Source organism: Streptomyces sp. NPDC005866 (genome assembly GCF_040629895.1).
GTDB lineage: Bacteria > Actinomycetota > Actinomycetes > Streptomycetales > Streptomycetaceae > Streptomyces.
Genome location: NZ_JBEXWP010000030.1, coordinates 57,092 through 114,390, shown reverse-complemented (window position 1 = coordinate 114,390; position 57,299 = coordinate 57,092). Strand labels below are relative to the sequence as shown.

The window sequence follows — 57,299 nt, the reverse complement described above, 5'->3', positions numbered from 1 at the left end:
CGGAGTCGAACGCGTTGGTGTCCGGGTCGTAGACCGACGACTCGTACACCGGGTTGGCGCGGTTGTGCAGCGCACCGCCCGTCTCAAGCACCTTGCCGTCCGGCAGCAGTACGGCGGAGACGTACATCTTGCCCTGGCTGCCGGTCTCGGCCACCGGCCCGTTGCCCAGGTCCACCGTGCCCTGCGGAAGGGGCGGCCCGGCGACGTACGACGGGTTCGGGTCCTTCAGATCGATGAGATCGGTCAGCCGGTTGGCATCCGGATTGGACTCGATGTTGCCGCCGCCCAGGGTGAGGACCTTCTGGTTCTGCGCCGGAGGCAGCAGCACGCTCGCCGACTGGTCGCGCTCGTCCTTGTTCCGGAGCCCCGGTATCTGGGTGATCGTGTTGGCGTTGTAGTCGTAGACCGCGGAACCGGTGCCCGGGATGTTGTTGCCGAAGACATGGCTGCCCGAGTAGAAGAGCCGCCCGTCCTGCATCAGGATCATCGACGGGTACAGCCCCCAGTACGACCAGGTCTGATGGACGTCCCCCAGACCCAGCCACTTCTGCTGGGCGTCCGACCAGTACTCCGCCGTCACCGAGCCCGACGAATCCTCCCGCAGCCCGCCGAAGGAGATGACGTCACCGTTGCCCAGTTCGGTCGCCGAGGGGTACCAGTGGCCGTCGTTGAGGTCGTTGGTCCTGCTGTAGGTCTCGGTGGCCGGGTCGAAGATGTACGAGTCCTTGTACCCCTCGTAGCCGTGCCCGCCCGCGACCGGATAGGCCTTGTTGCCGCTCATCACGAGCACCCGGCCGTCCTGCAACTGCACATGGCCCGAGCAGAACATGTCCTTCGGCGTCGGGATGACCTTGTACGTGCCGTCGGCCGGGTCGTACACCGCGCTGGTGAAGGTCCCCGCCGCGAAGTTCTCCTCGCTGTTGCCGGAGCCGGCGATCAGCAGCACCTTGCCGTTGCTGAGGACGACGGAGTGCATGGAGCGGACCGGGTTCCGGACCGGCAGCACCTGCCAACTTCCGTCCGCGCACTGGGCGTTGCTGCCCGTGCACTGACCCGGCGGCACGACGTCGGCCACCTGGTCCATGGTGTAGTCGTCCGTCGTCACCGAGCCCGTGCCGTACACCGAGACACCCCAGGTGATGCGGTCGGTACCGGCGGGGACCTCGGGCGTACGGACGGTCGCCCGGGTGTACGAGGACGCCATGTCCAGGGTCTTCAGGTCGGTCCAGTACTGCCAGCCTGCGGTGGTGTCGTGCCGGAACAGGGTGATCGCCGTGTCCGGGGTGGTCGACTTGTACCAGAGCGAGAGGTCGTACTGCTTGCCCGCCGTGACGACGGGCGCGCAGTCGGTCGACTCGGTGATCAGCGCCTTGCGGTCGCCGTCGACCCGCCGGGTCAGCGTCACCCGCATGGCGTGGGAGCCGGAGTGGGCGTCGGAGACGGTCGCGAAGCCGAAGTCGTTGTCCCCCCAGCCGGACTTCTCCCAGCAGTACGGCATGCCGTCGGTGCCGGCGGTCTCGAAGCCCGGGTTCTTGACGAGGTTGGCCGCCTCGGCGGGCTGCGGTGCGGTGAGCAGCAGTCCGGCGGTCAGGGCGCCCACCCCGGCCAGTGCCGTCCTGCGTCTGTACTGTTTCAAGCGGCTCTCCTTGCATCGGTCGTGCGGCGCGGGAGATAGACCAACGCCTCGGTCCCCGCGAAGCGCAGGACGAACGTCGTCACCAGGGCGAGCGCGGTGGCGGGCAGCGCGCCCATCCCGAACCGGCCGACGAACAGGGCGATCAGCGGGATGCGCAGCACCAGATCGGCGTTGGCGAGCAGCGCGAACCGGCCGGCCCGGTCCCACCAGCGGCGATGGGCCCGCCGGTCGCGGAACAGCAGGTGCTCGATGAGGACGAAGTTCCAGGCGACGCCGAGCTGGTTGGCGAGGATCTCGGCGGGCAGGTAGTGCAGGCCGAGCGCGGTCAGCGCCCACAGTCCGAGGAGGTTCGGCACGAAGCCGCTCAGGCCGATCAGCCCGAAGCCGACCAGGCGCGCGACCGGCGAGGCGGTGCGCAGGCCGGCCAGATGACGCAGGAAGCGCAGACCCTCCTGGGCGGTCGACTTGGACTCACCGGCGAACCGGTCCTGGAAGACGAAGGGGACCTCGGCCACCTCGCGCGGCCGGCTCCGGACGGCCAGCTCAAGGAGGATCTTGTAGCCGAGCGGCTTCAGCACGTCGGCCGTCACCGCACTGCGCCGGATCGCGAAGAAGCCGCTCATCGGGTCGCTGATGCCGTGCAGCCTGCGTGGGAACAGGGACTTGGTCAGCCAGGTCGCCCCGCGCGAGACGGCGACCCGGTAGCTGCCGGCGAGCCCGGCCCGGCTGCCGCCCTTGATGTACCGGGAGGCGACGACGAGCCCGGCGTTGCCCCGCTCCCCCGTGGCCACCAACTCCGGTACCAGGGACGGCGGATGCTGGCAGTCGCCGTCCATGACGACGATCCACTCGGAGGTGGCCGCCTTCAGCCCCTCCACGACGGCCCCGCCGAGCCCGCCCACCGGCTTCTCGCGGTGCAGTACCGCCACCGGGTACGGGCAGTCCTGCGCCGCCTGCCGGATGACCTCGGGGGTGTCGTCGGTGGAGTCGTCGACGAAGACGACCTCACAGGGCAGCCGCGCGGGCACCGACTCGGTGATCTGGTGCAGCAGCTGCCGTACGTTCCCGGACTCGTTGAAGGTCGGTACGACGATGGTGACGGCGCCCGGCTCCGCGACTTCCGTCGCTTCCAGTCCCGGCGCGGGGACGGTGTACTCGTGGCTGCTCAACGGGCACCCCCTGCGATCTGCCGGATCTCGATGCGGTCCTCGCCGGCACCGAAGGTGGCGACTGGGGCGGAGTGCTGGAGCGCGGCCCTGACGTTGGGCAGGTCGCGGGCGTCCCGCCGTACCGTCGGCGAGGCGACCACGTAGTCGAGGTCCTGCCAGCCGTGCGGCATGGTCCTGGTGACGGCCGGGTCGAGGTCGGCCTTGTAGAACCAGATGGCACCGAGGCCGGGCCGGTAGCCCTGGTGGACGAGGTCCAGCCAGAGCGCGTCGTCGACGAGGACACGGGTGCGGGCGGGGTCGGCGACCTGGGTGCCGAGCCAGTGCGAGGCCTTCCGGTAGGAGGCGTTGGCGTCGGCGGTGACGGCGGTGCGGTCACCGTCGTACCACTGCGGCACGGTGTACGCCCCGGCGGCCAGGGCGAGTACGGCGGCCAGCGCGTACCGGCCGTAGGTCACGGCCCGCTTCTCGCCCTCCCTGCGCCACCTGCGGAACACCGCGTGGGTGACGGAGGCGCCGGCCCCGGCCAGGACAAGAGCCAGGAAGGGCAGCGCGCCGATGACGTACATCGCGGGCAGATAGCCGTTGGGGCGCATGGCGACGGCGGCCAGGATCACCACGGTCAGCGCCGGTCCGGCCAGCGCGCGGGCGGTGACCGACCAGCGGTGGACGACCAGGAGCAGCAGGGCCGCGGCGAGACCGCCGACGGGCAGCACGCGGTCGTAGTACAGCCAGGAGTGCAGCACCCCGTACGAGCCGGACGAGGCGTCCAGGATGAAGCCGGAACCCGGCCTGGACATCTGGTACTTGATGCCGTCCCAGAGCGAGACATGGCCGGCGCCCGGCAGCAACTCGCCCTTGAGGAGGGCGAAGAGGGGGTACGACAGTCCGATCAGGGTGCAGGCGGTGACGGCGCCGGTGAGGGCGAACTTGCGGGTGTCGGCGTGGCCGTGGCGCCACATGGTGACCAGCAGCGCGGGCAGGACGACGATCATCGTCTCCTTGGTGAGCACGCCCGCGGCGGCCGCGAGGCCCGCCCCGAAGTGGTGCCAGAGATGGCGGCTGGGCGAGGCGGCGAGGCAGAAGGCCAGCAGCAGCCACATCACGGCGATGTTGTCGAGGAAGATCTCGCGCTGCAGGACGACGGAGAGCGGCGAGAGCCCGAACAGGGCCATACCGAGGCCGGCCGCCCAGCGGGGCAGCGAGAGACGGCGGCCGAGGACGTAGACGAGGACCGTGCTGGCACCGCTGACCAGCAGCATCGCCACGCGCATCGAGCCGACGGTCATCAGGCCGGGGTCGATGGCGGAGGGGATCCAGGTGAGCAGGGCTATCTGGATCCAGCCCAGCGGCGGGTGGTCGTACCAGTACGTGTAGTGGGCGAGGCCCCGGCCCTCCTGGACGGCCCAGGCCTGGGCGAGGTAGGTGCCCTCGTCGTCGCTGAGCGTCGGGTAGTCGGCGATGTTCCAGCCCTGCACCGCGACGATCGCGAGCAGCAGCGCACCGCACAGGAGCAGGTCGGCGCGGGAGGAACGGAGCCGGAGCGGCGGCGATGTACGACCGGTCGGACCTGTTTTCGGCACAGGTCGGCGCTGCGCGGGGACCTTCGGAGTGGTCACCGCGGGAAGGGTGGAGGTCACGCAGGAACGTCCTCTCGGATCGTCTCGGCCGCGGTGAGATGCGCGCCGACGTGAGTAGTCAATTCCCAGTCGTTCCGGCCGCGTTGTTCGCGCCACACGGCGCGCATCGCTGCTCCGGCGAGGAGGACCTGGTAGAAGGGGCCGCCGACGACGAGCTTCACGTAGTGGATGAAGCGGACGCGCAGCCCGTACTGCTTGCCGAAGTCGTGCAGACCGGCCACCTCGAAGACGAAGGTGACGGCGGCGGTGACGAGCGGCAGGAAGGTGAGGAAGGCGATGCCGACGGGGACGTCGAGGAAGAGGGCGACCGCCGCGTTCAGCGGGATGATGACGCCGGAGAACGCCTGCAGGAACGGCGTCATCAGCGTGTAGCGGGCGAGCAACCGCTGCCCGAAGCCGGGGAGTTGCTTCCAGTCCTGCTTCCGGTAGACCTGCAGGAACCCCTGGTTCCAGCGGGTGCGCTGCTTGAGCAGGGACATCAGGGAGCCCGGGGTCTCCTCCCGGGTCACCATGTCGGAGTCGTAGGCGACGACGACCTTCTTGCCGACGGACGACAGCCGTACGCCCAGGTCGCAGTCCTCGGCGAGGCAGTCGGGGTCCCAGCCTTCGGCTTCCCTGAGCACGGCCGTCCGTACGAAGACGGTGTTGCCGCCGAGCGGGATGAACCCCTTCTGCGCGTGCAGATGCAGCCGGGAGCGGAACCAGAAGAAGTACTCCAGGCAGTTGCGCAGGCTGTACCAGCTGGAGTGGAAGTTGATGAGCTGGACGCCGCCCTGGACGACGTCCGCCTCCGTGGTGCGGAAGGCGTGGTCGACGTGGGCGAGCAGTTCCGGGTGGACCTGGTCCTCGGCGTCGAAGACCCCGACGACATCGCCGCGGCAGTGCGGCAGCGCCGTGTTCATGGCCTTCGGCTTGTTCTTCTTCTCGTGGGTGTCGACGACGACCCGGACGCGCTTGTCGCGTGCGGCGGCCTTGTGCGCGACCGCCGTGGTCTCGGGGTCGTCGTGGCCGACGATGACGATGATCTCGAAGTCGGTGTGCGTGGACTCCAGCAGCCGCTGGATGGTGTGGTCGAGCACGGCCTGTTCGTGCCGCGCGGGCAGCAGCAGCGAGAAGGACAGATGCCCGCCCCCGTCAGGTCTGCCGAACCGGGTGGAAGCGAGCACCTCGGGCGTACGCCACGCGTGCATCTGCCACCACAGAGTGAAGGCCGCCATCCAGAACAACGCAAGCGATACGGCCGCGATGAAGACAGACGTCAGCAAGAGAAGATCCCCCCAGATCCCAAAGCCCCCTGTACGCGACGGTGAGTCACCACCGTCGCGTGTCTGTGGAGAGACTAGGGGGGATCTGTGAAGCGTGGCAGCCTTTCCGATAAAAAGCATGTTTCGGAACGGGCGTAGCGTAAGCGGTATCTATCCGAACAGACGCACAATTCCGGCCACTTGTTCTCCCGGCCTGCGCTTCCTCCCTGGGGTTTCAGCTGCTCAGTGCTGCTTTCAGCCGCTCCGGGTCGGTGGTCGGGGCATCGCAGGTAAAGTTGCGGCAGACGTACGCGGCCGCCTCCCCTCCGACGAGCGGCCGGCCGGCGAGAAGCGGAAACTCATCACTCTCCGGAGTCCCCTTAGCCACGACTGCCCCGGGAGCGATCCCCAGAAGCGCCGTGCGGTGCAGGGTGGTTGTGCGGTCGTCCTGCCCGTCGGGTCCGACGATCGCGACCTCACGCGGCCCGTCGACCAGCGCCTCGGCGACGGCGAGCCCCCACCCGACGAAGCGCGGCACCCGCGGGCCGAGCGTCTTGACGATGCCCAACGCCCGTTCCGCCGCGGTCCGATGAGGTTCCGACCCGGTGTGGGCCGCATAGCCGAGCAGCGCACCGGCGGCCGCGGTCCAGCCGGACGGCGTCGCGTTGTCGGTCGGGTCCTGCGGCCGGCGGATGAGCCGCTCGGCGTCGGAGGCGGTGTCGTAGAGGGCGCCGGTCTCCGGGTCGGTGAAATGGGCCAGGACATGGTCGAGCAACAGCCCGGCGAACTCCAGCCAGACACCCTCGCCGGTCACGGACGCGAGCGCCATGAAGCCGTCGGCGACATCGCCGTAGTCCTCCAGCACGCCCGCGTTGGCGCCGACCTGGCCGTCCCGGCTGGTGCGGGCGATCCGCGCGTGGTCGTCGAGATGCAGCCGTACGAGGAGATCGGCGGCGCCGGCGGCCGCCTCGACCAGGTCGGGGCGGTCGAAGTAGGCACCGGTCTCGGCGAGCGCGGCGATGGCGAGCCCGTTCCAGGCGGCGACGACCTTGTCGTCACGGCCGGGAGCGGGGCGTCGCGCTCTGGCGGCCAGGAGACGCTGCTTGACGGACGCGATCTTCTCGGCGTCGAACACGCTCTCCTGTTGCGGGAGTTGCAGGACGGACTGGCCGTGCTCGAAGGTACCGGCGTCGGTGACACCGAAGTACTGGGCGGCGAGTTCCGCGTCCTCGTCCAGAACTTCGCCGAGCTGCGCGGGCGTCCACACGTAGTACGCGCCCTCGACGTGCTTGCCGGTCCCGTCGTCGCTGTCCGCGTCGAAGGCGGAGGCGAACCCGCCCTCGTCGGTGCGCAGTTCGCGGACCATGAAGTCGGCGGTCTCCAGCGCGACCCGGCGGCCGAGTTCGGACCCGGTCGCACGCCACAGGTGGGCGTACGCGCGGCACAGCAGGGCGTTGTCGTACAGCATCTTCTCGAAGTGCGGCACGACCCAGTCGCGGTCGACGGAGTAGCGGGCGAAGCCACCGCCGAGCTGGTCGTAGAGGCCACCGCGAGCCATGCGCTCGCAGGTGTCCGCGGCCATCTGCAGCGCGCCTGCGGAACCGGTCCGGGCATGGTGCCGCAGCAGGAACTCGATGACCATGGACGGCGGGAACTTGGGTGCACCCCCGAACCCGCCGCGCTGCGGGTCGTACTCACGGGTGAGGCCGAGCAGGGCCTGGGCGAGTTCCTGCTCGCCGGGCGGCTGGGCGCCCTGGTGGCTGATCTCCCGCTGGGAGAGGTCCCGGACGATCTTCCCGGCGACCTCGGCGACCTCGTCCCGCCGGTCTGCCCAGGCGGCTCGGACACCCTCCAGGACCTGCCGGAAGGAGGGCATGCCATGGCGGGGGGCGGGCGGGAAGTAGGTGCCGAAGTAGAAGGGCTCGGCGTCGGGCGTGAGAAACACGGTCATGGGCCAGCCGCCCTGCCCGGTGGCGGCCTGCACGGCCTCCATGTAGACGGCGTCGACGTCCGGCCGCTCCTCGCGGTCGACCTTGATACTGACGAAGTGCTCGTTGAGGTAGTCGGCGGTGACCTGGTCCTCGAAGGACTCTTTGGCCATGACATGACACCAGTGGCAAGAGCTGTATCCGACGCTCAGCAGGACGGGTCTGTTCGTCTCGCGGGCCTGGTCGAAGGCCTCGGCCGACCAGGGCCGCCAGTCGACGGGGTTGTCGGCGTGCTGGAGGAGGTACGGGGACGTCTCATGGGCCAGTCGGTTCACCCTCCCACTCTCCCACGGGGTCGGTGCCGGGGCTGCGGGGCGACGCCCGGGCACACCTGACGGCTTCGGCGACAGCATCGTCGCGATCCTGGACGCCTGGTTCGACATGACGGGGCGAGCCGGCTCCGCCGGGGTGACAGCCGCTGAAGAGATCCGGCCCTCTCGCAACTTCGCTCTCCGCCAAGGACACTCATAGGCAATGGAGTTGCCGCTGGAGGGGGACGGGACATGCGGGACGCCCACCGGGCGGAAGCCGACCGGCTGCTGGTACAGGCCGTGGAGGAGGAGGTCCGCCGGTCCGGCGGCCGCGTCGACGGACAGCTGCTGCTGTCACGGGCACGCGGCGGCCTGGACACGATGGCACAGAGCGCCGCCGAGGAGTACGACACCTACACCCACGCCCTCGACGAGACGGAGGCGGGCCGGCAGAGCTTCGGCCAGCGCTACGCCAGAGAGGGCGCCGGAACGCCCCTGCTGGTCGCGGCCGTCGCGGCGGTCGCCGCCACCGTCGCCGACCTCTCCCTGGGTACCGGCACCGGTACGGCGCTCGGCGCGGGCGTGACCGTCGCAGTGATCGGCGCGGCCGCCACGGTCGTCAAGGTCGCCGGTGCCCATCTCCCCGCCGCTCATCACCGCGCCGGCGCGGCCGGCCAGCCCGGCGGTCCCGAGCAGCTGCGTCTGCAGTGGCTGACCGCGCTGGAGGTGCGGGGCATCCGTCCGTTCCTCGATCAGCAGCGGGTGCTCAGCGCGTCCACGGGACCGAAGAAGAAGGGCCCGGGGCTGCGCGGCGCGGACAAGAGCGCGGCGGCCCGCAGGCGTACGGTGCTGCAGCAGTCGTTCGGTCAGCTGCCCGACCCGGACGGCCCGTTCGCCGGCCGCCATCAGGAGCTGGCGCGGATCCGGCAGTGGGCGCAGGCGGCGCGGGCGACCTCGGAGACCCGTCCGACGGTCGTCGTCCTTTACGGGGAGCCCGGCTCCGGCCGTACGGCCCTCGCGATCCGTGCCACCCACGATCTGAAGGACCTCTTCCGGGGTGCGGTCGTGGTGGATCTGCGCGGCGACAGCCGGGGCGAGCCGCCGTTGCCCACCCGGGACGCGCTGCTGCATCTGCTCAACCGGCTGGGCGCGCCGCGCGAACAGCTGCTGTTCCGTGAGCGTTCCTCGCCCGACCAGCAGGTCAAGCGGCTCAGTGAGCTGTACCACCAGCACCTCACGGGTCTTCCGGTCACGATCGTGCTGGACGACGCCTCGGATGCCGAGCAGGTGCGCACGCTGATCCCGGAGCGGTCCGACAGCCTGGTCCTGGTCACCGCCCGGGAGCCGCTCGATCTGCCCGCGGACCTGCCTGCCTGGGTGCACCAGCTCCCGGTGACGGCGCTGGACGCCGCGGGCGCGGAGGAGCTGCTGGACGCGGCGGCGCAGGACACGTCGGGTCCGTACGACGCGCAGTCCGCGGAGCGGATCCGGGAGTTGTGCGGCGGGCTGCCGCTGGCGCTGCGGGTGGCGGGCTCGTCGCTGGGCTCGCGTTCGCCGCTCCAGCTGGCGACGGATCTCGGCGCGTACGGTCCGGTCGAGCCGGTGGAGCGGGTCCTGTGGCTGCGCTACACCGACCAGTCGGAGACCGGGCGCCGCCTGCTGAGAAGGCTGGCGCTGGCGGGCCGGGCCTCGCTCGGCGCGGCGGCCGCGGCCGCCCTGCTGGCCACCGACGAGGCGGAGGCGACCCGCCATCTGGTCGCGCTCGCGCAGGCAGGCCTGATCGACCATGTCCGGGGCAGCCGCTACCGTCTGCACGACCTGGTCCGCTCCTTCGCCCAAGCCCGCCTCACCGACGAGGAGGAGCCGGCCGACCGCACGGCAGCGCAGGAGCGGCTGATCGTCAACTACGGGGAGCTCGCCGACTCCGTACTGCGCCTGGTGGACGGCAACATGTCCACCCGTTCGGACCGGTTCAGCCCGCACGGCTTCACGTCCCTCGACGAGGCGCTGCGCTGGCTGGACGACGAGTCGAGCTTCATCACGGCGGCGCTCCGGCATGCGGAGGGCGTCGACCAGGCGGCCGTACAGAACCTTCTGGGCGCCCTGTGCGACTACTGTCTGCTGCGCGGCGACCTCTACCGGCTCGGTGAGATCAGCGAGTTGGCGCAGGCGGTGGACCAGGGCCTGCTGGTGCGTTCGGTGCAGTGGCGTACCGGTATCGCGGCCCGTCACCTGGGCGAACTGGACAAGGCCCGCACCACCCTCACCTCGGTCGTCGACCTCTACCTGGAGGCGCATCACGACGCCGGCGCGGCCCGTGCCCTGTGCTCCCTCGGGATCACCCTGCACCACCAGGGCAACCTCACCGAGGCGGCGGCCAAGCTCCAGGAGGCCCTGGATCTCCAGGCGGCTCCGCAGCTGGCGACCGACCGGGCCTGGACGATGCACGCGCTCGCGGCGGTGCAGCGCGACCGCGCCCGGCTGCCGGAGGCGTCGGACCTGCTCACCCGCTCGCTCGTGCTGCACCGGGAGGGCGGTTCGGTGCACGGCGAGGCCTGGGCGCACTTCCAGCTCGGCCAGCTGGCGCTGCGGATGGGCGACGTGCCGCGTGCGGAGCGGGAGCTGGGAGCGGCACTGGAGCGCTACGGCCGTACGCGCGATGCCCGTGGCGAGGCCTGGGCGCTGACCCAGCTGGCGCGTGCCCGGCTGGTGGACGGTGACGCGTCCCCTGCGGTCGACGGCCTGCGCCAGGCGGCGGCCCGGCACCGTGAGAACGAGGACGCGCGCGGTGAGGCCTGGACGGTGTACTACCTGGGCCAGGCCCTGGAGGAGACCGGCACCCTGGACCAGGCGGTCCGTGAGCTGGAGCGCTCGCGCACGATGTTCTCCCGGATGCGGGACGTCTACGGTCTGGCCTGTGCCCGTCATCACTCGGCCCGCGTGACCCGCGACCAGCGGGCGGCCCAGACCGGCTCGCTCCGCAACTCGGGGTTCGCCCGTCAGCTCCTCGTCGACGCCCGCGCCGACTTCCAGCGCATCGGTGTCGTCCACGGCGAGGCATGGAGCGGTCTGGAGCTGGCAGTGGTGGACGCCGGCAACACCCGCACCCAGCAGGCCCTGGCCCTGTGCGACGAGGCGATCACCCTGTTCACGTCGTACGGCGACCGCCGCGGCGAGGACTGGGCTCGCTTTCTGCGCTGCACCCTGCTCCCCTACGCCGCACCCGGCGGCGTGGAGGTGGGCACCGCGGTCGCCCAGGAGGACCTGGCCCAGCTCTCCCGGACGGCCCACCCCCTGCGCGACGAGAAGCTGACCGAGTACGTCACGGCGTACGGCCTGTTCCTGGACCGCGGGGTGAGCCTGGAGTCCGGCTGGCAGGCGTGGCGTCTGGGCATGGTCCCCAGCCGGCACGCCCGGGAGGTGATGGGGGTGCCGGTGCCGGGTGAGGCGTGAGCGGGGTCAGCCCCGCTGTGCCCCGGAGTCGGCCGTGGGAGTGCCCGTGTCCGCCTTGGCGTCCGGGGACTCCTTGAAGTCGACCTTCCGCATGTGCTTGTTCATGGACTTCATCAGGCCCCAGACGGCCACGGCCATCACCGCGAAGACGATGAAGCCGAGGACGCCGGGGGTGACCTTGTTCTCGTCGACCTCCTTGGCGAGGGGGACGAGGTGCGTCAGTGCCAGGCTTGCGCTCATGTCAGGCATTGTCGCGGATGCCCGCAAAGAGGTCGTCCTCGGGGAGGGAGGTATCGACGAGCGACTTCGCGAGCTCGTACTCCTCGGTCGGCCAGACCTCCTTCTGGAGGTCCATCGGGACCTTGAACCAGCCGCCGTCGGGGTCGATCTGCGTGGCGTGGGCGATCAGTGCCTTGTCGCGGATCTCGAAGAAGTCCGCGCACGGGATGTGCGTGGTCAGGGTGCGCTCGGTGCGCTCGAACTCGCTCCACCGCTTCAGCCAGTCCCCGTACGGCGACTCCAGGCCGCGCTCCAGCAACGCGTTGTGCAGCGCCTCGGTGCGGGGGCGGTTGAAGCCCTGGTTGTAGTAGAGCTTCTGCGCCTGGTGGGCGGGGCCGAACTCGCTCTCGGGGTACTTCTCGGGGTCGGCCGCGCCTTCGAAGGCCACCATCGAGATCTTGTGGGTCATGATGTGGTCGGGGTGCGGGTAGCCGCCGTTCTCGTCGTAGGTGGTGATCACCTGCGGGCGGAACGCGCGGATCCTGCGCACCAGCTCGCCGGCCGCCTTGTCGACGTCCTCCAGGGCGAAGCAGCCCTCGGGGAGCGGCGGCAGCGGGTCGCCCTCGGGCAGGCCGGAGTCGACGAAGCCGAGCCAGTCCTGCTTGACGCCGAGGATCTCGCGGGCCTCGTCCATCTCCTTCTTGCGTACCTCGTGGATGTGCTCCTCGATGTACTCGTCGCCCTGCAGCTTGGGATTGAGGATGGAGCCGCGCTCCCCGCCCGTGCAGGTCACGACCAGCACGTCCACCCCCTCGGACACGTACTTCGCCATCGTGGCCGCGCCCTTGCTCGACTCGTCGTCGGGGTGGGCGTGGACGGCCATCAGTCGCAACTGGTCAGTCAAGACTCAATCCTCAGTAAGTCGGCGCCCCGGTGTCTTCGGGTGCGATCGGCGCTTCTATAGTGACCGACTCGGGGGACGAATAATTCCAGGGTCCGGGTCTTGCCGGGTCCGGGGTGGTTCTTGCCGGGAGGACGATCATGAGTACCGCGAGCACGCGGCTGCCCGAGGGCCGCTACGGCAGCTCCTCGGACGAGCACGCCGACCGCAGACTCAAGGTCGCCGGCGCCGTCCTCGGTGCCCTGCTGCTCGCGCTGGTCGGCTATTTCGCCTACCACTATGTCGTGAAGAGCGAGATCAGCGCCCAGGTCGTCGCCTTCGACGCCTCGGACGGCGCGGTCAAGGTGCATCTGGAGGTCCACAAGGCCTCCGGCTCCGCCGGCTACTGCACGCTGCGTTCCCAGGGGGCGGACGGCTCCGAGGTGGGCCGGGCGGACTTCCGCTTCACCGGTTCCGCGACCCGGATCGACCGGGTGGTCACGCTCCGTACGACGGCCCGGGGCACCACGGCGGAGCTGCTCGGCTGCCACGCCGACTGACGTCAGCCGGAATACGTAGGCGCTGACCTGCGTTGACATAATTCTCATGGCTTATGTCCTCCCCCTTCCGCCGTTGAATTGTTAGGCTCGTGGTTTCGCCCATCCATGAAGGACCATGCTTCGGGGTAGGGCGATGCTTTGTATTCCCAGTACCGACGAGGAGCACCTGTGACCCAGACCAGCGAGAACGTCACCTGGCTGACCCAGGAGGCGTACAACCAGCTCAAGGCCGAGCTGGAGTACCTGTCTGGTCCTGCGCGCACGGAGATCGCCGCCAAGATCGCGGCCGCGCGCGAGGAGGGCGACCTGCGCGAGAACGGCGGGTACCACGCGGCCAAGGAGGAGCAGGGCAAGCAGGAGCTCCGTGTGCGCCAGCTGACCCAGCTTCTGGAGAACGCCAAGGTCGGCGAGGCTCCGACCTCCGCGGACGGCGCCGTAGCGCCCGGCATGGTGGTGACCATCGCCTTCGACGGTGACGAGGGCGACACCATGACGTTCCTCCTGGCCTCGCGTGAATACGCGAGCGCCGACATCGAGACCTACTCCCCGCAGTCCCCCCTGGGCACCGGTGTCATCGGCCACAAGGTGGGCGAGGACGCGGAGTACGAACTGCCGAACGGCAAGAAGGCCTCGGTGAAGATCCTCAAGGCCGAGCCCTACTCCGGCTGACGCGAACAGACACCAGCCCCCGGCGTCCGTGTGACGCCGGGGGCCTTGTCATTGATCTGCGTGACGCGGTGATGGCTGCGTAGCGGTCATGGCTGCGTCACGCGGTGGCCGAACGGTACTTGCGGACCGCGAGCGTCCGGAAGACCAGGATGATCACGACCGACCAGATTAGTGAGGCCCAGACGGGGTGCTGCATGGGCCAGGCGCCGGACGCGCTGAAGCCCGGAGGAAGATTGCCGAACAGCTCGCGGCTGGCCTGCACGGTGGCGCTGAACGGGTTCCACTCCGCGATGTGGCGCAGGAAGGCCGGCATCTGGTTCGCGTCCACGAACGCGTTCGAGATGAACGTCAGCGGAAACAGCCAGATCAGACCGCCCGAGGTCGCCGCTTCCGGGGTGCGCACGGACAGGCCGATGAGCGCGCCGATCCAGGAGAACGCGTAGCCGAGCAGCAGGAGCAGGGCGAATCCGGCGAGCACCTTGCCGAGGTTCTCGTGTGTGCGCCAGCCGACGATCAGGGCGACGACCGCCAGCACGACGAGGGTGAGCGCGGTCTGCACCAGGTCGGCGATGGTACGGCCGGTCAGCACCGCACCACGCGCCATGGGCAGCGACCGGAAGCGGTCGATGAGGCCCTTGTGCATGTCGTCGGCGATGCCCGCTCCCGCTCCCGCGGTGGCGAAGGTCACCGTCTGCGCGAAGATGCCGGCCATCAGGAACTCACGGTAGGCCTGGGTGGAGGTGGAGGAGCCGACCTTGATCGAGCCGCCGAACACGTAGGTGAACAGCACCACGAACATGATGGGCTGGATGAGCCCGAAGATGAGCATCTCGGGGATCCGGGACATCCGGATCAGGTTGCGCTTCGCGACCACCATCGAGTCGCGGAAGGACTGGCTGAGGGCGTTGCCGGGGGCGGCTACCCGCACGGTGTCGCTGACGGCACTCACTTCACGGTCTCCTTGCGGCTGTCCTTGCGGGTGTCCTTCTGGCCCTGCTCGGCGTCCTCGGCGTCCCCGGTCTTCTCCTCGGCCGTGTGTCCGGTCAGGGACAGGAAGACGTCGTCGAGGGTGGGGCGGCGCAGGGCGATGTCGTCGATCTCGATGCCCCGGGTGTCCAGCTCGCGGATGACCTCGGCCAGCAGCTTGGCGCCGCCGGTGACGGGGACGGTGAGCTTGCGGGTGTGCTCCTCGACGGTGGTGTCGCCCTTGCCGAAGCCCTGCAGCACCTCGGCGGCGGTCCGGATGTGGTCCCGCTGGTGCACCACGACCTCGACGCGCTCGCCGCCGGTGCGGGCCTTGAGCTGGTCGGAGGTGCCCTGGGCGATGACCCGGCCATGGTCGACGACCGCGATGTCATGGGCCAGGTGGTCGGCCTCTTCCAGGTACTGGGTGGTGAGCAGCAGCGTCGTACCGCCGGAGACGAGCTGTTTGATGACCTCCCACAGTTGCTGGCGGTTGCGGGGGTCGAGGCCGGTCGTCGGTTCGTCCATGAACATGACGGGCGGCGAGACGACCAGGGCGGCGGCGAGGTCGAGGCGGCGGCGCATGCCTCCGGAGTAGGTCTTGGTGGGGCGGTCGGCTGCGTCGGCGAGGTGGAACTGCTCCAGCAGTTCGACCGCGCGGTCCTTGGCCTGCTTCGCCCGCATCTGGTAGAGCCGGCCGACCATCTGCAGGTTCTCGCGGCCGGTGAGGTATTCGTCGACCGCCGCGAACTGTCCGGACAGGCCGATGGAGCGGCGTACGTCGTCCGGTTGCTTGACCACGTCCATGCCCGCGACGACCGCCCTGCCGCTGTCGGGGCGGAGCAGGGTCGTCAGACAGCGGACGGTCGTCGTCTTGCCCGCGCCGTTCGGCCCGAGCAGTCCGAGGACCGTGCCTTCTGGGACATCGAGGTCGACGCCGTCCAAGGCCCTTACGTCACCGAAGGTCTTGACCAGGCCTTCGGCATAGATGGCGCCTGGCATATCAGTCTCCACGTCGTCGGGGGTGCTTCGAAAAAGGCTAGGTATGTGCGCAGCGGCCCGCCTATGGTTTTCGCCGGTGCGACGGCAGGCGGGCGCAATCGTGACCACGCGACACACCATAACGCGATGTATCGCGTCAGTCGACAGATTTCCCCGAACGAGTGAATGAACAGGTCCTGACCTCGCCGGTTCCCGCGAGGAGCGGCCGCCCCGTCTCAGTCGATGACCGTGTAACCGGCCTCGCGCAGCACCTGCCGGACCTCGGTGCAGTGCACGGGCCCCATGGTCTCGAGGTGCAGCTCGACCTCCGCCTCCGAGAGCCCGAGCCGGGGGTCGGTCCGGACGTGGCTCACGTCCAGGACGTTGGCGTCGACCGCCGACAACACCCCGAGGAGGGTGGCGAGGGCGCCCGGCCGGTCGGTCAGCCGCAGCCGTACGGCCAGGTAGCGGCCCTGCGCGGACATGCCGTGCCGCAGCAACCGCTGCATCAGCACCGGATCGACGTTGCCGCCGGACAGCACGGCGACGACCGGTCCGGCGAAGGTGCCGGGCTCGGCGAGCAGCGCGGCGACCGGGGCGGCGCCGGCCGGTTCCACGACCAGCTTGGCCCGCTCCAGGCACAGCAGCAGCGCGGCGGAGAGCCGGTCCTCGCCGACCGTGCGGACCTCGTCGACCAGTTCCTCGACAAGCGCGAACGGCACCTCACCGGGCCGCCCGACCTTGATGCCGTCGGCCATGGTCACCGGGTTTCGCACCGAGACCGGGCGCCCGGCCGCGAGTGAGGGCGGATACGCGGCCGCGCCCTCCGCCTGGACCCCGACGATCCGTACGTCCGGCCTGATCGCCTTCACCGCGACGGCGATCCCGGCCGCGAGCCCGCCGCCGCCGATACCGACGACGATCGTGCCGACCTCCGGGCACTGGTCCAGGATCTCCAGACCGACCGTGCCCTGACCTGCGATGACGTCGGGGTGGTCGAAGGGGTGGATGAACACCGCGCCGGTCTCGGCCGCGTACTCCTGGGCGGCGGCCAGCGTCTCGTCGACCACCTGGCCGTGCAGCCGTACCTCCGCGCCGTACTCCCGGGTGGCGCTGATCTTGGGCAGCGGGGCGCCCTTGGGCATGAACACCGTGGCGTGCACGCCAAGCAGTGCGGAGGCCAGTGCCACGCCCTGGGCGTGGTTCCCGGCGCTGGCGGCCACGACCCCGGCGGCGCGCTCCTCGGGCAGCAGCCCGGCGATGCGCACGTAGGCGCCGCGCAGCTTGAACGAACCGGTCCGCTGGAGGTTCTCGCACTTGAGGTGCACCGGCGAGCCGACCAGCTGGGACAGGTGCCTGCTGCTCTCCATCGCGGTCACCCGCGCCACGCCCGTGAGCATCTTCTGAGCGCCGCGTACGTCGTCGAGGGTGACGGGGCGCAAGGAGTCAGCCGTGCTGTAGCTCATGACCCAAGTCTCGCAGTTCACAGGCCGAAGCCTCGGGTGTGACCAAGCTCCGAGACCGGTTTGCGCAGCGCCGGTACGGCTCGCCCCCCGTCCGCGTACTCTGTCCCCCACACCAGCACTCTTCATGAAGTGAGCCTCCGGCCATGCCCACAACACCTGAAATGTCGATGGACATGACGACCGTCGGTGACACCGGCCTCCTCGACACGCTGCAGCACGAGGTGGCGGTGTTCGCCCGCCGTGCCGAACAGACCCGCCTCGGCGGCGTCGGGCAGGTGCGCAACTCCATGGACCGCGCCGCGTATCTGCTGCTCAACCGCCTCGACAAGGAAGGCCCCATGGGGGTCAAGGCGCTCGCCGCGAGCATGGGGATCGACTCCTCCACGGTCACCCGGCAGGTGGCTCCGCTGGTCGACACCGGGCTCGTCAAGCGCACCTCGCACCCCGAGGACGGGCGGGCCGTGGTGCTCCAGCTGTCCCCGCGCGGGCTCTCACGGCTGGACGAAGTGCGTTCGTCACGGCGTCAGTTGATGGCGGAGTTGACGCAGGACTGGGAGCCGGAGGAGCGCGAGACGTTCTGCGCGCTGCTCACGCGCTTCAACAGCGCCCTGTCCGCGCGGATGGCCGTCCAGCCGGACACGGACACCCCGCCGGCCTCCTGACCCCTGGCCGGACGCCTCCACTCGTCGGCTCCCTCGTCGGCCTCCCGGACACAGCCGCCGAGCGCGGACAGCCGCCCAGCGCGGACACCCGCCGACCTCCCGCCCCCCGCGTCCGGCACACGTGCGTGTCGCCCGGCTCTTGACCGCGGGGCCACCCCTGGCCTCATATGAGACCTGGCCCCCGTCGTATCCGCGTCCGGGTCCCGGACGCGGTGGGGCCCCGCAGACGGGGAGGCACGGTGCGCGAGCGGCAGGCGTTGCACGACGCCCGCCGGGCCCGGGAGTTCGAGGCGTTCGTCGCGGGCGCGGCGGGACGGCTGCTGCATGCCGCGACCCTGCTCACCGCCGAAGCCCCGGACGCCTGCCCACGCGCGCGACGCCTGCTGACCCTCGCGCTCGCGCACACGTACGCGTGCTGGGACCGGCCGCACGGTGAGGACCCGTACGACCGGGCCCGCCAGCACCTCGCCCTGCGCTTCGCGAACTCCGCCTGGCACCAGTACGGCGGCCCGCTGAGCCGCACCCGCCCGCACCCGCGCAGCGCCCTCGCCGACCTCACGCCCCAGGAACGCCTGATCCTGGTGCTGCGGCTGTACGAGGGGGTCGCCGAGGAGCAGACGGCGGCGCTGCTCGGCCTGCCCACGGACCGGGTGCACGCCATCTGCGACCGGGCGACCGCCACCCTGCTGCACCCGCCCGAAAGGGCGGCGCCGACGGTGAGGGGCGCGAAGGTGGTGCCGTCGTGAACCGCACCGAACGCGAGGCCGCCGCCCGGCGGATCATGGAGCGGAAACCGCCACCGGTGCCACCCGACCTCTACGGCGAGGTGCTGCGCCGGGGCGGCCGCATGCTGCGCCGCAGGCGCACGGCCCGCCGCGCGCTGTGGCTGCTGCTGTGCGCGGCGGCGGTGGCGTTCACCGTGTGGGCGGTTCTGGTCCGGCCATGGGCGCAGCCGCCGTCCACGACGACTCCGCCCATCGTCGGCTGGTGAACCGGCGGAACTAACCCAGCGCCTGCTGGAGGTCCTCCAGCAGGTCGTCGACGTTCTCGATGCCCACGGACAGGCGTACCAGGTCGGCGGGCACCTCAAGGGCGGAACCGGCCGCCGAGGCGTGCGTCATCCGGCCCGGGTGCTCGATCAGCGACTCGACACCGCCCAGGGACTCCCCCAGGGTGAACACCTTGGCGCGGTCGCAGACCTCGACCGCCGCCTCCTCGCCGCCCGTGACCTGGAAGGAGACCATGCCGCCGAAGGCCTTCATCTGCTTGGCGGCGGTCTCGTGCCCGGGGTGCTCGGGCAGACCCGGGTAGAGGACACGCGTCACTCGCGCGTGACGGCTCAGCATGTCGGCGATCCTGGTGGCGTTCTCGCTGTGCCGGTCCATGCGCACCGCGAGCGTCTTGGTGCCGCGCAGCACCAGCCACGAGTCGAACGGCCCGGCGACCGCGCCCATCGCGTTCTGGTGGTACGCCAGCTCCTCGCCCAGCGCCTGGTCCGACACGATCAGCGCGCCGCCGACCACGTCCGAGTGACCGCCCATGTACTTCGTCAGCGAGTGCACGACGACGTCCGCGCCGAGCGACAGCGGCTGCTGCAGGTACGGCGTGGCGAAGGTGTTGTCGACGACGAGCCTGGCGCCCGCGTCATGGGCGACCTGGGCGACGGCGGCGATGTCGGTGATGCCGAGCAGCGGGTTGGACGGGGTCTCCACCCAGACCGCCTTGGTCTTCGGCGTGATCGCGGCGCGCACGGCGGACGGGTCGCTGGTGTCGGCGACGGACCACTCCACGCCCCACCGGGAGACGACCTTCGCGAACAGCCGGAACGTGCCGCCGTACGCGTCGTTCGGGATGACCACGTGGTCGCCGGGGCTGAGCAGCGTGCGCAGCAGGGCGTCCTCGGCCGCCAGTCCGGACGCGAACGCGAGCCCGCGGCGGCCGCCCTCCAGCGCGGCGAGGTTCTCTTCCAGGGCGGTCCTGGTGGGGTTGGCGCTGCGGCTGTACTCGTAGCCGCCGCGCAGGCCGCCGACGCCGTCCTGTTTGTAGGTCGAGACCTGGTAGATCGGCGGTACGACCGCACCGGTGAGGGGGTCCGCCGTGTTGCCCGCGTGGATGGCGAGCGTCTCGAAGTGCTGACTGATGTGCCTGTCGCTCATGGATGACGAGCCTAGTGCTCCCGCGCCCGCAGTGCGTTGTCCACAGGTCGCGGGACCGGTTGGCCAATTGTCCGCGCCGTCTGGTTCGCTTAGCGCATGGCGATTCTCTGGGCCCTGATGGCGTTGCTCCTGCTGAGCTTCGTGCTGCTCCCCGTCCTGCGGCGGCGGCGCGGCATGATCGAGCGGGTCCACCCGAGCCACCCGGACGCCGCCGACCCGGCGGACTACGGCTTCGTGCGCGAGGAGGAGCTGGACATCCGGATGCCCGGCGCCGACCAGGACCTGCTCGACGTCCTCGACCTGGTGCAGCGGAGCCAGGACTACCGAGCGGCGGCGCAGCTGCTCGCGGGCACGGAGATCGCGGGCGAGCTGCGCTGGCAGCGGGTGCAGGCCTTCGCCGGCGCGGCGGCGCTGGAGCTCCAGCAGCGGCCGGGCGGGATCAGTGAGACGCCGGGCGGGCAGTGGCTGCGGGTGTGGCGGGCCGAGCAGCCCAAGGACGCGGGCGGCGCGGCCGTGCACGCGGAGTTCCTGGTCCAGCAGGCGTGGCGGACGTCGACGCCGGGCACGGACGACTTCCGGATCATCATGGAGGAGGCCAGGGACGCCTGCGGGCAGGCGGCGCTGCTGTCCCCCGGGGACCCGGTGCCTTACATCGTCGAGCTCTCGGTGGCCCGCGGGCTGAACTACCCGCGGCCGGAGTTCGAGAAGCTGTGGCTGAAGATCCTGGACCGCGCGTCCTCGCACATGGGGGCGCATCTCGCGGCGCTGCACTACTGGTGCGAGAAGTGGCACGGCTCGCGTGAGCTGGCGTACTCCTTCGCCGAGGCGGCCGCCGCGCGCGCCCCGCAGGGCTCGCTGCTGGCCGCGATGCCGCTGTTCGCGGTCTTCGAGCACCTCCCCGAGGTGAACCTGGTGGCGAGCTTCTACCAGAGCGAGGTCGTCACCAAGGCGGTCCACGGCGCCCTGCACGCGGAGCACTCGGCCCGCCAGGACGATCCGATGCTCGCCCATGTCCGGCATCTGCTGGTCTTCTTCCTGGTCCGCTCCGAGCGCTGGGCGGAGGCCATGGGCGAGCTGATACACGTCGACGGGCATGTGGGGGCCCTGCCGTGGACGCTGTCCGCGAGCCCGGCCGCCGAGTTCGCCCTCTACCGCGCGCTGGCCGTGGCGGGTTACGAGGCGAACGGCGGGAGCCCGGCGACGCTGCTGCACTGAGCCGCGTTGCCGCCGCTTTCAGGGGTCCGGTGGGCTGCCTGGAGCCCGCCTGGGTTCGTCACGCAGCGCTTCGGAGGGAACAATGGAACTCCCGCGCCGTGTGAGGTGGTGGCGATGCCTGCTTGGCACCTGCGTGACTACCACGAAGACGATCTTGACCAGGCCATCGACATCTGGGACCAGAGCCGCCGGGCCGACGAGGACCAGGTGTTCGCGGTGTCCGAGGTCATGACGGCGGCCAAGGCCGGAGAGACGGCGGTCGTCGCGGTTGTCGGCGATGAACTGGTCGGCATGGCCGTGGCACAGGCGTACGGAAAGCGGGGGTGGATCCTCCTGATGGCGCTCGCCGCCCGCTGGCGCGAGCGCGGGATCGGCAGCGCACTCCTCTCCGATCTCGAGCGGCGCCTGCGGGCACTGGGCGTGCGCCACATCAGCGCGCTGCTGCCCGCCGGCGCCGCGGGGACGAAGGCTCTGCAGAACTCCGGCTACCGGATCCGCGAGGGTCTCACCTACTACGAGAAACTCGAACCCCCTGAGACCGCCAACGCGGAGGTCCTCGCGGCGCTGGGCGGCCGCGTGCTGCCCGGGGGGCTCTGGAACGCCATGGCCGGCATGGAGCAGGAGAAGCAGGTCGTCGAACGCCGTGTCGTGCTCCCGCTGACCGAACCGGCGCTGGCAGACCGTTACGGCGTCGTCCCGCCCAAGGCGATCATCCTGTTCGGCCCGCCGGGCACCGGAAAGACCAGTTTCGCCAAAGCGGTCGCCTCACGGCTCGGCTGGCCGTTCGTGGAACTCTTCCCCTCCCGGCTCGCGGCCGACACGAACGAGGGACTGGCCGTGGCGCTGCGGGAGGTCTTCGCGGACCTGGCAGAACTGGACTCGGTTCTGCTCTTCATCGACGAGGTCGAGGAGATCGCCGGTGCGCGCTCCGGGAAGGCGGTCGATCCCGGGCACGGAGTGACCAACGAGCTGCTCAAGCTCATCCCCATCTTCCGTGAGCACGACGCGCGGCTGCTGGCCTGTGCCACCAACTCGGTTCGCTCTCTCGACGCGGCGTTCCTGCGGCCGGGCCGGTTCGACTACGTCATCCCCATCGGCCCTCCGGACGCGACCGCCCGCGCGGCGATCTGGACCCGTTATCTCAGGACCTCCGTCGAGACCTCCGTCGAGACCTCCGTCGAGTCGGTGGACATCGCCCAACTCGTCCGGGCCAGCGAGCTGTTCACCCCGGCGGACATCGAGTTCGCCGCCCGCAAGGGCGCACAGGCGGCGTTCGAGCGCGAAGTCACCCATCGTCGGGGCCGGCCGGCCACGACCGAGGACTACATGACCGCCATCGCCGACACGCGGCCGACGCTCACCGCACAGGCCATCCAGGAGTTTGCGGAGGACATCGACAAGTACCGTCGGCTCTGAGACGGACTCCATGGGTGAACCACCATGGGAGGGCCGCAGGCAGGGGCGGTCCCCGGAAAGTCCCGATCAACACTTTCGCATCTCACAGAAATCGCCGGGGACCTGGCCGGTGCCCGACAGGTGTTCCGCGGAGGAACCCTGTCGCGGTTGACCGGTCCTATTTGCAACGATTGCTCTGGTTTGCGGCATAGTCAAGAGGGTCGGCCCCGTTACTGGGCGGCGGTCGGCTGCGGGGGGAGTTCGAACCGCAGCAGGGCCCCTGCCTGGTGCGTGCGCAGTTCCGTCTCCGTGTCCACGTGCCGCACCTCGCCCCCGTCGTCGATGACGGTCTGGGCCAGTTCATCGATCACGTCGGGCACCTCGCGCAGCGGCTCCCCGCAGAGCGGGCAGGCCTTCCCCGAGCGCACCAGCAGCCCGTCCCGGTCGCAGACGAAACCCGGTACGACGGCCTGCTCGTCCACCGCCAGCGTCCGGGTCGCGGCCAGGGACGCCGCCCACAGCGTCTCGTCGAGCCCGACGGCGGCAGGTCTGCCGGCGGCCTTGGCCTCGAGGATCTCGCCGACCAGCCGCCGCTGCTCCTCCTCGGCGTGGCCGGCGACGAGCTCCCGGACCTTCTGCCGGATGTCTTCGGGCGTCGCGGTGTCCCGGTCGAGGGTGAAGGTCCCGACGAGGCGGTCTGTCAGCTCACGCGGCAGGAAGTCGACGAAGACCGACACCTCGTGCGCCTGACCGCCGACGGCGAGCAGGTCGTAGCCCCCGCTCGCGAACAGTTGCTTGAGCTCGCCGACCAGCCGCCGGTAGTGCTTCTTGCTCAGCTCGTCCGCCTTGTTGCGCAGGCGGTACTCGGCGTACTCGTCGGCGTAGGCGTGTTTGCGCAGCGCACGGTCACGGATCACCTCGAGCTCGCGGACCTCGTCGAGGTAGTACTCCCAGACCTGGCCCACGCTCCTGTCCACGACGACGGCGCAGGTGCGGTAGTACTCGTCGAGCACACCCAGGAGGGGCCGGACATAGGGATCGGCGTCCACCACGATGCTCTCGTGCGTCCTGCGGGGCAGCCACACCTGTTCGTAGATGTCGTGGCCCGCGCAGGAGAAGACCGCGACGGTCCCAGGCCGGAGTGGCTCCTCACTCAGTGTCTTGTCGATCCTCGCGATGTCCTCGCGGAGCGAGAGCCGCACGGCGTGCTCGGCCGAACCGTCCTCCGCGAGCGGCCGGATGCGGTCCAGCAGGCTCGATACGCGGCTGTCGAATTGGCGGCGGTCGGGCCTGCCGGGGTTCACCGGGACGTACAGCGACACCAACGGGAGTCCGTCGCCTCTCAGCCGCAGGATTCGCTCGACCTGCTCTTGCGTGATCATCGCCGCTCCTCGCCGCTCCATGAGCCTCGTCGCCCGATGGGCCTCGCCCTTCGTTCCAGCTAACGAGGTGGGCGCAGCGGCGGCAACCGCAGCGCGACGGCCGCCGGACCGTCGATGCCATGTGGAGTGCCCGGACATGGCCTGACCGGCGCGTACGGCGGGCACCCCCGAGCGCGAGCGCGGCCCGGCCGTGGGCGTCGGCCGGGCAGCCTCCGCCCTGTGCCGGGCCGCCTCGCGGTCAGCGCTCCGTGCGGGCCGGCAGCCGCCATCCCGGGCGCGGGAAGTGGCAGGTGTAGCCGTCCGGGTAGCGCTCCAGGTAGTCCTGGTGCTCGGGCTCGGCCTCCCAGAAGGGGCCGACCGGCTCCACCTCGGTGACGACCTTGCCCGGCCACAGCCCGGAGGCGTCCACGTCCGCGATCGTGTCCTCGGCGATCCGCTTCTGCTCGTCGTCCACGTAGTAGATCGCCGAGCGGTAGCTGAGGCCGATGTCGTTGCCCTGGCGGTTCCTGGTGCTCGGGTCGTGGATCTGGAAGAAGAGCTCCAGGATCGCGCGGTAGTCGGTCTTCTCGGGGTCGAAGAGGATCTCGATGGCCTCCGCGTGCGTTCCGTGGTTGCGGTACGTCGCGTTCGGCACGTCACCGCCGGTGTATCCGACCCGGGTCGCCGTCACGCCCGGGAGCCGGCGGATCAGGTCCTGCATACCCCAGAAGCAGCCGCCCGCCAGCACGGCCCTCTGTGTCTGCGCAGCCATCACGGACCCTCCAATTTCTGTCAGCTCGGTCACTCGGGCTATTCGGCTCGCACATCACCGGCGTCCCGTGCCCACTCGCCTCAACGCGTGAGCGCTCCGGGCGATTCCGCGACTCCGAACCCGCCCGACCGGCCTGGCGGTCACCGTCCGCCGGCCCGCGCGAGCCGGCCCGGGAAATTGGGTTGCCCCGGCCCGGTGGGGACGGCTGAATGGCGCGTATGGCCGACATTCATGGCTCCTACGACGAGCTGCCGTACTGTGCGGGTTCTCCGCGGGTGCGGTTCTCGCCGCTCGGCGGGCCGTGGTGGGCGGCTGGCTGGTGGACGGCGTTCCGGTCTGTCCGCCGGACACCGCCGAGGACCTCGACGATGTCGAGGTCCGGCGGGGCCTCGGCCTCGTGCCGTTCGCGGGGGATGTGCATGCCGCCCAGTGGGGCACGCTGGCCCGGCTGGTCGCGGCGGTGTCGCACGGTTCCGTGCCGTACGGCGTCGCGATCGACGAGAACACCGTGCTGACGGTGACGGACGAGCGGGGCCTGGTCGGAGGGCGTGGGCGCGTGCACGTCGTACGGCCGTCCGGTGACAGGGCGGGTGCGGTCGTACCCGGCCGGTACGTCCGTGCCGCTGGATCAGCCGCCGCTGCCATAGGGCCGGGTGAGGATTTCCAGGCGGTGGCCGTTGGGGTCGTCGAAGTAGGTCCCGCGGCCGCCGTCGTTGGTGTTGATCTCGCCGGGGCGGCTGTGCGACGGGTCGGCCCAGAAGGAGAGGCCGGTCTCCCGGACGCGGGAGAAGATCTCGTCGAAGTCGTCCTCGGAGACCAGGAAGGCGTAGTGCTGCGGCGGTATGTTCCCGGGGGTCTCCATGTAGTCGAGGGTCACGCCGTTCGGTAGGGCGACCGGGACGAACGGGCCGTATTCCGGGCTGACTTCCAGTCCGAGGACGTCGGCGAGGAACCTGGCCGAGGCGTGCTTGTCGTGTGCGGCGACGATGGTGTGGTTCAGGTGCACGGTCATCGTGGGACCTCCTTCCGTCCAACGTACTCCCGACATTGATTTAGGTAAGCCTTACCTTAGCCGTCGACCGGGAGCAGGTCGTGCATGCGTCGAGAATGAGGGCCGTCCTGTCCGTATCCGCCGTGTCCGTCGTCGGCGGTCTGCTGGCCGGTTGCGGTTCCTCCGCCGCCGACGACGATGCCGGTCCCGTCGCACGCCGACGGGACCGTCCTCACCTACCACTGGTCTGCTCGGCGTCGACGGGCGGGCTGGTGCTGGTGACCGCCGACCTGGTGGCCCGCACCCTGGTGCCTCCGCCGGAGGTACCGGTGGGTGCGCTCACCTCCCTGGTCGGCGGTCCCTGTCTGCTCCATCTCCTCGGCAGACGGAAGTGACCCGGAGGTGACTCAGATCGTCGCCGTGTCGATCACGAAGCGGTAGCGGACGTCGCTGTTGACGACCCGCTCGTACGCCTCGTTGACCTGGTCGGCGCGGATGAGCTCGATCTCGGCGCCCAGGTGGTGCTCGGCGCAGAAGTCGAGCATCTCCTGGGTCTCCGGGATACCGCCGATGTTGGAGCTGGTCAGGACGCGGCGGTTGCCGAAGACGGAGGAGAGCAGCAGCGGGGCCGGCTCCTCCGGGAGGCCGACGTTCACCATCGCCCCGTCGGTGCGCAGCAGCGACAGGTACGCGTCGAAGTCGAGCGGCGCCGACACCGTGTTGAGGATGATGTCGAACGTGCCCTTGAGCTCCTCGAAGGTCTTAGGGTCGCCGGTGGCGCGGTAGTCCGTGGCGCCCAGCTTCAGACCGTCGTCCTTCTTGCGGAGCGACTGGGACAGGACGGTGACCTCGGCGCCGAGCGCCGCCGCGATCTTGACGGCCACGTGGCCCAGGCCGCCGAGGCCGACGACCGCGACCTTCTTGCCGGGACCGGCGTTCCAGTGCTTCAGCGGGGAGTACGTGGTGATGCCGGCGCACAGCAGAGGCGCGGCGACGTCGAGGGAAAGGCCGTCGGGGATGCGGACGACGTAGTTCTCGTCGACGACGATCTTCTGCGAGTAGCCACCGTAGGTGGGCTGCCCGTCCTTGCCCACGGCGTTGTACGTCCAGATGGGGCCGCTGCCGGTGCAGTACTGCTGGAGACCGGCCCTGCAGTTGTCGCACTCGCGGCAGGAGTCGACCATGCAGCCGACGCCCACCCGGTCCCCCACCGCGTACTTGGTGACGCCGGGGCCGGCCTCGGAGACGACGCCCGCGATCTCGTGACCGGGCACCATCGGGAAGATCGCCGTACCCCAGCCCTCGCGGACCTGGTGGATGTCGGAGTGACAGATACCGGCGAACTCGATGTCGATGAGGACGTCGAATTCACCGACCGCGCGCCGCTCGATCGTGGTCCGCTCCAGCGGGGCCTTCGCGGCGGGCGCGGCGTAAGCAGCAACAGTGGTCATAAGGGGGGTTCTCCTAGGGGTGTCTTCGTGCCCGGTTGCCTTCGTCCGGGCACGGTCCCAGCCTCCCCCGCGCCACGTCCGCCACCCAGCCCCCGCCTCCACGTATGTCTGGCGTGCCTACCACTGGCGGGGTCAGGTTCCTGTGCGTACGACCGTGAATACTGGAGGTATGGAAGACCAGTCCCCGCCATCCTCCCCGTCCCTGGATCGGCGTGCCGAGCTCAGCGAGTTCCTGCGTACCCGGCGAGCCCGGCTGCTCCCCTCCGACGTGGGGCTGCCGGACTTCGGGCGGCACCGCAGGGTGCCGGGGCTGCGGCGCGAGGAGCTGGCCCAGCTGGCCGGGGTGTCGGTCGCGTACTACACGCGCCTTGAGCAGGGCAACGGGCGGAACGTGTCGGCGGAGGTGCTGGACGCGATCGCCCGCGCACTCCGGCTCACCGACGCCGAGCACGCGCATCTCATGCATCTCGCCAAGGGCAAGCAGCACAAGAAAAAGGCGTCGGCGCGGCCACAGCAGGTGCGCCCGGCGCTGGGCCAGCTGCTGGACAGCATGGAGGGCGTACCGGCGTACGTCTACGGGCGGCGCTCGGACATCCTGGCATGGAACAGGATGGCGGCGGCGGTCTTCGGTGACTGGGGGGAACTGCCGGTCATGGACCGCAACTGGGCGCGGCTGGTGTTCATGCGGCCCGACTACCGCGATCTCTTCGTCGACTGGGAGCAGAAGGCCATCGACATCGTGTGTCAGCTGCGGATGGACGCGGGCTGCTATCCCGACGACACCCGGCTGTCCGCGCTGGTCGGCGAACTCTCCGTTAAGAGCGAGGAGTTCCGCCGGCTGTGGGCGACGCACGACGTCAAGGAGAAGAGCCACGGGGTGAAGCGGCTGCACCACCCGCTGGTGGGCCCGCTGTCGCTCACCTTCGAGTCGTTCCGGCTGCCCGACGACGCCGACCAGGCCCTGGTCACGTATCACGCGGAACCGGGCTCGGCGTCGGTGGAGGCGCTGCGCCTGCTGGCCAGCTGGGGCACGGACGCGACCCGGGTCGCCCCGGCCCCCTGACCTGACCCGCGCATGGGAACGGCCCGCCGGAAGCCGCGCTTCCGACGGGCCGCTCGTTGTGGATCCACTCAGTGGCTACGACTCACTTGGCGTAGTACGCGTTGTAGATCGAGATCGTCGACTTGTTGCCCTTCTTGTCGGCGATCTTGGCGTGGAACGAGACGGCCTTGCCCTTGGCCGGGTTCTTGACGGTGATCTTGCCGTGGCTCACCGTCAGCTTCTTCCAGGTCCGGCCGTAGTCGTACGACACGTAGACCGAGAGGGACTTCAGGTTGCGGCCGGCGGCCGCGCCCTCGACGGTGACCGGGAAGGTGACCGTCCTGCCCGCCTCGACGCGGCTGTCCAGGCCGGTATTGGCGCCGAAGTGGACGGTGGAGGCCGGCAGCCGGCCCGAGGCGACGCTGGTCGGCTTCTTCGAGTGGAAGGTCCAGCTCGCGTCGATCCGGGTGGAGGCGGCCGCGACCTTGACCGAGCGGATGACCGAGGTGGTCAGCTTGTACTCGGCGTCACCGGACGGCACGGTGAACGCGTCGCCGCCGAACAGCGGGTCCTTGTTGGAGCCCACCTTGGTGCCGTTGCGGTACAGGGTGGTGTTCACCGACAGGAAGTCGGAGGACCCGGGGTGCTTGGCGCCGTCGGAGAACAGCGGGACGAAACCGTAGATCTGGTTGCCGTCGCGGAACAGACCGTAGTCGCTGGTCAGATGCGGGCCGAAGACCGCCGTGTTGAAGGTGTTCTTGTAGGTCTGGCCCGCCTTGTACGGCTGCGGGTCGGCCGTGTAGAAGGCGTCGGCGATCGGCATCCCCTGGGCGTCGTGGCCGCTGTACTGCGTGAGGTCGAAGCCCCACAAGGCGCCGTCCACGGTGGAGAGGTGGAAGGTGCGGGTGCCGGGCAGCTTCTGCTCCACGCTGCCGCCCGTGGCCACGCCCGCGCCGACGATGCCCCACGGGCTGAGCGAGCCGGTCTTGCCCGAGGCGGCGGCGCCGACGGAGTTCTTCACCGTGGAGAACTCAGCGGTCTTGAAGTGCCGGACCTTGTCGCCCTGGAGCTTCTTGACCTGGGCACTGGTGGCGACGTCGTACTCCTCGTCGGCGCCCTTGGTGAACTGGCCGCTCCAGGACTGGGTCAGACCGCTCGCGACCTCGCCGCCCAGCGGCGCGACCCGGATCTTGTCGAAGGTGTCGAAGCCGACCCCGAACCCGGCGCCCGCCGGGTCGTACATGTAGTCGACCATCGCGGAGTTCGGCTTGGCCTGCGCGTCCGGCACGGTGATGTCGGCCGCCTTGGTGGTGCGGGCGTCGATGGTGACCGTGAGGTCCTTGGTGACGCTCAGCTGGGGCTGGACCAGCCAGTCGAGACCGCCGTCGAAGGTGGTGAAGTCCTTCGTGATCCAGGCGTCGAGCAGGTACGTGCCCTTCGGCACCCGGAACGTGGTGGTCCCGGAGTCGACGGCCGGCACGTTGAAGGCGCGCCCGTCACCGAGGCCCGAGTAGCCGATCAAGGCGGTGTTGTAGACACCGGTCGGGTTGCCGTCGCGCCCGATGTGCTTGACGGTGACGCTGTACGACTGCACCTCACGCTGCACCGCGGCCGCCGTGCGGACGCTCTGGCCGTCGCCGGTCGCCGTGACGTACGCCGAGTAGGCGCCGTCGAGGGTGCCGCCCAGCTTGGTGTCGACGGTGAGGCCGACGGAGGCCGTGCCGCCCGCCGGGACGGTCACCTTGGTCGCGCCCAGCTTGAAGAAGCCGGCCGGGGCCGCCGCGCCCTTGGGGTCGGTGGCACTCGACGCGAGGCTGAGGGTGACGTCCTTGGTGCCGAGGTTGCGGTAGGTCAGCTGCTTGGTGACCGGGGTGTCGTCGGTGTGCGGCCACTGCTGCACACCGAAGTTCACCGACACCGGGTCGGCGACCACGGTCTGCTTGATGGCCTTGTCGACCTGGATACGGCCCGAACCCTGCTGGAACGGCGTGTACTTGCCGCCCTTGGTGGAGCCGGTCAGCGCGGCCTTGAGCTCCTGGTAACCCCAGTCGGGGTGTTCCTGCTTCAGGATCGCGGCGGCGCCCGCCACATGCGGGGTCGCCATCGACGTACCGGAGATGGTCAGGTAGCCGGCCGGGTTCTCGCCGACCTCCTGGTCGATGACACTGCCCTTGGCAGCGGCCGCGGTGATGTCGACGCCGGGCGCGGTGACGTCCGGCTTGAGGGCGCCCCCGGCGCTGGGGCCGGTGGAGGAGAAGTCGGCCAGCTTGTCGTTGCCGTCGACGGCGCCTACGGTGAGCGCGGCGTCCGCGCTGCCCGGCGAACCGATCGACTCGGGGCCCCCGTTGCCCGCGGCGATCGCGAACAGCATGCCCTTCTCGTTGGACAGCTTGTTGACCTCGGCCTCGAGCGGGTCGATCTCCGGGGTGTCGTAGCCGCCCAGGCTGAGGTTGACGACATCGGCGCCCTGCGCCGCCGCCCACTCCATGCCGGCGAGGATGCCGGAGTCGTCACCGGAGCCGTTGTCGTCCAGGACCTTGCCGTTGAGGATCTTCGCGCCGGGCGCGACACCCGTGTACTTGCCGTGCGACTTGGCGCCGGTGCCCGCCGCGATGGAGGCGACGTGCGTGCCGTGGCCGAAGTGGTCGGTGGCGTCGGCGGCCGTGGTGAAGTTCTTGGACTCGATCACCTGGTCCTTGAGGTCCGGGTGGGTCGCGTCGACACCGGTGTCCAGGACGGCGATCTTGACGCCCTTGCCGTTGTAGCCGGCCGCCCACGCCTTGGGGGCACCGATCTGCGGCACGGACTTGTCGAGGCTGGCCTTGCGGACGCCGTCGAGCCAGACGTGCGCGATGCCGGAGGCGGCCTTGTCCCCGTTGGTGACCGCGTCCCACAGGTCCGGCGTGTCCTTGACCGGGGTCTGCACGGCGTCGGCGTTGAGCGTCTTGAGGCTGTGGCGCAGGGTGCCGGCGTCGCGGACGTCGGCCTTGGTCGCGGTGGCGGCGCCCTGGTAGCCGACGATGACCTTGAGGCCGTTCTTCTGCGCCGTGCGGGTCGTGACCTTGTTCAACTCGGTGACGTCGAACAGCCGTTGGTCCAGCTTGCCGGAGGCGATCAGCTGGACGGCGTCACCGGGGACGACGAAGGTGTGCCCGTCGGCCTTGCGGATCTGGAAGGGTATGTGCTGTCGTCCTTCGGCCCGCTCCAGGCCGACGACCCGGCCCTTGGCGTCGAGGGCGACCCGGTCACCGGTGATCAGGGTGACGTGGTGCCTGGCGGTGATCGAAGAGGCGGACCCGGCGGCCGAGGCGGCACGCTGCTCCGTCTTCGCCGACGCCGGACTGGTCATGCCCGCGGCGAGGGCGACGGCTGCTGCCGTGGCCACCGTGGCCGCGGCGGCTCTTTTCACTTGTCTGCGCAAGACTCCCCCTGGGAGACGGTGTGCCGGGCGAATTCCCCATTCACCCGGCCGGGGGCAGTCCCGTACGCGTATGCGTCAACCCCCCGGAATACGGAGTATGCCGGGGGGTGATCAGCGGGCTCAATAGATGAGAGACCGGTAAGGAGAGTGCGCGGGAACTGTTACGCGCCGGGGCGAACACCGTTACACAACCGCGCGGTTGTGCGACGGGGTTCAATGTTAAGCGCCGGCGTTCTCCTTGACGGTGATCTTGCCTTTGCGGATGGTCGCCAGCCGCGGGGCCTTCTTCGCGATCGCGGAGTCGTGGGTGACCATGATGAAGGTCAGTCCGTGCTCCTTCCACATGCGCTCCAGTACGTCCATGATCTCGTCGCGCATGCCCTCGTCGAGGTTGCCGGTGGGCTCGTCGGCGAGCAGCACCTTGGGCTGCTTGACGAGGGCCCGGGCGATGGCGACGCGCTGCTGCTGGCCGCCGGACATCTCGGAGGGCAGGTGCCCGAGGCGCTCGCCGAGACCGACCGACGTCAGCGCCTCGGCGGCACGCTCACGGCGTTCCCTGGTCCTGACGCCGAGCGGGACGAGGGCGGTCTCGACGTTCTCCTGGGCGGTGAGCGTGGGGATCAGGTTGAACGACTGGAACACGAAGCCGACGTTCTCGCTGCGGACCCGGGTCAGCTTGGTCTCGGAGAGCTTGGCCAGGTCGGTGCCGTCCAGGACGACTTCACCGGAGGTCGGCCGGTCCAGGCCGCCGATCATCTGGAGGAGGGTGGACTTGCCGCCGCCGGTGGGGCCCTGGATGACCAGGCGGTCACCGTCGGAGATGGTGAGGTCGATGCCGTCGAGGGCGCGGACGGTGTCCTTGCCGCGGGAGTAGAGCTTGGCGACGTTTCTGAGTTCGTACATGGTGGCTCCTGGAGGGTTGTGGGGGTGGGGCGGCCGGGTGTCTGCGGGCCCGCTACAGCGCGGGCACGCCTGTCAGTTGACGTAGCTGCGGGCAGTCGTGCCGCTTGGGGCGGCACGGGTGGGCGCAGCGGCACCCTGCACGCGCCGGTAAGCGACACCCCCGCCCCAGCCCACGTCAGCTACTCCACGCGCCGCAGTGCGTCCGCCGGGCGGAGCCTGGACGCCCGCCAGCCGCCGAACGCGCCCGCGATCAGGCCGCCGGCCACCGCCAGGCCCACGGCCACCGCGATCGTCGTCACGCTGACCGGGGCCGTCAGGGCGACCTCCAGGGTCTTCGCGGCCTGCCGGCCGCCGCCGAAGCCGCCACCCCCGCCGGGGCCGCCGCCCGCGTTGCCGCCGCCACCGGCTCCGCTGCCGAGGGAGGCCTGCAGGCTGGGGCTGATCTCGGTGACGACGTACGCGCCCACCAGACCGAGGGCGATACCGAGCGCACCGCCGACCAGGCCGTTGACCATGGCCTCACCGATGACCTGCCCGGTGACCCGGCGGGACTTCCAGCCCAGCGCCTTCAGCGTGCCGAACTCGCGGACGCGGCGGGAGACCGCCGAGGAGGTCAGCAGTCCGGCGACCAGGAACGCGGCCACCAGCACCGCGATGGACAGCCACTTGCCGACGTTGGTGGCGAGGGAGGACGCCGTGGAGAGGGAGCCGGAGACGGTGTCCGCGAGGTCGGCGGAGGTGGTGACCGTGGTACCCGAGACGTTCTTCTGGATGGTCGACTTGACGGCCGAGATCTGCTGGGAGTCGGTCGCCTTGACGTAGATCGTGGTGACCTTGTTCTTCTCGCCGGCCAGCGTCTGGGCCTGTTTCAGCGGCATGTAGAGGTTGGCCGCGGCGTCGCCGCTGTCGGCCGTCGCGATGCCGATGATCGTGAACTTGACCTTGTTGATGGTGACGGTCGAACCGGCCTTGTACTTCTTCTCCTTGGCGTACGCCGAGTCGGCCACCAGCACCTTGGCGTCGGTCTCGGTCGTCTTGAAGGTACGGCCGCTGGTGATCTTCGACGAGGTCAGCGGGCCAATCCCGGTCTGGGTGACGTCGGTGCCGTAGACCGTGTACGAGTTGACGTCGAAGTTGGCGCCACCGCCCCGGACCTCACCCTGCGGCGCGCCGGTGCCGCCGCCGTTGCCCTGGCCCTGGCCGCCCTGCTGGTTGCCGCCGTTCTGGTTCTGCTGGAACTGACCCCGGGTGAACTGGCCGTCGATCTTCACCACGTTGAGGTTCAGCCCGCCGACCGCGGTCGCGACGCCCTTCTGGTCCGAGACCTTGGTGACGGTGGAGGAGGCGAGGGTGGTGAAACCCTGCACCCTGACGCGGTCGCTGCTCTGAGTGCTCGACGAGTCGTTGTTCTGCGCGTCGAACTGGAAGCGCGGACGCTGGGAGTCACTCGTGGACGCCGACGCGGCCTTGGTGACGGTCATGTCCGTCCCCAGGCCGTACAACGACTGGAGGACCTTGTCCTGTGCCTTCCCCATGCCGTTGGACACGGAGTTGACCACGATGACCAGTGCGATGCCCAGCGCGAGGCCGGAGGCGACGACAAGAGCCGCTTTTCTGCGGCGGCGCAGTTCGCGCCTCAGGTAGGTGAAGAACATGACGGCAAGCTAGGGACGCCCCGTGATGGCTCGATAAGGGCGGAATAAGAGAAGCATGAGAAGGCTGTGGCGGACCCCGGAAACGCCGGTGCCGCCCTGGGGGCGGCACCGGTGAGCTGTGTGTCGGCTGTGCGTCAGACGGCCGAACCGGCCTTCCAGGCGGTCCAGTTCAGGTTCCAGCCGTTGAGGCCGTTGTCGGGGGCCACGGTCTTGTCGCCGGTGTTGGAGATGACCACCACGTCACCGACGATCGAGTTGCTGTACATCCAGTAGGCGGGCGTGCTGGTGTCGTTGGCGCCCTTGGTGTCGGACATGCCCACGCAGCCGTGGCTGGTGTTCACGGCGCCGAAGATGGACTTGGCGCCCCAGTAGTTGCCGTGCAGGAACGTGCCGGAGTTGGTGAGGCGGATGGCGTGCGGCACGTCCTTGATGTCGTACTCGGCCTTGCCGTCGTTGTCGGTGAAGCCGACAGTCGTGCCGTTCATGCGCGTCTGCTTGAACTTCTCGGACATCACCATGATGCCGTTGTACGTCGTGTGCTGGGGCGAGCCGGCCGATATCGGGATGGTCTTGACGGTCTTGCCGTCCTGGGTGACCTTCATCTGCTTGGTCTTGGCGTCGACGTAGGAGACCTGGTTGCGGCCGATGTGGAAGGTGACCGTCTTCTGCTGGACGCCGTAGACACCGGAGGCGCCCTCGACACCGTCGAGCGCGAGCTTCAGCGTGACGGTGGAGTTCTCCTTCCAGTAGTCCTGGGGCCGGCAGTCCATGCGCTGGGTGGAGAACCAGTGGCAGGCGACCTCCTGGCCGCTGCTGGAGGAGACCGTGATGCCCTTCTGGACGGCGGCCTTGTTGGTGATCTGCTTGTCGAAGTTGATCGACACGGGCATGCCGACGCCGACCGTCGAGCCGTCCTCCGGGGTGAAGCTGCCTATGAAGCTGTTGGTCGGGGAGACCGTGCTGAAGGAGGCGTTCTCGTGCGCGATCAGGCCGGCGGAGTCCTTGGCCTCGGCGGCGACCTTGTAGGTGGTGGACCGCTCCAGCTGGACGGAGGGCTTCCAGCTCGTCTTGTCGGCGGACAGGGCACCGGTGACCGCGGTGCCGGCGGCGGTGGTCATGGTGACGCTGGTGAGCGTGCCCTTGCTGACGGTGACGGCGGCGGAGTTGTTGATGGACGCGTTGCTCGACCCGTCCTTGGGCGTGATCGTGATGTCGGCCTTCGACGACTTCTTGGCCGCGGCCGCGTCCGCCTGGGCCTGGGAGCTCTCACCACTGCCGGACGCCTTGCTGTTGCTGCCCGAACACGCCGTGAGCACCAGCACACCGCCGAGCAGTGCGGACGCGGCCATCAGGCTCTTGCGCCGCTTACTGTCCGTCATCACACGCTTCTCCATCACTGCCGAGTCCGCGAACACACCGAGAGCCCCCGTCAAAACCTTCAACGCTACGGCCGCTTCGTCCCGTTCCACATTCCTGAGATGTGTGGGGCACACCACTTCCGCCGGGGCGGCCGGTGCGGCGGGGTTCGGTCCGTGCGCCGTCTGAGACGACGAAACCCCGGACGGCGGTTGCCGTCCGGGGTCACTGGTTCCCCGGATCGTTCAGCCGATGCCGTCCTCTTCTTCGTCGCCCGCGCCATCTTCCTCGTCAAGGTCCCAGTCCGGCGAATCCGGATCATAGGAAACGTGCTCGCTCGACCAGGAGGCCTGCTGCAGCTCTACCCCGGGCACCTCGCTGACCAGGTCGAACGGATCAACGAGATGGGCCAGGGCCTCGGCGGTGTCTTCCGTCACAGCGGTCTCGGCGTGCGTCCGCTCCTCGCCGGGCAGCTCGGGGTCCTCGGCGATCCGCTGCAGCGCGGCCTTGGTGACCTCGTCGGCGTCCTCGACTTCGAGGACCAGCTCCACCCGAAGCCGCACAAAACGTGATGTCTCTGGAGTGCTCATGCCCGGAGCGTACGGCCGAAACCTCCCGTGACTTTCCCGTGACCCGCGATTTTCACTAACATCACCCCGCACGGCCAATTCGCCAGCTTCACAAGGGGATCGATATTCCGTGTCATCCGTTCGCCGCCCGTTGCTGACCGCCACCGCCGCAGGCACGCTCCTGTGCGCGCTGTGGTTCGTCCCGTCCGCCAACGCGTCGCAGGACGCCCCGGCGAGAACCGGCACGTCGGAGAGTTCGGAGAGTACGGCGACGCAGGTCACCCAGCAGGCCAAGGCGCTCTCCGAGGCCACCTCCGATGCGACCGTGGACGCCACCCAACTCGCCGACACCGGAGGCCCGGACACCACGCCGTACATCGTCGGAGGCACCCTCTCCCTCGCCGTCGGCGCGGGGTTCGTGGTCTATTCGGTCCGCCGGGAACGACTGGAATTTTAATAACGTGACCGGTCCTTGACCGGGGACTCACAGTCCCGTCATGAAGAGATCATCGGGCGCTCGGATGTGTACCCTCGCCGCCGGCGGCGCACTGTCCCTCGCCCTCATCACAGGCTGCTCCGACGGGAGTTCGCAGGACGCGACCGGCTCCGCGGACTCCGCCTCCACCACGCAACTCCCCGCGGCCCCTTGAGAGGGGCCGCGGGGAGAAACCCAGGGGCGCGGGGCCGTATCGATATGCGGCTACCGCCGCGTGGGCGCGACCAGCCCCCACGCACCCGCGCCCGACCGGCTACCGCAACGGCCCGGTCACCTTCTCCGCCGCCTCGACAAGCGCTCCGCCCCGCACGAACTCCTCCGCCGCGGCCAGGTCAGGGGCCAGGTACCGGTCAGGCCCCGCCCCCCGCACCCCCGCGGAGCGCGCCGCTTCGATCACGGCCCGCGAGGCCGGTGCCGGCGCCAGCCCCACCCTCAACTCGATCGCCCGGGTCGCCGCATACAGCTCGACAGCGATGATCCGCGCCAGATTGGCCACGGCCGTACGCAACTTGCGCGCCGCCGACCACCCCATGGACACATGGTCCTCCTGCATCGCGGAGGACGGAATCGAGTCGGCCGACGCCGGAACCGCGAGCCTCTTCAGCTCGCTGACCAGCGCCGCCTGGGTGTACTGGGCGATCATCAGGCCCGAGTCGACGCCCGCGTCGTCCGCCAGGAACGGCGGGAGCCCATGGCTGCGGTTCTTGTCCAGCAGCCGGTCGGTCCGCCGCTCGGCGATGGACCCGAGGTCGGCCACGGCGATGGCGAGGAAGTCGAGGACGTAGGCGACCGGCGCCCCGTGGAAGTTGCCGTTGGACTCCACCCGCCCTCCCCCAGTGCCGAAAGCCTGGGAGGTGCCCCCAGGCAGCACGACCGGGTTGTCGACGGCCGAGGCCAACTCCCGCTCGGCGACGAGGCGGGCGTGCGCGAGGGTGTCCCGCCCGGCCCCGGCGACCTGCGGAGCACACCGCACGGAGTACGCGTCCTGCACCCGCGGCGCGTCGTCCTGGTGGTGCCCGGTGAGCTGGGAGCCCTTGAGCACGGCGAGCATGTTGGCGGCGCTGTCACCCTGCCCGGGGTGCGGGCGGATCGCGTGCAGCTCGGGCGCTAGCACCTTGTCCGTCCCGAGCAGCGCCTCAAGGCTCAACGCGGCCGTGACATCGGCGGACTTGTAGAGCATGTCCAGGTCGGCGAGGGCCATGACCAGCATGCCGAGCATGCCGTCGGTGCCGTTGAGGAGCGCGAGCCCCTCCTTCTCGCGCAGTTCGACGGGGGCGATCCCGTGCTCGGCGAGCAGCTCACCGGCAGGGCGGACGACCCCGTCCGGCCCCTCCGCGTCCCCCTCTCCCATGAGCGTGAGTGCGCAGTGGGAGAGCGGGGCCAGGTCGCCGGAGCAGCCGAGGGAGCCGTACTCGTGCACGACCGGGGTGATGCCGGCGTTGAGCACGTCGGCCATGGTCTGGGCGACCTCGGGACGCACACCGGTGTGTCCGGAGCAGACGGTCTTCAGCCGCAGGAACATCAGGGCCCTTACGACCTCGCGCTCCACCCGCGGCCCCATGCCGGCCGCGTGCGAGCGGACGATGTTGCGCTGCAGCTGGGCCCTCAGCTCCTGGCTGATGTGCCGGGTCGCGAGCGCGCCGAAGCCGGTACTGACGCCGTAGACCGGGTCCGGTTTGGCCGCAAGCGCGTCCACGATCCGCCGGGCCGCCGCGAGCGCCGCGACCGCCTCCGCCGACAGTTCGACCCAGGCCCCGCCGCGTGCCACGGCGAGGACGTCGGACGCGGTGACGCCGGACGTCCCCACCACCACAGTGTGCATATCCATATTCAGGAGCGTACGCATTGAATGTTCCCGCTGTCACTAGTGGGGTACGGGGTTGCCCCTTACTCGTACGTCACAGTCCGCGGCGGCCACGGAAGCTGCGCCGCTCGGCCCGTTCCGGCGGGGGCGCGTCGGCCAGTCGTACGACGGGATCGTCCGGCCCCTCCCGGCCGGCCACCACCGGCCGGTCCGCGCGGAGCGCCTTGGCACGGTACTGCGCGGCGTCGGCGAGCCGGAAGAGACGACGGGCGGAGCCCACCGGCCCGATCGGGTCCGCGGTCGACGCGACCCCGCACGCGACTCCCTCCCCCAGCTCCAACTCCCCGGCGCGGCGGCAGAGTTCACCGGCCGCCTTGACCACGTCGTCCGCCGACGGGCCGACCACCAGCAGACAGAACTCGTCCCCGCCGAGCCGCGCGGCCAGGGCGCCCGGGAGCATCGCCCCGCACAGGGACAGGACCGACCCGAAGCGTTCGAGGAGGCGGTCACCGACGGCGTGCCCCTGGCTGTCGTTGACCCGCTTGAGTCCGTTGAGATCGCAGACGACGAGACTGACCACGGCGCCGTCCGCGCGGTGCTGGTCGATCGCCTCGTCCAGGCGTACGTCGACGGCACGGCGGTTGGCGAGCCCGGTGAGCGCGTCGGTGTACGCCAGCCGGCGGGCCTCCTCAAGACGCTCGGTCTGCGCGATCCCGGCGGAGACGACCGAGGCCAGGACGGTGGCGAAGTCGGCGTCGCCGCGGTCGAAGACGGAGGCGTGGGCGGCGCGGGCGACATACAGCTCGCCCCAGGCCCTGCCGTGCAGCAGGATCGGAGCGACCAGGCAGCAGCCGCGGCCCCTGCGACGCAGGGCGTCGACCCGCTGGTGGGAGTAACCGGGGCGGCCGGCGGCGGGGCCCTCGGCCGTCTCCACCCACGCATTGGGGCCGCCGCCGCCCGCCCAGCGTTCGTGGAGGAACTCGGTGATCTCCGGGAACTGGTGCACCGGGTAGGCCTCGGCGTCCGGGAACTCCTCCTCGTCCGGGGCGCGCTCCCCGACGTTCACGAGGACCCGCAGCCGGCCGAGCTCGCGCTCCCAGACGGAGAGCGCGGCGAAGCTGCCGTCCAGGGCACGGCAGGCACCGGCCGCGGCGGCGTGCCAGCACTCATGTGGAGTTTGGGCCGCGGCCATGCCCTGCGCCAGCGCCACTACAGCGGCGAGCCGGTTGTTCTCACCCATTACTCCAGGTTAGGGAGGATTGTCATGAATCGGGACATGGGTGCGGCGAACAGGTGTTGCGGGAACCCGCCCCCAGTCCGCGCCCACGGCCACCCCTACTCCCCCGGCCACTCCGGCTTCCGCTTCTCGTTGAAGGCCGCGACACCCTCCGCCCGGTCCCCCGAGAACGCCACCGACCGCCATGCCGCGTCCTCCACCTCCAAGCCCGCCCTCAGGTCCAGCCCGTGCCCGAGCCGCAGCGCCCGCTTCGCCGCCCGCAGCCCCACCGGGGAGTTCGCCGCCATCCGTTCCGCCAGCGCCAGTGCCGCCTCCCGGTCCTGTCCCGTCTCCACCAGTTGGTCGACCAGCCCCAGCTCATGCGCCTCCGGCGCCTCCACCCGCCGCGCCGAGAAGATCAGCTCGGCCGCGCGGGCCGCCCCGACCCGGCGGGGCAGCAGCTGCGTGCCGCCGCCTCCCGGAATCACGCCCACCGACACCTCCGGCAGGCCCACCACGGCCGTGCCGTCGGCCACGATCACATCGCAGGACAGCGCCAGCTCGAAGCCCCCGCCGAGCGCGTAGCCGTGCACGGCGGCGATCGTCGGCATCGGCAGCTCCAGTACGCCGGTGTACGCCCCGCGCGACAGCGGCCGCGACCGGACCAGCTCCGCGTCGGTCATGGAGTTGCGCTCCTTGAGGTCGGCGCCGACGCAGAACGCCCGCTCGTGCGAGGAGGTCAGCACGACCACCCGGGCGTCCCGGTCGGCGCTCAGCGCGGCGCACGCGGCCACGATCGAGCGGGCCATGTCCGCCGACACCGCGTTCATGGCCTTGGGCCGGTCCAGTACGAGTTCCACCACATGACCGTGCCGCCGTACCAGCACGAACTCCCCGTACCGTTCCTCGCTCATGACACCCTCCGCTCGACTCATCCCGCTCGCGTTAACGCCTGTTAACCGCACGATCATCGCAGCCGGGCCCGGCCCGGGGAAAGGGGCACGAACCGGCTCCGAGCCCCTCGTTCGAGTGACATCCCGGGAGACTCCCGGCGCACGCCCCAGACGAGCGCATAACGTGCGCGCCACGGCGCGTCGGGGGCGCGCAGCGGGGAGGGAGCGTCATGACAGGAACGCCGTCAGTCAGTCGCGGGGGGCGGCACCGCAAGCCCCGGCCGCGCAAGGTGCTGTTCGCCGCCGGAGGGCTCGCGCTGGCCGCCGGGGTGCTGAGCCTCGTACGGATGGCCCCGGAGGGCGGCGTAGGCACGTCCGGCACGGCGGAGGCAGAGCCCCGGCTGGACCCGACCGCCGACGCGACGGACCGGTCGGCGAACTCGGCCGCCACCGTCGGGCCGGTCCCCACGGCCGCCTCCTCGGCGGCCACCGTCATGGGCGGCGCAAGCCCCACCCCGACGGCCACCGCTGCCGCCACGCCGTCCATGTCGCCGTCGGTCTCGCCCACCGCACTGCCCGGCAGGGTCACGGTCCCGACCACCATCCCGACGGGCCCGGCACGGCCGGCAGGCACTTCACCGGCGCCGGCGACCAGCGCACCGGCCGCGACCCCCACCCCGACGCCGACGCCCCTGCCCAGTGCGCAGCAGCCGGGCCACGGTGTGTGTCTGCCGATCGTCGGACTGTGCGTGGACCCGCTGCTGGCCCCAGGCCCTAGGACTCCCCGTCGCGGCGGGTGAGCAGCCAGGGCTCGACCACACCGAGGCCACGCACCGGGCGCTGCCACATCGGCTGGAGCGCGAAGCGGTACGTCGGCGGTTCTTCGCCCTCCTTCTCGGCGGTGGCCGCGGCCTCGGCGGCCTCCGCCTCCGAGGCGGGCGCCTCGCCGCTGCGGATCAGTTCCTCGGCGAACGCCGAGTCGACGAGCACGGCGTCCCGGGGGGCTATGGAGGTCAGCCGGGAGGCCAGGTTCACGGTCGTACCGAAGACATCGCCCATTCGGGTGGTCACGGTGCCGAAGGCCATGCCGACGCGCAGCTCCGGCATCGTCTCGTCGTTCGCCATGGTCTCGACGAGGCGCAGCGCGATGTCTGCGGCCGTGCCCGCGTCGTCGGCGGCGTACAGGACCTCGTCGCCGAGGGTCTTGATGAGCCGGCCGCCGCGGGCCGCCACCAGGTCGGCGGCGGTGGTCTCGAAGGCCTCGACCAGCTCGCCGAGCTCCTCCTCCTCCATCCGCCGGGTCAGCCGGGTGAACCCGACGAGGTCGGCGAAGCCGACGGCCAGCCGCCGGTCGACCATCTCCTCGTCGTCGGCCGACTGCACGACCCGGCCGGCCGAGGCGGCGAGCTGGCGGCGCCAGACGTAGACCAGGAACTCCTCCAGCTCGGGCAGGAGCAGCTCGACGATCGGGTACGTGACCTCGGTGCGGGTCATGCCCGGCTCGGGGGGCTCGGTCAGGCCCTCCAGGAAGGAATCCATCTGCCACTCGGCCAGACGGGCGGTGGTCTGCCCGGTCGACCGTGCCACCTGCACGGCCATGGCCTCGCTGAGCAGGCCCGCCTCGACGAGACCGGCGAGCCGGCGCAGGGCCAGCACGTCGGCCTCGGTGAGCGCCTTCGCCTGTCCGATGTCCGCGAAGCCCATGGCCCGCCAGAACCTCGAAGCCAGTTCCATGGAGACACCGGCGCTGCGAGCCGCCTGGAACGGGGTGTAGCGGCGCTCGGCACCGAGGATCAGGCCTTCGAGGCGCAGCGCGAGCGGGTCCTCGCCGGAGTCGGCGGCGTCCGCGCCCTCGCCGGAGCCCGTGTCGTCGACGGTCACGCCTACTGCCCTTCCGATCTACCGCGGTCGCATACCGACCGGCCTCAACTCTACGGCAGCTGTGCGGTAGCTCACTTCGTGAGGTGGGCCGGCATCAGGGGTTACGGGGTGGTGAGAGGGGGCGCGGTGGTGGCAAGGCGCCCCCTACGGAGCACGTCGTAGCTGCGGGCAGCCGCGCCGGTGGTCGACGCCCCCCGCCCCAGCCTGCGCCCATCCGCACGACTCACGCCACCGCCGCCCCGCCTCACGCCGCCCGCAGATGCACGATGTCCCCCGCCCCCACCGGCTCCTGCACCCCCGCCTCCGTGGCGATCACCAGCCGCCCGTCCCCGTCCACGGCCACCGCCTCCCCCACCAGCGACCGGTCGCCGGGCAGCTCGGCCCGCACCGTCCGCCCCAACGTCGCGCACCCGGCCGCGTACGTCTCCTGGAGCCCGCTGCGCGCCGGATCGCCCTCCGCCGCGCGCCAGCGCCCGTACCAGTCCTCCAGCGACCGCAGCACCGCCCGCAGCAACGGATCCCGGTCCGTGGTCACCGCCCCCGCCAGTGCCAGCGACCCCGCCTGCGGCACGGGGAGCTCATCCGCACGGAGCGTGACATTGATGCCGACGCCGACCACGACACCGTCCTCGCCGGCCCGCTCCGCCAGAATGCCCCCGGCCTTGCGCTCCTCGTCACCGACGGTTACCAGCAGGTCGTTCGGCCACTTGAGTGCCGTGTCGACGCCGGCCGCCCGGGTCAGCCCCGTCGCCACCGCCACCCCGGTCAGCAGCGGCAGCCAGCCCCAGCGGGCCACCGGCACCTCGGCCGGCTTCAGCAGCACAGAGAAGAAGAGGCCCGAGCGCGCCGGCGCCGTCCACTGGCGATCCAGGCGGCCCCGCCCGGCCGTCTGTTCCTCGGCGACGAGCACGGTGCCCTCCGCGGCCTTCCCCGCGTTTGCCCGCGACACCAGCTCGCTGTTCGTGGAGCCGATGCGCTGCACGACCTCCACGCCGGTCCACAGCCCGCCCTCCCGCACCAGGCCCCTGCGCAGCCCCGCGGCACCGAGCGGTGGACGGTCCAGGTCGGACCAGCGATTGTTGTTCTCGTCTGCTGCGTCTCGCGGCGTCATGCAAGCCACCCTAGGTGTGTTGTACGCCGCACTGCCGTTTGGTAGGTGCCCCACTACTCTACGGATGAGTAACCGTCCCCCCTTTTGAGCAGGCAGGGAGCCGCATCCCGATGTCCGAGCCGGAAGAGATCGACATTCACACGACCGCGGGGAAGCTCGCGGATCTCCAGCGCCGTGTCCAGCAAGCGACACACGCCGGTTCGGAGCGCGCCGTCGAAAAGCAGCACGCCAAGGGCAAGTTGACGGCCCGTGAGCGGATCGAGCTGCTCCTCGACGATGGCTCCTTCGTGGAGTTGGACGAGTTCGCCCAGCACCGCTCCACCGACTTCGGGCTGGAGAAGAACCGGCCGTACGGCGACGGTGTCGTCACCGGGTACGGCACGGTGGACGGCCGGCCCGTGGCCGTCTTCTCCCAGGACTTCACCGTCTTCGGCGGCGCCCTCGGCGAGGTCTACGGCCAGAAGATCGTCAAGGTGATGGACTTCGCCCTGAAGACCGGCTGCCCGGTCATCGGCATCAACGACTCCGGCGGCGCGCGGATCCAGGAGGGGGTGGCCTCCCTCGGCGCGTACGGCGAGATCTTCCGCCGGAACACCCATGCGTCGGGGGTCATCCCGCAGATCAGTCTGGTCGTCGGCCCCTGCGCCGGCGGCGCCGTGTACTCCCCGGCCATCACCGACTTCACGGTCATGGTCGACCAGACGTCCCACATGTTCATCACCGGCCCGGACGTCATCAAGACGGTCACCGGTGAGGACGTCGGCTTCGAGGAGCTCGGCGGCGCCCGCACCCACAACTCGGTCTCCGGCGTGGCCCATCACATGGCGGGCGACGAGAAGGACGCCATCGAGTACATCAAGCAGCTGCTGTCGTACCTGCCGTCCAACAACCTCTCCGAGGCTCCGGTCTTCCCTGAGGAGGCCGAGCTGGCGGTCACCGACGAGGACCGCGAGCTGGACACCCTGGTCCCGGACAGCGCGAACCAGCCGTACGACATCCACACGGTGATCGAACATATCCTCGACGACAGCGAGTTCTTCGAGACGCAGGCCCTGTACGCGCCGAACATCGTCACCGGCTTCGGACGCGTCGAGGGCCACCCGGTCGGCATCGTCGCCAACCAGCCGATGCAGTTCGCCGGCTGCCTCGACATCAAGGCGAGCGAGAAGGCGGCCCGCTTCGTCCGCACCTGCGACGCCTTCAACGTCCCCGTCATCACCTTCGTCGACGTCCCGGGCTTCCTCCCCGGCGTCGACCAGGAGCACGACGGCATCATCCGCCGCGGCGCCAAGCTGATCTACGCCTACGCCGAGGCGACGGTCCCCCTGATCACCGTCATCACCCGCAAGGCCTTCGGCGGCGCCTACGACGTCATGGGCTCCAAGCACCTGGGTGCCGACCTCAACCTCGCCTGGCCGACCGCCCAGATCGCCGTCATGGGCGCCCAGGGCGCCGTCAACATCCTGCACCGCCGGACCATCGCCGAGGCGGCGGCCGGCGGCGAGGACGTCGAGGCCGTGCGGGCCCGCCTGATCCAGGAGTACGAGGACCACCTCCTCAACCCCTACACCGCCGCCGAACGCGGTTACATCGACGCCGTGATCATGCCGTCGGACACCCGCCGCCATGTCGTACGGGGCCTGCGCCAGCTCCGCACCAAGCGCGAGTCGCTGCCGCCGAAGAAGCACGGGAACATCCCCCTGTAAGGAGCCGCTGTGACGATCAAAGTCGTACGGGGCAACCCGACCCCGGAGGAGCTGGCCGCCGCGTTGGCGGTGGTAAGGGCGAGGGCAGCGGCCATGGCGGCCGCGCCGTCCGGCCCCAGGACGGCGAGGGCCGCCTGGTCCGACCCGTCCCGCATCGCCCAGCGCCGGGTCCCGGACCCGAGCCCGACAGCCTGGACCCGCACGTACTGGCCGGGCTAGGGCCTGTCGTTTGGATCAGGCCGCAGGTCAGTGGCGGTGCAGTTCGATGCCGGGGAGCGGGGGCCGGTGCGTGTGGCTGCAAGGCGGAGGAGGCGTGGACAATCAGCCGCTTCCGCGGCGGGCGACGCGGTGGGGGCACCCCCGGCCGAAGGCTGGGGGACGTCGGCGACCGACGACAACGCGGCAGATGCGCGTGCCAGCGCCCGCGTCTGCGGAGTGATCCAAACGACAGGCCCTAGGGGCAGTGGAACCCGGGGCTCCAAATCTGAGTACCCCTACTCAGGCGCCCACCCCCGGCCGAGCCGCACGCTGGTGGCATGCTGTGGTCGGACCCTGACGACGAGCCGCCGAAGGACCTGCAGGACATGCAGAACACCCTCCGGCGGCTCGGCATCTTCCTGGCCCTGGCCATGCTGCTGGCGATGATCGTGCTGGGCGTCGGATAGGCCGCAGCCACTACGCTGACGCCATGCGCAGACTCGTCCTCGCCTCCCAGTCCCCCGCCCGGCTGAACCTCCTGCGCCAGGCGGGTCTCGCCCCCGAGGTGATCGTCAGCGGCGTCGACGAGGACGCCGTCACCGCTCCCACCCCGGCGGAACTGGCCCTCGCCCTGGCGGAGGCCAAGGCTTCCGTCGTCGCCGCCCGTCCGGACGTGCGGGGCGCGATCGTGATCGGGTGTGACTCGGTGCTGGACCTCGACGGCCAGGCGCTCGGCAAGCCTGCGGACGCCGAGGAGGCCACCGCCCGCTGGAAGTCGATGCGCGGCCGTGCCGGCACCCTGCAGACCGGGCACTGCGTCTGGGACACGGCGCGCAACCGGCATGTGTCGGCGACCGCGTCCACCGTCGTCCGGTTCGGCGAGCCCACCGACGCGGAGGTCGCCGCGTACGTCGCCTCCGGTGAACCCCTCTACGTGGCGGGCGCGTTCACGCTTGACGGCCGGAGCGCGCCGTTCATCGACGGCATCGACGGCGACCACGGCAACGTGATCGGCATCAGCCTGCCCCTGGTCCGCCGGCTGCTCGCGGAGCTCGGCGTCGGCATCACGGAGTTGTGGGCGCCGGCGGAGTGACCGGCCCGGCGGACGGTGTGTCCTTCCTCGGCTCCGGTTCCGGCCCACCGCCCGCCGAACCGGGACCGCCGGCGTCCGCCCCGGCGCCGGCGCCCTCCTCACGGTCGTACGTCATCAACAGCAGCACGACGAGCGCGAGGACGACCACCATGAACAGGAACGCGGTCCAGCCGATCAGCCCCCACGCCACGGCGCCCAGCAGGCCGTGTACGACCGCGACGCTGATCAGCAGGATGCGGCCGAGGCCGGCGGGCGACCGGTCACGTATCGCCACCAGCAGGGCCACCAGGGCGCACAGGACGAAGTAGAGGCCGAAGACCACGGCACCGATCTTCGCGCTCACCGACATGTTGTGGGGGTCGAGGCCGGCCAGGGACATCTCCTGACGGTCGACGACCACTCCCATGAACCAGTTGAGCGCGGCGATGCCGAGTGCCTCGGCGAGGAGTATGACCGCCACGGCCCACGCCACCGGTCTGCGCACCACCGACCCCACCCACTTTCGATCACGGCCCGGCGAGAGCCGCTGTTACCTGAAGTACGTTCAAGACATCGCGAACGCTACTAACGGGTAAACCGGGGGACAAGGGGCCGGGCGTCGGCAAAGATTCGTTGGGCCATTCGTAGGGACTCAACAAAGAAACGCTGTGGGGCGCGGCACGCTCTCACAGAGACCTTGAGCACATCGCGGGGCTAGGGTTTTCCGAAAGAGTCCTGCGTACCTCGGTGCTACAAGGGCTTTCGCGGGTCGGGCGAGCCTCGCATCACGCTCCGTGTGGGCAAGCTCACCATTGGGGACGGGTCGAAGTGCCGTGTCGGCCTTCCCTAAACTCGGCTTGTTTCAAGGAGGGAGCCTCAATCGTGCGCAAGGTGCTCATCGCCAACCGTGGCGAAATCGCTGTCCGCGTGGCCCGGGCCTGCCGGGACGCAGGGATCGCGAGCGTGGCCGTCTACGCGGACCCGGACCGGGACGCTCTGCATGTCCGCGCCGCGGATGAGGCGTTCGCCCTGGGCGGTGACACCCCGGCCACCAGTTACCTGGACATCGACAAGGTCCTGCACGCGGCACGCGAAGCGGGGGCGGACGCCGTCCACCCGGGATACGGGTTCCTCTCCGAGAACGCCGAGTTCGCGCAGGCGGTCCTGGACGCGGGCCTGACCTGGATCGGCCCGCCGCCGCAGGCCATCCGCGACCTCGGTGACAAGGTGGCGGCCCGGCACATCGCCCAGCGGGCCGGCGCCCCGCTGGTGGCCGGCACCCCGGACCCGGTCTCGGGCGCCGACGAGGTCGTGGCGTTCGCCAAGGAACACGGCCTGCCGATCGCCATCAAGGCCGCCTTCGGCGGTGGCGGGCGCGGCCTGAAGGTCGCCCGCACCCTCGAAGAGGTCCCGGAACTGTACGACTCCGCCGTCCGTGAGGCGGTGGCCGCCTTCGGCCGCGGCGAGTGCTTCGTCGAGCGCTACCTCGACCGGCCGCGGCACGTGGAGACGCAGTGCCTGGCCGACAAGCACGGCAACGTGGTCGTCGTGTCGACCCGTGACTGCTCGCTCCAGCGCCGCCACCAGAAGCTCGTCGAGGAGGCCCCGGCCCCCTTCCTGTCCGACGAGCAGGTCGCCCAGCTGTACCGCGCCTCCAAGGCCATCCTCAAGGAGGCCGCCTACGAGGGCGCCGGCACCTGTGAGTTCCTGGTGGGCCAGGACGGCACGATCTCCTTCCTGGAGGTCAACACCCGCCTCCAGGTCGAGCACCCGGTGACCGAGGAGGTCGCCGGTATCGACCTGGTCCGCGAGATGTTCCGGATCGCCGACGGCGAGGAACTCGGCTACGGCGACCCGGAGCTGCGCGGTCATTCCTTCGAGTTCCGGATCAACGGCGAGGACCCGGGCCGTAACTTCCTGCCCGCCCCCGGTTCGGTCACCACCTTCGACGCCCCCTCCGGCCCCGGCGTCCGCCTGGACGCGGGCGTGGAGGCCGGCTCGGTCATCGGCCCGGCGTGGGACTCCCTGCTGGCCAAGTTGGTCGTGACCGGCCGTACCCGCAAGGAGGCCCTGGAGCGGGCGGCCCGCGCCCTGGACGAGTTCCGGGTCGAGGGGATGGCCACGGCGATCCCGTTCCACCGGGCGGTGGTCAGGGACCCGGCGTTCGCGCCCGAGCTGACCGGCTCCGAGGACCCCTTCAAGGTCCACACCCGCTGGATCGAGACCGAGTTCGTCAACGAGATCAAGCCCTTCTCCGCCCCGGCCGACGCCGAGGCCGAGGAGGAGACCGGCCGTGAGACGGTCGTCGTCGAGGTCGGCGGCAAGCGCCTGGAGGTCTCGCTGCCGGCGTCCCTGGGCATGACCCTGGCCCGCACCGGCCTCGCCGCCGGCGCCAAGCCGAAGCGCCGGGCCGCCAAGAAGTCCGGCCCGGTCGCCTCCGGTGACACGCTCGCCTCGCCGATGCAGGGCACGATCGTCAAGGTCGCGGTCGAGGAGGGCCAGGAGGTCAAGGAGGGCGACCTGATCGTGGTCCTGGAGGCCATGAAGATGGAGCAGCCGCTGAACGCGCACAAGGCCGGCACCGTCAAGGGCCTCGCCGCCGAGATCGGCGCGTCCCTCACCTCCGGCGCCGTGATCTGCGAGATCAAGGACTGACGACACCCCCCGAACCGCCTCGCCCGGCGAACGGCACCCAACCGTTCGCCGGGCGCCCGGGGGGGTGTCCGGCGGATCATCTCGGCGTCGCGGGCGCTGGTGCGTGCACCTGCGGCGTTGCCGTCGGTTGCCGCCGTCCCCGAGCCTTCGGCCTGGGTGCCCCCGCCGCGTCGACTCCCTGCTCCCGCCTCAGCCAGCCACTTGCACCAGAGCCCGCCCGGCCCGGCCCGGCCAGGACGCGCCGTTTCTCACGGCCGACCTGATCCGCCGAAACCCCTAGATTTCTGGAACGGCCCATGCGCGCCGACGCCCGCCGCAATCACGACCGGCTGCTCGCCGAGGCCCGTGCCGTGTTCGCCGAGCACGGCACCGACGCCTCGCTGGAGGACGTGGCCCGCCGGGCGGGCGTGGGCATCGGCACCCTGTACCGCCACTTCCCGAACCGGCACGCCCTGATGAGCGCGGTCTTCGAGGACGCGGTGAACGAGCTCCTGTCCAGGGCTCGGGAGTTGCTGACGGCCTCTGAGCCGTGCAAGGCCCTGCTGACGTGGCTCCACGAGGTGGTCGGCCATGCGGCCGAGTACCGGGGCCTGTCGAGGGCCTTGATGTCGGTGTCGTCGACCGACACCGCGTCGGCCCTGGCCCGGTGCGGCACCCCGATCAGGAAGGCGGGCGGAGCACTGCTGCTACGCGCCCAGAAGTCGGGCGCCGTGAGAGCCGACGTACACATCGCCGACCTGCTTCAGCTGACCCACGCCATCGCCTTGGCGGCGGAGGAATCCCCGCATGACCCGGCTCTCGCGGACCGGCTGCTCCAGCTGACGCTACGAGGACTGACGTAGGGGCACGGGGCTGTGGGGATGCGGGGCCACCGCCACGTGGGCGGGACCAGCCGCACACCACCGGCGCCCGCGCACGAACCCCGTCCCCGACGGCTGAGTGCCCAACACCCTTACCGCCGCCGCATGTCGGCAACCCGCGCCCGCTCGGCCGCCGTCGGCGTCTCCCCGCCCAGCATCGAAGCCGACCGCAGCCCCGACCCCGGCACCTGACTCCGCCGCGGCCCCGGCAGGGCTACGTCCCGACGCTGTTGCTGCTGCTGCCGCGCCGGGACCTGGTCACCCCCCGAGTTCCCCGAGGCTCCGGCCACAGCGATCTGCACCCCCTGATCGGCGAGGGCCTGGAGCTCCGTGGCCGCACGGTCGTCATGAGCCGGCGGCTCGTCCGTGACCAGCCGGGTGATGACGTCCGTCGGCACGGTCTGGAACATCGTGTCCGTACCGAGCTTGGTGTGGTCGGCGAGGACGACGACCTCCGCGGCCGCCTGCACCAGCGCCCGGTCGACGGACGCCGACAGCATGTTGGAGGTGGAGAGCCCGCGCTCGGCGGTCAGCCCGCTCCCGGACAGGAACGCCTTCGACACGCGCAGCCCCTGCAGGGACTGCTCCGCGCCGGAGCCGACGAGGGCGTAGTTGGTGCCGCGCAGGGTGCCGCCGGTCATCACGACCTCGACCCGGTTGGCATGGGCCAACGCCTGCGCCACCAGCAGCGAATTGGTGACGACGGTGAGTCCGGGCACCCGCGCCAGCCGGCGGGCGAGCTCCTGGGTGGTGGTACCCGCCCCGACCACGATGGCCTCGCCCTCTTCGACGAGACCCGCGGCGAGATCGGCGATGGCCGTCTTCTCGGCGGTCGCGAGATGTGACTTCTGCGGAAAGCCGGACTCCCGCGTGAACCCGCCCGGCAGTACCGCACCGCCATGCCGGCGGTCGAGGAGTCCTTCTGCCTCAAGTGCCCGCACGTCCCGCCGTACGGTCACTTCTGAGGTCTGGACGACGCGGGCGAGCTCACGGAGCGATACGGCCCCGTTCGCGCGCACCATTTCGAGGATCAATTGGCGACGTTCTGCAGCGAACACGAAACTGACAGTAACCCCAACGACCGTCTGCTTTCAGCAGTTTGCGCCGAATAGCAGAAGTTGTTCGCACAGCAGGGTCGGGAGTGGTATAGGAGCTACCCACCCCGACTATGCCGCACGCATGCTCGACAACTCCCCGTGACCAGCGGGGAGTCGGTTCCAGCCGTCAGAGTTCGCTGCCGACCTTCCGCGTGTGCAGCTGCCGCGCGACCTCCGCGATCGACCCCGAAAGAGAGGGATACACGGTGAACGCGTTCGCGATCTGTTCGACCGTCAGATTGTTGTCGACGGCGATCGAGATCGGATGGATCAGTTCCGAGGCGCGCGGGGCGACCACGACACCCCCCACCACGATCTCGGTGCCCGGCCGGCAGAGCAGCTTCACGAAGCCGTCCCGGATGCCCTGCATCTTGGCGCGCGGGTTCCGCAGCAGCGGCAGCTTGACGACCTTGGCGTCGATCTTGCCGGCGTCGACGTCGGCCTGCGTGTAGCCGACCGTCGCGATCTCCGGATCGGTGAAGACGTTCGACGACACCGTCTTCAGGTTCAGCGGGGCCACCGCGTCGCCCAGGAAGTGGTACATGGCGATACGTCCCTGCATGGCGGCCACGGACGCGAGGGCGAAGACTCCGGTCACGTCACCGGCGGCGTACACACCCGGCGCGCTCGTCCGGGACACCTTGTCGGTCCAGATGTGCCCGGAGTCGCGCAGCTTGACGCCCGCCTCCTCCAGACCCAGGCCCGCGCTGTTCGGGATGGCACCGACGGCCATCAGGCAGTGCGTGCCGGTGATGACCCGCCCGTCGGCCAGGGTCACCTCCACCCGGTCCCCCACCCGCTTGGCGGCGGCGGCCCGCGACCGGGCCATGACGTTCATGCCCCGGCGGCGGAACACGTCTTCCAGCACAGCGGCCGCGTCCGGGTCCTCGCCCGGCAGCACCCGGTCCCGCGACGACACCAGCGTCACCTTGGACCCGAGCGCCTGATACGCGCCGGCGAACTCGGCACCCGTCACACCCGACCCGACCACGATGAGCTCCTCGGGCAGCTCGGTGAGGTCGTAGACCTGGGTCCAGTTCAGGATGCGCTCACCGTCGGGCTGGGCGTCGGGCAGCTCGCGCGGATGGCCACCCGTGGCGATGAGCACCGCGTCGGCCGTGAGGGTCTCCTCACTCCCGTCCGCGGCAGTGACGACGACCTTGCGTGACCCGTCGAGGGCCTGCATGCCCTCCAGCCGCCCGCGCCCCCGCATGACCCGCGCACCCGCACGCGTCACAGAAGCCGTGATGTCGTGCGACTGCGCGAGCGCGAGCCGCTTCACACGCCTGTTGACCTTCCCCAGATCGACCCCGACCACCCGCGCCGCCTGCTCCAGCGGCGGGGTGTCGTCGGCGACGATGATCCCCAGCTCCTCGTACGACGAGTCGAAGTTGGTCATCACCTCGGCCGTGGCGATAAGGGTCTTCGACGGCACGCAGTCGGTCAGCACCGACGCTCCGCCCAGACCGTCGCAGTCGACGACGGTCACCTCCGCGCCGAGCTGCGCGGCCACCAGCGCCGCTTCATAGCCGCCGGGTCCGCCACCGATGATCACGATCCGAGTCACGTACCCCATTGTCCCGCACCCCTCAAGGTGCTATCGCCCGGGGGCGCCACCCGGCGCTTCCTGGGGCTGGAGTGGTAGCTGGGACGGCTGCCGTACCCTCTCCCCATGTCGTCGCTCTATGCCGCGTACGCCGGCAATCTCGACGCACGGCTGATGTCCCGCCGCGCGCCGCACTCCCCCCTGCGCGCCACCGGCTGGCTGAACGGATGGCGGCTGACCTTCGGCGGGGAGCAGATGGGCTGGGAGGGCGCGCTGGCGACGGTCGTCGAGGACCCGTTCTGCCAGGTCTTCGTCGGCCTCTACGACATCGCCCCGATGGACGAGGAGTCCATGGACCGCTGGGAGGGCGTCGGCATGGGCGTGTACCGCCGGGCACGTGTGCGCGTGCACACCCTGGAGGGCGAGGAGACCGCCTGGCTCTACGTCCTCGACGGCTACGAGGGCGGCCTGCCCTCGGCCCGCTACCTCGGCGAGATCGCGGATGCCGCCGAGTCGGCGGGCGCACCACACGATTACGTGATGGAGCTGCGCAAGCGGCCCTGCTGAGACACCGCCTCCCTACACTTGTGGAACCGACGCATCAACGGGAGAGCGCATGTCCCCCACGACGTACGACGTCTACTACACCGTGCAGGCCGCCGCGGCCCGCGACCGGCTGGACGATCGTCAGCGCATCGGGTTCGACAAGGGCATCGCGCTGCTGGCCCGCGACCCCTTCCTTCCCGAGTCACGGCCCATTGGCTCCACGGGAGACGACCGCACGATCCGCCTCACGCAGAACGTCCTCGTGGAGTACACCGTCAGCCGCGGCCGACTGCTGATCTTCATCGTCGAGGTATTCAACGACAAGGACGTCCTCGTGACGGACGAGTGACCGCCTCCCACGCCCGAGCGAGAGTTCTGTGCAAGCGCCCCCGGTGAGACCTCCAAGCCACACAGACCGCCCACAGATGGCACGAAAAGTTGCCTGCGTCGCACCGTTCGTTTGAAACGACAAGACAACGATCGCCATCCCGTGACCTCACTCATCTACGCGCGTAGGCCCGGACCGGCTACTCTCATCCGCGTGAACGCATCTCTCCTTCCGGACGACATCCAGGGCGACCCCCACGCCGCTGCCGGCGCGGCCGCCGCGCGGCTGCGCGAGCTCACGGGCGCCGAGACCCACGACGTCGCCCTCGTGATGGGCTCCGGCTGGGCTCCGGCCGTCGACGCCCTGGGTGCTCCCGACGCCGAGTTCCAGGTCACCGAGCTGCCCGGCTTCCCGCCGCCGGCGGTCGAGGGGCACGGCGGCAAGATCCGCTCGTACGCCTCCGGTGACAAGCGCGCGCTGGTCTTCCTGGGCCGCACGCACTACTACGAGGGCCGTGGCGTCGCGGCCGTCGCGCACGGCGTGCGCACCGCCGTGGCCGCCGGCTGCAAGACGATCGTCCTCACCAACGGCTGTGGCGGCCTGCGCGAGGGGATGCGCCCCGGCCAGCCGGTCCTCATCAGCGATCACATCAACCTCACGGCGACCTCTCCGATCGTCGGCGCGAACTTCGTCGACCTGACGGACCTCTACTCCCCCCGCCTGCGCGCCCTGTGCAAGGAGATCGACCCCAGCCTCGAAGAGGGCGTCTACGCGCAGTTCCCCGGCCCGCACTACGAGACCCCGGCCGAGATCCGCATGGCCCGGGTGATCGGCGCGGACCTGGTGGGCATGTCGACGGTCCTCGAAGCGATCGCCGCGCGCGAGGCGGGCGCCGAGGTCCTGGGCATCTCCCTGGTGACCAACCTGGCGGCGGGCATGACCGGCGAGCCCCTGAACCACGAGGAGGTCCTCCAGGCGGGCCGCGACTCGGCGGCACAGATGGGCGAACTGCTGGCGCAGGTGCTGGGCAGGCTGTAAACCGTCGCGACAGGGGTTGCCACAGAAGGCGTGGAGCGTCCGCGGCCCCGTCCGGTCGCGCAGTTCCCCCCGGGGTGGATACGGGCACCCGGCACTACGACAGGTCGTCGGCCGCCCGCGGCGACCCACCACCACCCGTAGGCGCTACGCGGACCCCCACCGAAGCCGCGCCCGCGCCGCAGGCACTCCACGAGAGGTTGGACGAGGACCGTGCAAGACGATCTCATCGCCCGGGCCAGGACCTGGCTCGCCGAGGACCCGGACCCGGACACCCGCGACGAGCTGGCCAAGCTGATCGACGCCGGTGACATCGACGAACTGTCGGCCCGCTTCAGCGGCACCCTCCAGTTCGGCACCGCCGGCCTGCGCGGTGAGCTGGGTGCCGGCCCGATGCGCATGAACCGTGCCGTCGTCATCCGCGCCGCCGCCGGTCTCGCCGCCTACCTCAGGAAGCACGGCCACACCGACGGAGTCGTCGCCATCGGCTACGACGCCCGCCACAAGTCCGCCGACTTCGCCCGCGACACCGCGGCCGTCATGACGGGCGCCGGCCTCCGCGCCGCCGTACTCCCCCGCCCCCTCCCCACCCCGGTCCTGGCGTTCGCCGTTCGGCACCTCGGCGCGGTCGCCGGCGTCGAGGTCACCGCCAGCCACAACCCGCCCCGCGACAACGGCTACAAGGTCTACCTCGGAGACGGCTCGCAGATCGTCCCGCCCGCCGACGCGGAGATCGCCGCCGAGATCGACGCGATCGCCAGTCTCCACGACGTACCGCGCCCCGAGGCCGGCTGGGAAACCCTCGACGACGCCGTCCTGGAGGCCTATCTGGCCCGTACGGACGCCGTCCTGGCCCCCGGCTCCCCGCGCACCGCGCGGACCGTCTACACGGCCATGCACGGCGTCGGCAAGGACACCCTGCTCGCGGCCTTCGCCCGGGCCGGCTTCCCGGAGCCGGTGCTGGTCGCCGAACAGGCCGAACCGGACCCGGACTTCCCGACGGTCGCCTTCCCCAACCCGGAGGAGCCCGGCGCGATGGACCTGTCCTTCGCCCTGGCCCGTACCACCGACCCGGACCTCGTCATCGCCAACGACCCGGACGCCGACCGCTGTGCCGCGGCCGTCAAGGACAACGGCACCTGGCGCATGCTGCGCGGCGACGAGGTCGGCTGCCTCCTCGCCGCCCACCTGGTCCGGCGCGGCGCGACCGGCGTGTTCGCCGAGTCGATCGTCTCCTCGTCCCTCCTCGGCCGGATCGCCGAGAAGGCCGGACTGCCGTACGAGGAGACCCTCACCGGCTTCAAGTGGATCGCCCGCGTCGAGGGCCTGCGCTACGGCTACGAGGAGGCCCTCGGCTACTGCGTCGACCCCGACGGCGTCCGGGACAAGGACGGCATCACCGCGGCGCTCCTGATCACCGAGCTGGCCTCGGTCCTCGAGGAGGAGGGCCGCACCCTCCTCGACCTCCTCGACGACCTCGCCGTCGAGCACGGCCTGCACGCCACCGACCAGCTCTCGGTCCGCGTCGAGGACCTCTCCGTCATCGCGGACGCCATGCGGAGGCTCCGCGAGCAGCCCCCGACCGAACTCGCGGGCCTCCCCGTCACCAAGGCGGAGGACCTCACCCGGGGCACGGACAAGCTGCCGCCCACCGACGGCCTGCGCTACACCCTCACCGGCGCCCGGGTCGTCGTCCGCCCCAGCGGCACCGAGCCCAAGCTGAAGTGCTACCTGGAGGTCGTCGTCCCGGTGGCCACGCACGCCGGACTCCCGGCGGCCCGAGCGCAGGCCGCCGAGACGCTGGCCGCGATCAAGCGGGACCTGGCGGCGGCGGCCGGCATCGACGCTTCGCTCTGACACCCCGCTCTCACATCCCGTAGGGACGCCCCTCCGTCCAGAGGCACCCCTACGGGTGATTTCACGACGGCGACCGACCCACCCACCGCGCCCCGCCCCGGCTCCCGGGGAACGGTGAACCGGTACCGCCCGTACCGCCCGCCGGTACCGCCCGCCGCAGCCGTCGTAATGGAGCCGCCGCCGTGTCCTCGACCGCCCCCGAGACCGCCCCGAGCGGACACATCCCGGGCACCCGACGACCCCACCTCCTCACGCTCACGGCGACCGTCCCCCGGCACGCCCTGCGCCGGGCGGCTCCGGCACTCGCCGCGTATCTCGCCGTACGGCTCACCGGACTGGTGTTCCTCACCGTCTGGGCGCACCGGCGACACGAAGGGGTGTGGCCGATGCTGGCGGCGCAGTGGGACTCCCGGTGGTACCTCGGGATCGCCGGCCACGGGTACGCGCACACACTGGGCAGCGCCTACGACCACAACAACCTGGCGTTCTTCCCGCTGTATCCGCTGCTGATGAAGGCGGTCGCGGTGCTGACCCCGGGCACCCGGGCCAGTGCCGGGCTCGGGATCGCCTGGGTGGCGTCGCTGGTCGCGGCATGGGGTGTGTTCGCGGTGGGCGACCGGCTGGCCGGGCGGCGGGTCGGGGTGCTGCTCACCGTGTTGTGGGCGGCGTACCCGGTGAGTCTGGTGCAGTGGATGGGGTACACCGAGTCGCTGTTCACGGCGTTCGCCGCGTGGACTCTGTACGCGGTGCTGGGTGAGGGCTGGCTGTGGGCGGCGGCGGGATCGGTGCTGGCGGGACTGACCCGGCCGACGGGGATCGCCGTGGCGGCCGCCGTGACGGTCACCGCGCTGCTCTCCCTGCGCTCGCGCTTCTCGCCCCGCGTCCTGACGGCGGCCCTGCTGGCACCGCTGGGCTGGTGCGGCTACGTCGGCT

At 70.6% G+C, this 57,299-nt stretch carries 52 protein-coding genes (2 of these 52 running past the window's edge); 23 read left to right on the top strand and 29 right to left on the bottom strand.

The genetic code is table 11. The features are described from left to right. From ABZ396_RS34345 to ABZ396_RS34325, 5 genes are all read right to left on the bottom strand, one after another. Positions 1-1,636, bottom strand: the 5' portion of a protein-coding gene (locus tag ABZ396_RS34345; protein WP_358915593.1) for a galactose oxidase-like domain-containing protein. Its footprint begins 758 nt before the window's first position; the window shows 1,636 of its 2,394 coding nt (coding positions 1-1,636); the start codon lies at positions 1,634-1,636; its stop codon lies off the left edge, out of view. Continuing rightward, positions 1,633-2,805, bottom strand: a complete 1,173-nt coding sequence (locus tag ABZ396_RS34340) for a glycosyltransferase family 2 protein (RefSeq protein WP_358915595.1) — start codon at positions 2,803-2,805, stop codon at positions 1,633-1,635. Before ABZ396_RS34340 ends, ABZ396_RS34345 begins: the two co-directional genes overlap by 4 nt. Beyond that, positions 2,802-4,442 carry a glycosyltransferase family 39 protein gene (locus ABZ396_RS34335; protein ID WP_358915597.1) on the bottom strand — a complete coding sequence of 547 codons (1,641 nt, stop codon included), beginning with the start codon at positions 4,440-4,442 and terminating at the stop codon, positions 2,802-2,804. The genes ABZ396_RS34340 and ABZ396_RS34335 overlap by 4 nt, the downstream gene beginning before the upstream one ends. After that, positions 4,439-5,707: a glycosyltransferase gene (locus ABZ396_RS34330; RefSeq protein WP_358915599.1), complete on the bottom strand. Its 1,269-nt coding sequence runs from the start codon at positions 5,705-5,707 to the stop codon at positions 4,439-4,441. Before ABZ396_RS34330 ends, ABZ396_RS34335 begins: the two co-directional genes overlap by 4 nt. A gap of 214 nt (positions 5,708-5,921) precedes the next feature. Beyond that, a complete protein-coding gene (locus ABZ396_RS34325; protein WP_358915601.1) occupies positions 5,922-7,949 on the bottom strand; it encodes a thioredoxin domain-containing protein in 2,028 nt (675 codons plus the stop codon). A gap of 228 nt (positions 7,950-8,177) precedes the next feature. Between ABZ396_RS34325 and ABZ396_RS34320 the strand changes: the two genes are divergently transcribed. Further along, complete coding sequence (locus ABZ396_RS34320; RefSeq protein ID WP_358915603.1) at positions 8,178-11,378, top strand: tetratricopeptide repeat protein; 3,201 nt, start codon at positions 8,178-8,180, stop codon at positions 11,376-11,378. A gap of 6 nt (positions 11,379-11,384) precedes the next feature. Here the strand turns inward: ABZ396_RS34320 and ABZ396_RS34315 are convergent, their stop codons facing one another. Both ABZ396_RS34315 and mca read right to left on the bottom strand, forming a co-directional pair. Beyond that, positions 11,385-11,627, bottom strand: a complete 243-nt coding sequence (locus ABZ396_RS34315; protein WP_358915604.1) for a hypothetical protein — start codon at positions 11,625-11,627, stop codon at positions 11,385-11,387. Beyond that, complete coding sequence (gene mca, locus ABZ396_RS34310) at positions 11,620-12,501, bottom strand: mycothiol conjugate amidase Mca (RefSeq protein WP_358915606.1); 882 nt, start codon at positions 12,499-12,501, stop codon at positions 11,620-11,622. The genes ABZ396_RS34315 and mca overlap by 8 nt, the downstream gene beginning before the upstream one ends. 137 nt (positions 12,502-12,638) lie before the next feature. Between mca and ABZ396_RS34305 the strand changes: the two genes are divergently transcribed. Both ABZ396_RS34305 and greA read left to right on the top strand, forming a co-directional pair. Continuing rightward, positions 12,639-13,037 (top strand): DUF4307 domain-containing protein, encoded by a 399-nt coding sequence (locus tag ABZ396_RS34305; RefSeq protein WP_358915607.1) that lies wholly within the window; start codon positions 12,639-12,641, stop codon positions 13,035-13,037. A 168-nt stretch (positions 13,038-13,205) separates the two neighbouring features. Then, entirely contained in the window at positions 13,206-13,706 is a 501-nt protein-coding gene (greA, locus tag ABZ396_RS34300; protein ID WP_358915608.1) for a transcription elongation factor GreA, read from the top strand. A 97-nt stretch (positions 13,707-13,803) separates the two neighbouring features. On the opposite strand, the gene ABZ396_RS34295 is transcribed toward greA, so the two are convergent. The 3 genes from ABZ396_RS34295 to ilvA form a co-directional block, all read right to left on the bottom strand. Next, the gene (locus tag ABZ396_RS34295) at positions 13,804-14,655 is read right to left on the bottom strand and encodes an ABC transporter permease (RefSeq protein WP_358915610.1); all 852 of its coding nucleotides are present in this window, start codon (positions 14,653-14,655) and stop codon (positions 13,804-13,806) included. Then, positions 14,652-15,671, bottom strand: a complete 1,020-nt coding sequence (locus ABZ396_RS34290) for an ATP-binding cassette domain-containing protein (protein WP_358915612.1) — start codon at positions 15,669-15,671, stop codon at positions 14,652-14,654. The genes ABZ396_RS34295 and ABZ396_RS34290 overlap by 4 nt, the downstream gene beginning before the upstream one ends. A 215-nt stretch (positions 15,672-15,886) precedes the next feature. Next, positions 15,887-17,116 carry a threonine ammonia-lyase gene (gene ilvA, locus ABZ396_RS34285; RefSeq protein ID WP_358915614.1) on the bottom strand — a complete coding sequence of 410 codons (1,230 nt, stop codon included), beginning with the start codon at positions 17,114-17,116 and terminating at the stop codon, positions 15,887-15,889. Positions 17,117-17,277: 161 nt separating this feature from the next. Here ilvA and ABZ396_RS34280 point away from each other — a divergent pair, with 161 nt between their 5' ends. The 3 genes from ABZ396_RS34280 to ABZ396_RS34270 all read left to right on the top strand — a co-directional run bounded on the left by ABZ396_RS34280 (position 17,278) and on the right by ABZ396_RS34270 (position 18,769). Continuing rightward, positions 17,278-17,778 carry a MarR family transcriptional regulator gene (locus ABZ396_RS34280; RefSeq protein ID WP_358915908.1) on the top strand — a complete coding sequence of 167 codons (501 nt, stop codon included), beginning with the start codon at positions 17,278-17,280 and terminating at the stop codon, positions 17,776-17,778. Between the two features lie 239 nt (positions 17,779-18,017). Beyond that, positions 18,018-18,524 (top strand): sigma factor-like helix-turn-helix DNA-binding protein, encoded by a 507-nt coding sequence (locus tag ABZ396_RS34275; protein ID WP_358915616.1) that lies wholly within the window; start codon positions 18,018-18,020, stop codon positions 18,522-18,524. Continuing rightward, a complete protein-coding gene (locus tag ABZ396_RS34270; protein ID WP_358915618.1) occupies positions 18,521-18,769 on the top strand; it encodes a hypothetical protein in 249 nt (82 codons plus the stop codon). Before ABZ396_RS34275 ends, ABZ396_RS34270 begins: the two co-directional genes overlap by 4 nt. 10 nt (positions 18,770-18,779) lie before the next feature. Here ABZ396_RS34270 and ABZ396_RS34265 read toward each other — a convergent pair whose 3' ends face one another. Beyond that, a complete protein-coding gene (locus ABZ396_RS34265; protein WP_358915620.1) occupies positions 18,780-19,934 on the bottom strand; it encodes a cystathionine gamma-synthase in 1,155 nt (384 codons plus the stop codon). Positions 19,935-20,030: 96 nt separating this feature from the next. On the opposite strand from ABZ396_RS34265, the gene ABZ396_RS34260 reads away from it, so the two are divergent. After that, a complete protein-coding gene (locus ABZ396_RS34260; protein ID WP_358915622.1) occupies positions 20,031-21,149 on the top strand; it encodes a hypothetical protein in 1,119 nt (372 codons plus the stop codon). A gap of 105 nt (positions 21,150-21,254) precedes the next feature. Continuing rightward, positions 21,255-22,565 (top strand): GNAT family N-acetyltransferase, encoded by a 1,311-nt coding sequence (locus ABZ396_RS34255; protein ID WP_358915624.1) that lies wholly within the window; start codon positions 21,255-21,257, stop codon positions 22,563-22,565. A 209-nt stretch (positions 22,566-22,774) separates the two neighbouring features. Here the strand turns inward: ABZ396_RS34255 and ABZ396_RS34250 are convergent, their stop codons facing one another. The 4 genes from ABZ396_RS34250 to ABZ396_RS34235 all read right to left on the bottom strand — a co-directional run bounded on the left by ABZ396_RS34250 (position 22,775) and on the right by ABZ396_RS34235 (position 25,689). Continuing rightward, the gene (locus tag ABZ396_RS34250) at positions 22,775-23,926 is read right to left on the bottom strand and encodes a hypothetical protein (protein ID WP_358915626.1); all 1,152 of its coding nucleotides are present in this window, start codon (positions 23,924-23,926) and stop codon (positions 22,775-22,777) included. 238 nt (positions 23,927-24,164) lie between these two features. Continuing rightward, positions 24,165-24,677, bottom strand: a complete 513-nt coding sequence (gene msrA, locus ABZ396_RS34245; RefSeq protein WP_358915627.1) for a peptide-methionine (S)-S-oxide reductase MsrA — start codon at positions 24,675-24,677, stop codon at positions 24,165-24,167. A 238-nt stretch (positions 24,678-24,915) separates the two neighbouring features. After that, positions 24,916-25,239: a hypothetical protein gene (locus ABZ396_RS34240; protein ID WP_358915629.1), complete on the bottom strand. Its 324-nt coding sequence runs from the start codon at positions 25,237-25,239 to the stop codon at positions 24,916-24,918. A 66-nt stretch (positions 25,240-25,305) separates the two neighbouring features. Then, positions 25,306-25,689, bottom strand: a complete 384-nt coding sequence (locus ABZ396_RS34235; RefSeq protein WP_358915630.1) for a VOC family protein — start codon at positions 25,687-25,689, stop codon at positions 25,306-25,308. Positions 25,690-25,769: 80 nt separating this feature from the next. On the opposite strand from ABZ396_RS34235, the gene ABZ396_RS34230 reads away from it, so the two are divergent. Continuing rightward, the gene (locus tag ABZ396_RS34230) at positions 25,770-26,063 is read left to right on the top strand and encodes an iron chelate uptake ABC transporter family permease subunit (protein ID WP_358915632.1); all 294 of its coding nucleotides are present in this window, start codon (positions 25,770-25,772) and stop codon (positions 26,061-26,063) included. Positions 26,064-26,075: 12 nt separating this feature from the next. Here ABZ396_RS34230 and ABZ396_RS34225 read toward each other — a convergent pair whose 3' ends face one another. Continuing rightward, positions 26,076-27,119 carry an NAD(P)-dependent alcohol dehydrogenase gene (locus ABZ396_RS34225; RefSeq protein WP_358915634.1) on the bottom strand — a complete coding sequence of 348 codons (1,044 nt, stop codon included), beginning with the start codon at positions 27,117-27,119 and terminating at the stop codon, positions 26,076-26,078. Between the two features lie 169 nt (positions 27,120-27,288). Between ABZ396_RS34225 and ABZ396_RS34220 the strand changes: the two genes are divergently transcribed. After that, a complete protein-coding gene (locus ABZ396_RS34220) occupies positions 27,289-28,182 on the top strand; it encodes a helix-turn-helix transcriptional regulator (protein WP_358915636.1) in 894 nt (297 codons plus the stop codon). A gap of 82 nt (positions 28,183-28,264) precedes the next feature. On the opposite strand, the gene ABZ396_RS34215 is transcribed toward ABZ396_RS34220, so the two are convergent. From ABZ396_RS34215 to ABZ396_RS34195, 5 genes are all read right to left on the bottom strand, one after another. After that, complete coding sequence (locus ABZ396_RS34215; RefSeq protein WP_358915638.1) at positions 28,265-31,570, bottom strand: S8 family serine peptidase; 3,306 nt, start codon at positions 31,568-31,570, stop codon at positions 28,265-28,267. Positions 31,571-31,801: 231 nt separating this feature from the next. Beyond that, a complete protein-coding gene (locus ABZ396_RS34210) occupies positions 31,802-32,485 on the bottom strand; it encodes an ABC transporter ATP-binding protein (protein WP_358915640.1) in 684 nt (227 codons plus the stop codon). A gap of 179 nt (positions 32,486-32,664) precedes the next feature. Beyond that, positions 32,665-34,140, bottom strand: a complete 1,476-nt coding sequence (locus ABZ396_RS34205; protein ID WP_358915642.1) for an ABC transporter permease — start codon at positions 34,138-34,140, stop codon at positions 32,665-32,667. Positions 34,141-34,274: 134 nt separating this feature from the next. Then, positions 34,275-35,519 carry an Ig-like domain-containing protein gene (locus ABZ396_RS34200; RefSeq protein WP_358915643.1) on the bottom strand — a complete coding sequence of 415 codons (1,245 nt, stop codon included), beginning with the start codon at positions 35,517-35,519 and terminating at the stop codon, positions 34,275-34,277. Positions 35,520-35,741: 222 nt separating this feature from the next. Beyond that, positions 35,742-36,086, bottom strand: a complete 345-nt coding sequence (locus tag ABZ396_RS34195; RefSeq protein ID WP_358915645.1) for a hypothetical protein — start codon at positions 36,084-36,086, stop codon at positions 35,742-35,744. 109 nt (positions 36,087-36,195) lie between these two features. Here ABZ396_RS34195 and ABZ396_RS34190 point away from each other — a divergent pair, with 109 nt between their 5' ends. After that, positions 36,196-36,522: an LAETG motif-containing sortase-dependent surface protein gene (locus ABZ396_RS34190; protein WP_358915647.1), complete on the top strand. Its 327-nt coding sequence runs from the start codon at positions 36,196-36,198 to the stop codon at positions 36,520-36,522. Between the two features lie 292 nt (positions 36,523-36,814). On the opposite strand, the gene hutH is transcribed toward ABZ396_RS34190, so the two are convergent. The 3 genes from hutH to ABZ396_RS34175 form a co-directional block, all read right to left on the bottom strand. After that, positions 36,815-38,383 (bottom strand): histidine ammonia-lyase, encoded by a 1,569-nt coding sequence (gene hutH, locus ABZ396_RS34185; RefSeq protein ID WP_358915910.1) that lies wholly within the window; start codon positions 38,381-38,383, stop codon positions 36,815-36,817. A gap of 76 nt (positions 38,384-38,459) precedes the next feature. Continuing rightward, positions 38,460-39,605, bottom strand: a complete 1,146-nt coding sequence (locus tag ABZ396_RS34180) for a sensor domain-containing diguanylate cyclase (RefSeq protein ID WP_358915648.1) — start codon at positions 39,603-39,605, stop codon at positions 38,460-38,462. A gap of 95 nt (positions 39,606-39,700) precedes the next feature. Further along, positions 39,701-40,495: an enoyl-CoA hydratase-related protein gene (locus tag ABZ396_RS34175; RefSeq protein WP_358915650.1), complete on the bottom strand. Its 795-nt coding sequence runs from the start codon at positions 40,493-40,495 to the stop codon at positions 39,701-39,703. 209 nt (positions 40,496-40,704) lie between these two features. On the opposite strand from ABZ396_RS34175, the gene ABZ396_RS34170 reads away from it, so the two are divergent. Next, positions 40,705-41,274, top strand: a complete 570-nt coding sequence (locus ABZ396_RS34170) for a hypothetical protein (RefSeq protein ID WP_358915652.1) — start codon at positions 40,705-40,707, stop codon at positions 41,272-41,274. On the opposite strand, the gene ABZ396_RS34165 is transcribed toward ABZ396_RS34170, so the two are convergent. Together ABZ396_RS34165 and ABZ396_RS34160 are read right to left on the bottom strand one after the other, a co-directional pair. Next, entirely contained in the window at positions 41,249-42,355 is a 1,107-nt protein-coding gene (locus ABZ396_RS34165; protein WP_358915654.1) for an adenylate/guanylate cyclase domain-containing protein, read from the bottom strand. The genes ABZ396_RS34170 and ABZ396_RS34165 overlap by 26 nt on opposite strands. A 244-nt stretch (positions 42,356-42,599) precedes the next feature. Beyond that, positions 42,600-43,466, bottom strand: coding sequence for a biotin--[acetyl-CoA-carboxylase] ligase (locus tag ABZ396_RS34160; protein WP_358915656.1), 867 nt, complete (start codon positions 43,464-43,466; stop codon positions 42,600-42,602). A gap of 110 nt (positions 43,467-43,576) precedes the next feature. Between ABZ396_RS34160 and ABZ396_RS34155 the strand changes: the two genes are divergently transcribed. The 4 genes from ABZ396_RS34155 to ABZ396_RS34140 all read left to right on the top strand — a co-directional run bounded on the left by ABZ396_RS34155 (position 43,577) and on the right by ABZ396_RS34140 (position 46,463). Then, the gene (locus ABZ396_RS34155) at positions 43,577-45,172 is read left to right on the top strand and encodes an acyl-CoA carboxylase subunit beta (RefSeq protein ID WP_358915658.1); all 1,596 of its coding nucleotides are present in this window, start codon (positions 43,577-43,579) and stop codon (positions 45,170-45,172) included. A gap of 9 nt (positions 45,173-45,181) precedes the next feature. Beyond that, a complete protein-coding gene (locus tag ABZ396_RS34150; protein WP_358915659.1) occupies positions 45,182-45,391 on the top strand; it encodes an acyl-CoA carboxylase epsilon subunit in 210 nt (69 codons plus the stop codon). 317 nt (positions 45,392-45,708) lie between these two features. Then, on the top strand, positions 45,709-45,837 hold the full coding sequence (locus tag ABZ396_RS34145; RefSeq protein WP_358915661.1) for a hypothetical protein: 129 nt from the start codon (positions 45,709-45,711) through the stop codon (positions 45,835-45,837). A gap of 23 nt (positions 45,838-45,860) precedes the next feature. After that, positions 45,861-46,463: a nucleoside triphosphate pyrophosphatase gene (locus tag ABZ396_RS34140; protein WP_358915663.1), complete on the top strand. Its 603-nt coding sequence runs from the start codon at positions 45,861-45,863 to the stop codon at positions 46,461-46,463. Here the strand turns inward: ABZ396_RS34140 and ABZ396_RS34135 are convergent. After that, complete coding sequence (locus ABZ396_RS34135) at positions 46,435-46,950, bottom strand: hypothetical protein (protein ID WP_358915665.1); 516 nt, start codon at positions 46,948-46,950, stop codon at positions 46,435-46,437. The two genes, ABZ396_RS34140 and ABZ396_RS34135, sit on opposite strands and share 29 nt — an antisense overlap. 374 nt (positions 46,951-47,324) lie before the next feature. On the opposite strand from ABZ396_RS34135, the gene ABZ396_RS34130 reads away from it, so the two are divergent. Together ABZ396_RS34130 and ABZ396_RS34125 are read left to right on the top strand one after the other, a co-directional pair. Beyond that, positions 47,325-49,097 (top strand): biotin carboxylase N-terminal domain-containing protein, encoded by a 1,773-nt coding sequence (locus tag ABZ396_RS34130; protein WP_358915667.1) that lies wholly within the window; start codon positions 47,325-47,327, stop codon positions 49,095-49,097. A gap of 296 nt (positions 49,098-49,393) precedes the next feature. After that, complete coding sequence (locus ABZ396_RS34125; protein WP_358915669.1) at positions 49,394-49,939, top strand: helix-turn-helix domain-containing protein; 546 nt, start codon at positions 49,394-49,396, stop codon at positions 49,937-49,939. 110 nt (positions 49,940-50,049) lie between these two features. Here ABZ396_RS34125 and ABZ396_RS34120 read toward each other — a convergent pair whose 3' ends face one another. After that, positions 50,050-51,015, bottom strand: coding sequence for a DeoR/GlpR family DNA-binding transcription regulator (locus ABZ396_RS34120; protein ID WP_358915671.1), 966 nt, complete (start codon positions 51,013-51,015; stop codon positions 50,050-50,052). 166 nt (positions 51,016-51,181) lie between these two features. Further along, positions 51,182-52,630: an NAD(P)H-quinone dehydrogenase gene (locus tag ABZ396_RS34115; protein WP_358915673.1), complete on the bottom strand. Its 1,449-nt coding sequence runs from the start codon at positions 52,628-52,630 to the stop codon at positions 51,182-51,184. Positions 52,631-52,726: 96 nt separating this feature from the next. Between ABZ396_RS34115 and ABZ396_RS34110 the strand changes: the two genes are divergently transcribed. From ABZ396_RS34110 to ABZ396_RS34090, 5 genes are all read left to right on the top strand, one after another. After that, positions 52,727-53,167: a gamma-glutamylcyclotransferase gene (locus tag ABZ396_RS34110; protein ID WP_358915675.1), complete on the top strand. Its 441-nt coding sequence runs from the start codon at positions 52,727-52,729 to the stop codon at positions 53,165-53,167. Positions 53,168-53,216: 49 nt separating this feature from the next. Next, a complete protein-coding gene (locus ABZ396_RS34105; protein ID WP_358915677.1) occupies positions 53,217-53,495 on the top strand; it encodes a hypothetical protein in 279 nt (92 codons plus the stop codon). Between the two features lie 192 nt (positions 53,496-53,687). Beyond that, positions 53,688-54,512 carry a purine-nucleoside phosphorylase gene (locus ABZ396_RS34100; protein ID WP_358915679.1) on the top strand — a complete coding sequence of 275 codons (825 nt, stop codon included), beginning with the start codon at positions 53,688-53,690 and terminating at the stop codon, positions 54,510-54,512. A gap of 210 nt (positions 54,513-54,722) precedes the next feature. Beyond that, entirely contained in the window at positions 54,723-56,366 is a 1,644-nt protein-coding gene (locus tag ABZ396_RS34095) for a phospho-sugar mutase (protein ID WP_358915681.1), read from the top strand. A 182-nt stretch (positions 56,367-56,548) separates the two neighbouring features. Further along, positions 56,549-57,299, top strand: partial view of a hypothetical protein gene (locus ABZ396_RS34090; protein ID WP_358915683.1) — the 5' portion only. Its footprint extends 440 nt past the window's final position; only the first 751 of its 1,191 coding nucleotides appear in the window; its start codon is at positions 56,549-56,551; its stop codon lies off the right edge, out of view.

Coding starts and splice junctions, on each gene's coding strand:
- ABZ396_RS34320 (WP_358915603.1), top strand. CDS start 8,178: ATGCGGGACGCCCACCGGGCGGAAGCCGACCGGCTGCTGGTACAGGCC.
- ABZ396_RS34315 (WP_358915604.1), bottom strand. CDS start 11,627: ATGCCTGACATGAGCGCAAGCCTGGCACTGACGCACCTCGTCCCCCTC.
- ABZ396_RS34305 (WP_358915607.1), top strand. CDS start 12,639: ATGAGTACCGCGAGCACGCGGCTGCCCGAGGGCCGCTACGGCAGCTCC.
- ABZ396_RS34290 (WP_358915612.1), bottom strand. CDS start 15,671: ATGCCAGGCGCCATCTATGCCGAAGGCCTGGTCAAGACCTTCGGTGAC.
- ilvA (WP_358915614.1), bottom strand. CDS start 17,116: ATGAGCTACAGCACGGCTGACTCCTTGCGCCCCGTCACCCTCGACGAC.
- ABZ396_RS34280 (WP_358915908.1), top strand. CDS start 17,278: ATGTCGATGGACATGACGACCGTCGGTGACACCGGCCTCCTCGACACG.
- ABZ396_RS34265 (WP_358915620.1), bottom strand. CDS start 19,934: ATGAGCGACAGGCACATCAGTCAGCACTTCGAGACGCTCGCCATCCAC.
- ABZ396_RS34260 (WP_358915622.1), top strand. CDS start 20,031: ATGGCGATTCTCTGGGCCCTGATGGCGTTGCTCCTGCTGAGCTTCGTG.
- ABZ396_RS34250 (WP_358915626.1), bottom strand. CDS start 23,926: ATGATCACGCAAGAGCAGGTCGAGCGAATCCTGCGGCTGAGAGGCGAC.
- msrA (WP_358915627.1), bottom strand. CDS start 24,677: ATGGCTGCGCAGACACAGAGGGCCGTGCTGGCGGGCGGCTGCTTCTGG.
- ABZ396_RS34235 (WP_358915630.1), bottom strand. CDS start 25,689: ATGACCGTGCACCTGAACCACACCATCGTCGCCGCACACGACAAGCAC.
- ABZ396_RS34225 (WP_358915634.1), bottom strand. CDS start 27,119: ATGACCACTGTTGCTGCTTACGCCGCGCCCGCCGCGAAGGCCCCGCTG.
- ABZ396_RS34220 (WP_358915636.1), top strand. CDS start 27,289: ATGGAAGACCAGTCCCCGCCATCCTCCCCGTCCCTGGATCGGCGTGCC.
- ABZ396_RS34210 (WP_358915640.1), bottom strand. CDS start 32,485: ATGTACGAACTCAGAAACGTCGCCAAGCTCTACTCCCGCGGCAAGGAC.
- ABZ396_RS34205 (WP_358915642.1), bottom strand. CDS start 34,140: ATGTTCTTCACCTACCTGAGGCGCGAACTGCGCCGCCGCAGAAAAGCG.
- ABZ396_RS34200 (WP_358915643.1), bottom strand. CDS start 35,519: ATGACGGACAGTAAGCGGCGCAAGAGCCTGATGGCCGCGTCCGCACTG.
- ABZ396_RS34195 (WP_358915645.1), bottom strand. CDS start 36,086: ATGAGCACTCCAGAGACATCACGTTTTGTGCGGCTTCGGGTGGAGCTG.
- hutH (WP_358915910.1), bottom strand. CDS start 38,383: ATGCACACTGTGGTGGTGGGGACGTCCGGCGTCACCGCGTCCGACGTC.
- ABZ396_RS34180 (WP_358915648.1), bottom strand. CDS start 39,605: ATGGGTGAGAACAACCGGCTCGCCGCTGTAGTGGCGCTGGCGCAGGGC.
- ABZ396_RS34175 (WP_358915650.1), bottom strand. CDS start 40,495: ATGAGCGAGGAACGGTACGGGGAGTTCGTGCTGGTACGGCGGCACGGT.
- ABZ396_RS34170 (WP_358915652.1), top strand. CDS start 40,705: ATGACAGGAACGCCGTCAGTCAGTCGCGGGGGGCGGCACCGCAAGCCC.
- ABZ396_RS34160 (WP_358915656.1), bottom strand. CDS start 43,466: ATGACGCCGCGAGACGCAGCAGACGAGAACAACAATCGCTGGTCCGAC.
- ABZ396_RS34155 (WP_358915658.1), top strand. CDS start 43,577: ATGTCCGAGCCGGAAGAGATCGACATTCACACGACCGCGGGGAAGCTC.
- ABZ396_RS34145 (WP_358915661.1), top strand. CDS start 45,709: ATGCTGTGGTCGGACCCTGACGACGAGCCGCCGAAGGACCTGCAGGAC.
- ABZ396_RS34140 (WP_358915663.1), top strand. CDS start 45,861: ATGCGCAGACTCGTCCTCGCCTCCCAGTCCCCCGCCCGGCTGAACCTC.
- ABZ396_RS34125 (WP_358915669.1), top strand. CDS start 49,394: ATGCGCGCCGACGCCCGCCGCAATCACGACCGGCTGCTCGCCGAGGCC.
- ABZ396_RS34115 (WP_358915673.1), bottom strand. CDS start 52,630: ATGGGGTACGTGACTCGGATCGTGATCATCGGTGGCGGACCCGGCGGC.
- ABZ396_RS34110 (WP_358915675.1), top strand. CDS start 52,727: ATGTCGTCGCTCTATGCCGCGTACGCCGGCAATCTCGACGCACGGCTG.
- ABZ396_RS34105 (WP_358915677.1), top strand. CDS start 53,217: ATGTCCCCCACGACGTACGACGTCTACTACACCGTGCAGGCCGCCGCG.